This window comes from Thalassovita litoralis (assembly GCF_900182725.1).
Lineage (GTDB): Bacteria > Pseudomonadota > Alphaproteobacteria > Rhodobacterales > Rhodobacteraceae > Thalassobius > Thalassobius litoralis.
Genome location: NZ_FXTO01000005.1, coordinates 1 through 57671, shown reverse-complemented (window position 1 = coordinate 57671; position 57671 = coordinate 1). Strand labels below are relative to the sequence as shown.

Here is a 57671-nt window from a genome sequence, read left to right as displayed (position 1 = left end):
AAGCGGCTTTTGCGCCAATTGGTTGGCAATCCTCAGCGTATCCAATGCAGAGCTGAACGCCAGCAGCGTAAATTCCGGCAGCAACAGAAACCCGAACCAGCGCGTTGGCTTTGGCATCTTGATCGGATAGGAAAATGCCCCCGAGGGGACAAGTTCGGTCACTGGTCTGATTTTGTCGGTCGGTCTGGTCATGCTACGCCGCGATCAAAAAGAATAAGCCAAAGCTATACCCCAGCTTCCGCAACCTGTCAGGATATCTTGTGCAGTCAGATCAACAGCCGTTCGCGGCTGATCATCGCCGCATGTGCCCGATTGCGCGCGCCCAGCTTTTTGCAAATCCCGCGCATGTGCATTTTGATCGTGACCTCTGTCACCCCCATGTCGCGGGCGATTTCCTTGTTGGTCAGCCCATCCGCCGCCAGCCGCAGCACCTTTAGCTCGTTCTGATTTAGGCCTGCGTTATCTTGTTTTGGCGCCATTTCGTTTGTCATGGTGGCGGTCAGCGGCAAATAGACCTGACCGGACACAACCAGCCGGATCACGCTGTCCAGCGATTGCAGCGGCATGGTTTTCGGGATCAACCCACACACGCCTGAATCCAGCGCCGAATGCAGAAATGGTTTTTCGACCATCCCGGTGAATAAAACCACCTTGGCCGGGGCTGCGCGTTCCACGACCGTCTGAACGCTGCGCAGCCCTTCCATGCCCGGCATCCGCAAATCCAACAGCACAATATCAAAGGGTGGCTGGGCGCTGATCTGTTCCAGCGCGGCGGGCAAGGTGCCGCTGGTGACAACCGAATAATCTGGCAAGGCACGCAGGACACTGGCCACCGCATCCGCGATCAAGGCATGGTCATCCGCAATCAAGACACGAAGCCCTTGCTTCGCTTGGCTCGGTATATCCGTCAGGCTCACGCATATCCTTTCCGGCCCGGTCCGGGGCCATATCTGACAGCCGGGTTGAGTCTATCATCCCGCTTCGCCCCCTACCACCGTACAATAGACATGAGCGAAGGCTAATATCGCCATAAAGGCGAATATTTCCCGACGCCGCTACGGCTATATACTTTTGACATATTGGCACGCTTTCGCGCCTTGTCACCATACTTTTACCCGCTGGAATTGCCCGGCCGCGCCTGCAAAACATAAAACGTGCCTGAATAACGTCGCAGGATCGACATGCAATACAATGATCTAAGCCCGGTCTTGTCCACCACTCACCGCGTTCAATCTACCCCCAAGTCCTTTGGACGCCCTGCCCATGGGTGGTGGATCATTCCATTTGCGGCTCTTGGCCTGCTCGCCTGGTCATGGTTGCTGATCGGCCTGTGGCGTATTCTGACCTAAGACACCCCTGCCCTGCCGCGGAAAGTTGTCTTGGGAACTGGCATTCATGGCCTGACCTTTGCATAAGGTCAGGCCATTTTTACGTTCGCAGCCCCGCATGAACCCAATGCCCAACCCCGCCCTATTCCTTTGAATGGCTATACTATCCAATGGATATCGACCCATCTTAAGATCACGTGACTTACACCTTTCGTTGTCCTTAAAACGAAAAGTCACACAAAAACGAATGGCCGACATGCACGACGAACCGAAAGTGACATCCAGACCCAATCTGGAGCCACCCCAAAGAACACCGCTGTTCTTTGGCTTTGTCGGCGGGAATCGTCTGGCCCAATTGCGCGGTGCCGCGCAGAAAATGCCGCTGCGCACACTGGCGCTGTTTTCAATCCTATGGCTGCTGTGGACAACCGGATACACCGCGTCTGTGCTGTTTCAGAACACGACCTGTTGGCCTGCGGTCTGCACATCCCCCCATGCGGCTTATCTGGTGCCGGTCTTTGGGGTGCTGTTGTTACCACGCAAACATTGGTGGTTCATGGCGGCCCTGTTTGGCGGCCTGTTCATTTTGGGGCTGGCAGATTCAATCTATGTCCCCGCCATACACGCCACGGCGGTCAAGATATTCGTCGTCCTGATGGGATTGTTGACGCTGGGCCTTGGGATTGGTTCGGGCCTGTTGGCCCAGCATTTCGGGCAGCGCTATGGGCGCAGCGATCCGCGCGTCACGCCCGATCTGCTGATCATTGGTACAGTTTTCCTGACAACGATCCTGAACGGTCTTCTGTTGCTGTTTACCGGCAAAGTACTGGCACAAGGGCTACACCTGCCAGCGGAAATTATGTCTACGCTGGGATACGGGATGGAACTGACCGCCCATATCGTGCAGCGCAGTATCCGGCTGGCCTTGGTCGGACAAATGGCATTGGTCGCCCTGTGCCTGCCCCTGACGAAACAGCAAAAACTGTTGCTTCTTGGCGTGGTGCCGATTTTTGCGCTGCTGTACTGGCTGCAAATCACGGAACATATGCTGTTCCCAGAACTGGAAGTGACCGTTCTGTTGCTGGCCTTCGCCAACCTGATGCCACCGGGGGTAACGGCGCGGGCTATCCTGTTTGGGGCGGTGCCTTTTGCCTTTACCACCGGGGTTTTCACCATGCCGTCGTTGATGCCGCATCACGGGCTGACCACGACCGAAGCCCTGTCATCCATTCTGGCGTTAGTGCTGGCCTTTAACGTCGCCATCCGTCAGGTCCGCAGCCACGAGGCGCAACACCTCGACGAACATCTGCGCCGGATGGAAAAAATTCAGGGCTTTGCCGATGTCGGGCGCTTTATCGTCGATTTCCCCCGTCAGGAAATTGTGCTGGATGCCGCCGCCCAACAGATCGTATCCTGCCCCCGCGTCGTCGGCTTGCTTGATTTCATGAACGCATTACGCGCCGACAGCCTGTCCCATCTGGACATGAAAAACCCCCGCAGCTTTGAAAGCGCCGTCCTGCATCTGGCCGCTTGCGACACACGCGCCGCGCAGGATTTAAAAGTGTACATCTGGTACGAAATCCAACCCGGCCAAACACTGATCGGCCACGGCTTCTTGCTGGATGTAACACGGGAACAGGAACGAGAGGCAAAGCTGCGTTTTGCCCTGAAACGGCTGGAGGAAGAAAGCCAGAAACAGGGCCGCATTTTTTCGGTCATTGGGCATGAATTGCGGGCGCCCGTGTCCGTGATGGCGATGCTGATTGATCAGATGAACCGTGATGGCGATTGGTCCACCTCTGGTCCGGCGATGAAACAAGCCTGCGATCAGGCCTTGGAAACGCTGGGCAACATGCGCCTGTCCATTAATCCTGAACTCAACCTGCCCTCGCGCAAACTGGACCTGCCGCCGCTGCACATTCTGAAACGTCTGGAAACGATGTACGCCCATGCCGCGCAACAGGCCGGTATGTCGCTGACCATTGACCAACCCAACACAGCCCCCGCAAATCTGCGGCTGGACGAAACACGCATTCAGCAAATTCTGGGCAACCTGATCCGCAACGCCATTTTGCATTCGGGGGGCCGCACCATTCGCCTGTCTGTGCAGTTGCGCCCCAAAGACCCCGCCCTGTGCAATCAGGATGCGGTTCTGTGGACCGTCACGGATGACGGGGTTGGCCTGTCCCCTGTGGATGCCGCAGCCTTGTTCGAGCCTTTCAAACGCGGCGAACGCGCCACCGTCGACGGGTCGGGCCTGGGGCTGTATATTGCCCATAACACGGCCACACAGCTTGGCGGTACGCTTCGGGTGGCCCCCAATCAAGCAACCGGCACCCGGTTTGAATTGCACCTGCCCGTGACCGACCCTTCTCCTTTGGATGGCGATACTATCTTTAGATAGAATGCAATTTCCAAAATAGCCTTTTAAGGTCCGCCGATAAACTTCAATCATATCAACGGCCGGAGGCAATGAAACCATGCAACGCAGAACTCTTCTGAATCTTGTTGGCGGGCTTGGGCTGTCACTTGCGACTGCCCCCTTGGCGATGGCTGCTGACGATCAAATCGTGCTGTCAGTCACCAACACGGTAACAGGGGCAACCAAGAACTATACCGATGCGGATTTGCTGGCCCTGCCCCAGACCAGCTTTCGGACCAGCACGATCTGGACCGAAGGGGTGAAAACCTTCTCAGGGCCAACCCTGAAGGCCGTATTGAAAGATGCGGACATGCCTGCCAAAGGCCTGAAGCTATATGCCGTCAATGACTATAACGTGCCATTTCCGGTGGAAAACCTGCATGACACGGCCCCGATTATCGCCAACCGGATAGATGGCGAACCCTTCCCGCTGCGCCGCAAGGGGCCGCTTTGGGTGATCTTTCCCTTTGATCAGGCACCCAATTTCAACTCGGAAGAAATCTTTGCGCTTTGTGTTTGGCAACTGAATAAAATCTCTGTGGGTGGCATGTGATACGCGCAGCCTTTGATTTTCCTCAAGGCAGACTACAGCCAAAGCAGGTGCATATCACAATCCTGCTGTTTCTGATGCTGGTGACATGTATCGCACTGCTGGCCAGCGCGATGAATTTCCGGCAACGACTAGAGGCTGTACGCTCTGCCGATTCCGATAACAAAGGCTGGATTACCGCACAGCTAGAGGTCGATTATCAGGGCCTTTTGCTGACCGTTGAACACACACCACGGACCGCAGACGAAACCGAAAAATACCTGTCTGCGGTCCGGCGCGAATTCGATGTTTACTATAGCCGCATAGATATACTTGAAACCGCAATGCGGCGTCTGAATCTTTCGAACGGGTACAAAGCCAAACTTGCCCGGCTGGTGGCCTCTCGGGATGAAATGGCCGCACAGATCGACGCGCTGACCGTAAACGATCTGGACCCAACAATAGAAAAACTGCACCGCGAGCTAGAGGACATGGCCCCCCTTGTCCGCAGCGTTGCCGTCGATGCCGTACAGATATTTGCCTACGTCGCCGCAGAAAGACGCGCACAAGAGGAAAGGCTGTTCATCCGCTTTCTGGCGCAGTCCCTTATTCTGTTCGTGCTGATGGGGATTGGCACCTATCTGATCGTGCGGCTTTGGCGGGAATTGGAAAAACGCACGGTTCAGGCCGCGCGCGTCGCGTCATCCCTGACGACGGCGTTCAATTCGACCCTCAGCGCCGTGATTATTGCCGATCTCGACGCCCGCGTTCTGTTCTGCAACGACATGGCCGAACAGATTTTCGGCTATCCGGTCGAACAAATGGTCGGCCAAAGCATCGAAACCCTGATCATCCCTGACCATATGGTCGAGGGGCATATCAAAAAGGTCGAAAAGTACCGTGACACCGGACAGGGCTGGGTCATGGGCAAAGGCCCGGTGCTGCTTCCGGCGCGACATGCAGACGGATCGGATCTGTTTGTCGAAGTGTCCCTTGTTTCTGATACCGACATTTCCGGAAAGCCGGTCATCGTTGCCTATATCCGCGATGTATCCGAACAGGTCACATCGCGGGAAAAGCTACAGGACGCGCTGGAACAGGCCCAGCAAGCCGCCCAAGCCAAAAGCATGTTTCTGGCCACCATGAGCCATGAAATGCGGACCCCCCTGCATGGGCTGATGGCCTCATTGGGGTTGATCGACGAACACGACCTGAACGCCGCCAATCAAGCCCTTTTGAAAACCGCACGCGATTGCAGCGAACGCGCCTTGGCACAGGTGAACGATGTGCTGGAACTGACCCGGATGGGCGAAATCCAATCACGCCCCGAGGAATTCTCGCCCAGCCGGATCGCCGCCGACATTATTGATGAATTGCAGCCGTTGGCCACGCAGCGCAACAACCGGCTGCAATTGATCACCCGCGGCCCGCATGATCTGTACCGGCTACAGGGCTTGCCTTTTGCCTTTTCGCGGGCGCTGTACAATCTGGCGGGCAATGCGGTCAAATTCACCCAGAACGGGCAGATCACGCTGACCCTGACGCTGGAATGCGACGCCCACGATCAACTGCGCCTGAACGTCAGCGTCGAAGACACCGGGATTGGCATCGCCCCCGAAGATCAGGAACGGATTTTCAGAACCTTTGAAACCGTGGGCCGCAGCGAAATTGACGCGAATATGGGGACCGGGCTGGGCCTGTCCATCGCCAATCTGGCCGTAGAACAGCAAGGCGGGCAACTGCATCTGGACAGCGTCGTTGGACAGGGCAGCCGGTTTTATTTCACCATCCCCGTCAGCCTGTCCAATCTGGACACCCCCGCCCCCGTCGCCACCACCCCCGCACCCGTCCCGGCGCGCGCTCTGGATAATCTGGATATCCTTGTGGTCGAGGATAACGAGGTCAACCTGACCCTGATGTGCGAAATGCTGAAACGGCTGGGCCATCGCGCCGATCCTGCCCATAACGGGCAAGTCGCGGTCCAAAAGGCAAAGCAGCGGCATTATGACGTTATCCTGATGGATTTTTCCATGCCCGTCATGGATGGCCCCGCCGCCACCCATGCCATCCGCACTGGCGGCGGCCCTTCGGCGCAATCCGTGATCCTTGGCGTGACCGCGCTGATTGACGCCACCGCAGGCAAAGGCCCGGCACAGCTGATGAATGAGGTGCTGGTCAAACCCGTCAGCCAAAGCCAGCTAAACGAAACATTGCAAAAATTTCTGGGTACATCCCCCGCCCACAGCCCTGCCCCCACACCCGCACCTGACGCCCCATCGCCCCGGATGGAGGAACTGAAGGAACTGATGGGGGCCGATACCGCCGTTCACCTGATGCGGGCCACCTTGGCCGACGCCACCCTTGCCATCGAAGCCATGCAGGCCGCCGCCCTGCCCCTGCCGCAACGTGCGGCGACAATTCATAATGCCGTGGGGTCTTGTGGGGTTATGGGCCTTCTGGATTTGTCAGAAACCCTATCCGAGGCCGAGTGCATGGCACTGGCCGGGCGCGACCCCGCCAATAGCGATCTTGCCGAAATCGCAACTCACCTGCTGGAAGAAAGCCGCCGTGAATTCCGGCTGTAATCCCGCTGAACACCCCCACCACCCCCTTGGGCAACGCTGATCGGGTGCGCAAAAGATAGTTCCGGGAAATAAAGTTTCGCCCCTATACACCGGGCCATGCCGTTGGGCTACTTTCACTCAACTCAAATCCAACCGGACGGACCGGGCGCTGTTTGCTTTTCCGACTGCCCGAACGAAACCGCCTTGCAAAACGCAAAAAGAAAATGGACAGGAGGTCCGAGCAAAATGCGTATTCTGGTAGCTGATGACCACAAACTTATCCGCGAAATCGTCGCCTCGCATTTGGAAAAAGGCGGTGATTTTGAAGTATCCCAAAGCGAAAACGTGAATCAGGTGATTCAGCAAATCGAAGACACAGGCAGCTTTGACGTGATCCTGCTGGATGTTGCGATGCCGGGAATGCACGGGCTGCAAGGACTGCAAACCGTGGTCGCGGCCAACGCCCCCGGATCGACCGTTCTGTTTTCCGGGACAGCCCGCCGTGAAACGGTCAACGATGCAATCAATCTGGGCGCACGCGGGTTCATCCCGAAAACCCTACCGGCCCGGTCGTTGACCAATGCCATTCAGTTTATCGCATCGGGTGAAATCTTTTTGCCCGCCGCGTTTCATCAGGATCAGATCGAAGGCCCAACCGACGGCCCGCCGATCCAGAACCTGAACCCACTGGAACGGTCCATCCTGCGGTCACTTTGCACCGGCAACACCAACAAGGAAATCGCCCGCGAACAAGACCTGACCGAGGTCACGGTGAAAATGCACCTGCGCGCGATCTGTAACAAGCTGGGCGCCAAAAACCGCACCCACGCCGCCATGCTGGCCCGCGAAGCAGGAATCGCCTGATCACTGTTGCGGCCTCGCCCGGAAGGCGGGGCCGCGTCACGGACTGCGCCAGTTGGCAAATGTTGCACACAGCCCCCATTTGGCGCACCCCGTTTCTGATTAAACGGTGCATTGCCAAATGTCTGAAAAACCAACTGTCGGCAAATCGGGAACACCCATTTGCACCACCGTGGAACCGGATGCAATGCGCCGCCAGATTGCAGGGCGAACCACATGAAATTATTATGTAATACAAGCCAACCTAACCGCTTTGACGCCAATCGGGTCGGGCGATCTTTTGCACTTTGTCCTTCTTACGTCCCAGAATGATGTAACCGCGATGATCAAACACGTACCCACCGAAACCCTGCACCCGTCCCTGCATCAGCCGGACATGCCCGCGCGGCTGCATCTGCCAATCCGGGACGTTTTGCGCAGCCACGAAACCAAATCAAAATTTCGGCAAAGTGCGCTGACCCACGATTTTTTCACGCATTCGACGCTGGCCCATATCCTTGAGGCGCCGGAACAAATGCTGCGGGAAATACAACTGATCCCCCGGCTGGGCGTCAAAACGCTGGCCTTGCTGAAACTGGTCATCAGTGACGAAATCGCCTTGGCCTTTCCGGCGGAATGGCGGCGCAGCACAGCAAGCCATTCAACCCATTCGACCCTGTCCGAGAAGCTGGCCCTGTTCCGCAAAATCTTTGCCCCGGTCCAAGATGTCATTCCGTTTCACGCGGAATATTATTCACAGGCGTTTTCAGACGCGAACCTTAGCGCAGAAAACACGTTTTTGCGGGATGCTGCGTCTGACTTTCTGTATGTCTGCGTATCGCTGCCAGAGCCGCTGAAAACCCCCGCCGTTCTGGCGCTGGAAACCCCCGAGCCATCGACCGCCAACTATGGCGCACGGATGCAGGACTTGCTGCAAACTGCACTGTCACGGCCGCTGAAAGGCTGCATTCTGATGGATGGCGGCACCCTGATGGATCTGGCCACCCGCAGCGGCCCCTATCGGTCCCTGACCCCCGAAGAAGCCCGCCATCAGCTTTCCGTTCTGCGATGGATCACGCAATTGCCCCGTCCTGATCTTCACATCCGGGTCACGGACTACAAGAAACACCAGATTAGCACCGGTTTTCTGGGCGGCGAAGGCATCCTGAGCATCTATCTGATGGGCGGCTATTTGCGCACCGAAGATCCTTCGATGATCCGCCTGTTCCGCGATCAAGTCACCGCCGCCAGCAAAGCAGGCGTACCCGCCGAGCTTTTCCTGGAAAGCCTGCCCCAGACCTGAACCAGACCTGAGCAAGCAAAAAGGCGCGGCATGAACCCGCGCCTTGCTTTTTACCCATTCAACCGGATCAATGCGCCTGTCGTAAATCCCGGACGCGCGCCTGCCAAACCGCGTTATTGTCCTTTGCGTCGATCAGGGCGCGCCGCAGCGCCGCCGGACCCACCGGCGTTTTCAGCGTCACATCGCACAGCGCCAACCGTTCGGTGCTGAAATCGCTGCCTTCCACTTCGGCGCTCATGACGATCAGCGGCAAATGGGGCGCACATTCACGCAATTGGCGCAGCGGTTCGATCGTTTCAATAATCCCGCCGAACCCATCAATCGACACCATCGCCAAGCTGGCCTGATCCGGGCAATGGCACAAACGGGTGATCGTCGCCGCCAGATCACCAACCGACTGCATCCGAAACCCGGCATCCCGCATCCACGGACGCAGCACCAAACCGGCCCGGTCGGTCCCGATCATGATTGCAGGCGCATCGCCATAGCCCAACCGTTCTGCCATGCTTGGCTCTGCCTCGGCCACGGCAGAAACCGATGCAACATGCCGCAAGGCCTGCCACAACTGCGTTGCGATCCCCGGTGCGGTCACGGCTTTATGTCCCAGTTCCATAGCGTCCTCGCTTTGCCATATGAAACCAGTTTACCAATATCGGCTGACGCTTCGGACTGAGCAAAGGCAGGATAGGTTGGGGAAAGGACAGCAAAACCACGCAAGCGGATGGTTCGATGTCAAAAGATAGCGGCCAGCATCTCTTTTGGAAAAAATGCCCGGACACAAGGTCCGGGCCAGGAATGGCGTGGCTATGTGCAGTTCAACACAGCCGGGCAGTGCAGAGCAGCCAACTGGGACATGTCGGGGCTTCCCGATCAGCCAGCCACCCTAGCGACACGCTTACTAAACCATGTGATCCCACTCCGATCTAACACGCTTTAGAATCTGCGCCCCCGCAAGAGCGCACGGCCCAATCTTTTGCCTCTGCTTTACCCCTGCTGGTATCCATCAGCCTTTTGCATAGCCCAACAGGTCGTAATCCTGCGCATAAAGCGCATACAATTTGCGCTTGGCACCTTCGGAGATTTCAATCCCTTGCCCCCCGTCTACCCCGCGATTGCGATGGGGCATTGGTTGGTTCAGCGCATTGCCAAACAGCAAATCGTCGATGAATTGCTTTGCCCGGCCCAACCCGTTTTCGATTTTGAAAATATGGCAGGGCTTTTCCGGTATCAGGAAGGCCGACTGCGGCAGGAAATGATTGTCCAGAAACCCGTTTTTCTGAATATCCCCCGCGCTCAACCCGTCGATAAAGGTATCAACGTCCAAATCCGGGGGCAGCGTCCGTTCCACCTGTCGCTGAAACCGGAATGCGCTTTGGAACCGGGAAACCGGATCGCGGCAGACCGCGAATTGCGCATCAAAGAACCCCGTGCCGAATATATGCCCCACCGTCGCACCATCCACATGTTGCGGCGATGTCTTACCCCAACGCGCATCGCTGTCCCGCAGAAGATATGAATTATCCAGAAATCCCAATCCGCCCCGTGTAACGGTTTGCAGATAAGCTTCGACCGACGCACCGCCACATTTCGGGATATGCGCGAAATAGATCAGTTTCGTGTTCCAGCGAATAATGGGCATATCGTTCGTCCCGGACACGCCCGCAACGGCCTGCCCCTTGTCACATGTTTACATCAGCGCCCCGGCCCAATCCTCGCTTTGGCCGCGCGCAAGGGTTCGGTCCTGTGGAGTCGTCCGGGTTTTCGTCAGCACCACGCGCATTGCATCCACGGCACGCGGGATGGTCAGCAGTTCCTCTGGTCCGGTGCCGTTGGCGTGGCGTTGTTTCCCCATCGCCGACAACACATAGTCACAACGCGTCAGGGTGAACCGTTCCGTGAACCATCCCTGTTCCCAAAACCTGTCCGTATAGCAGCGCCAGCTTTCAATGGTGAACTGGCGCAAATGATCGGGGTGGCGGTTGGCTGACAAATCGAACGGCACGCTGGCCTTCAGTTCTCCGCCGTCTTGCAGCAAGGTCAGGCAGTTTTGCATCAACCCCTGCAAATCGACGACACGCGCGGGCATATCCCCCAGATCAATCTGCGTCGCCATGCCCGGCATCAGGGGAACATCGCCCCACAACGCCGAACCGGCGCTCTGGGGTAATGGGGCGGACAAGTTCAGCGATATATCCGGCACATGTCGCGCCACGGTTCCGATATTCAGCCAACCCGGCCGATAGGTGCCGCCATCGCACAGATTGATCCGATCCGGCACCCGCACCGTGCCCGCCATCTGCATCTGCGGGGCCTGCGCCTTTATCGTCTGCGCAATTGTCCCGGCCAGAACCGGGGCGTCCTTTGATCCCTGAAACGCCAGCAACGACTGCCGCGACGCATCTTGAAACGCGTCCTCATGCCCCAAAAGGTCGACCACATATTCCACAAAATCGCGGGGTCCGGGTGTCAGCAAACTGTCCTGATACACCGCTGGGGCGCTGTCCACCGGATAGTTTTCCGAAATCACCGGAATCCCGTTACACAGGGCATAAAAGCAGCGCACCTGCTGCAACACCTGCGTGGGATAGTAATGCAGGTTCAACACCGCCCGCCCCCGCGCCATCACGGCATCGCGTTCATCCGCGAACAGGCCGTTCACTTCGGCCACGCGCAGGCCGCGGGTGCGCAATTCCGTCAGAAGTGCGTGCCGATGCGGGTTCATCGACCCATAGAACACCAGATCCACATCCGGCGTTTCCGGTTTCGCCACCCGCGCCAATTCCGGCACATAGGAGAACGGGAACAGCGCCACCCGGTCATGCCCGACCGCCCGCAGATTGGACGCCGAATAATCCCAAACGAAATGCTGATGTAACAGGGCGCGATACGCGTCCGTCACCAACAGCGCGTTCCCTTCCAGTTGTTCAGTATTGAACAGCACAGTCCCCGGCGGGAACTCCAGCACCTCGGGCATAGGCAAATGCGACCCGAACACCACATTGATAGCATCGGGCTGCATTCGGTTTTTCGTCAATCCCGCCTGATACCCGGCCCGGCGCAGCGCATGGCGCACATAGTCGGCAGCCTCCAGAAACACCATCGACTGCACATAGCCCGGTGGCTGAAGGATCACGACATTGAACTTCATCGCCCGAATTGTCCGGCCATCAAGCCAGCCAGCATCACCAGACTCAGCCCGATCAGCACATAATGCGCCCACCCTTTGCGGGGCGGCGGCTGATCCGGGGCGCCGATGCGGTCGACGCGATCAAATCGCAAAACCGCATCCCCCCTGCTTTTGCGAACCGCCGCCAGCGCTTCGTCCGCGTTGGCAGCTTCTACACGATCCGTCCGGGTGCAGGGATACCCATCGTCATCACGACATGTAAACCTGACCCGGTACAGCCGGACCTGTCCCGCAGCCCCCGACATGTCAGGCCACGGGTTCGGCGATTTCTGCCTGTACATCGGCCCCTTCGATAACCGCGACAATCATCTGATCCACGGACTCGGCGGCGAATTTATCGGCGGCAGTCAGTGCGCGTTTACAGGCCGCAACATATGCCGCGTCTTTCATCATCAGTTCGTCGATACGATCGGCCCAAGGGGCAACCTCGTCCAACGTCGGGATGTATTGCGCGTTCTTGCCGCTGAACCCAGCCGGAATGTCAAACAACGTGCCGCCGCCGTTCAATTGTTCGGGGATACCGCCATTGCGCGTGGCCAGAACCGGAATGCCCGCCAGCATCGCCTCGGCGATCACACGGCCCGCAGCTTCGAAATAAATCGACGGCACCATCAAGACCGCCGTCCGCGCCAGCACGGCCCGGATATTGGTCTGCCGCTGCACCCACCAGATATTGCGGATCTGGCTGGCACCGTTGATCATGGCCTCGACCTCTTCTTGCGTGGCGCGGCTTTCTACGGCCAAAAAGGTCGTGGGCCGCCGCCGCGTCTGCAACAGGTTGGCAACCTGAAGGAAGATCGACCCGCCTTTGGACAGATCGGGGTTGATCATGGTCACAAAGCCGTTGCGCTGCCGTTCCAACAGGAATTTCTGGGTCAGGGATTTGGCCGGGAAGAACCGCTGCACACGGTTCGGCACCGTTTGGATACCTTCCAGCCCCAGCCGATCCCGGTACAAATCCCCCAGCGCATCCGAAGGCGTCACGACCTGATCAATATAATCGAACACTTCGCGGCGGTCTTGCTGATAGCTGGCGTTGCACAGATAGAACACCGTCCGCGCCCCTTTGGACCGCGCCAGTTTCAACAGCGGTATCAGGTTCCGCCCGCCGTAACACACCACCACATCCGGGCTGATCCGCCGAATATCCTCGGCGGCGGCCATGATGAACTTGTCCACCATCGACACCGTGACTTTGGGGCCAATGCTGGTCCCGGTGTAGAACACATTATGTTCTACCTTGTTGATGAAACAGCGCAGACGTTTTCCGACATTCTGGGACAGGTCCAGATTTGGGAAAATATCCTTGCCCATCGGGAATTCGGTAGTCCCGTCAAACAATGACATCGTGACCGACGAACAGTCATAGCCACGGGCCGTCAAGATGTTCAGCCAGCCCATCATTTCAATCGCCGCCCCGCTGTTGGGGTCCAGCACACAGGATTCACTCAGGAACAGGACTTTTTTCTTCTGGGTCATGGGGATCTCTTTCCGAGCTGGCAGAACTGAATCAGTTCGCTTTCAGGGCTTCTGCAATCAGGAACAGGGTCATCGCATCCGGCACGCCGGTCTGTACGATCTTGCGCTTTTCCTGAAATGCCTTCAGGGCAGTCGCGGTTTTGGGGCCATATTGCCCGTCGGCGAATTTCGCGTCCAGATAGCTGTTCGCCACCAAGAAGTTCTGCACAGCCGTCAGCGTATCGGCCCGCACGGCAACCTGATATTTATCGTTGCGCAGCGTGGTCATTTCAGACTGCCCAGCCAGCGCCAGCGCCGCAAAGCCATTCACCAACGCGCTGAATACGTTTTCAACCAGCTTATCAGTGTTATTGGCACAGATGCCGCGGGTCAGTTCCGCCAACGCCTGAACATTCTGCACCGGAATAGCATCAAACGTCTGCCCCGAGGTCCGGTTTACCGAAGACATGTAGCCCGCGATCCATGCCGCCAGCTCCATCCGCAGGGCCGTGACTTGCTGCTCGTTCGAGGCCACAGCCAAATCGCCGCAGGCCCGCGCCCCAATTCCGCGCGCGGCAAAAAGACCGGCGTCTGTTGCGGCCCCTGCCCCTGTCGTCAGCCCACCCAGAGCCAACGCAAACCCAGCGGCAAGTTTCATCGTGCGTTTCATCTATCTTTATCCCTTTTCAAGAAAAGATGGCGGGATATTCCCCCGCCATCCCATTTTTTCTGCCCCTCCCGCCCAAAGGGCGGAAGGGATCGAGCATCCACTTAGTTGCGGGTGATCGTGCTGGTGGCCAGGTTACCAACCGCAGATGCGCTGACCGTGTTGCCGCCAACCGAAACGGTGCCGGTGGTCAGAGCGCCCAGGCTGCTGCTGCCGATCGACGCGTTCGATACGGTCGAGGTCACAGTGCCAGTGTTGTACTGGGTGCTGTAGACTGCGGCAGTCGCATCGTTGTCCACGCTGTTCAGCGAGGTCAGCGTCAGGCTGTTGGTGGCGATGTTGCCATAGCCAGCCGCCTGAACAACGTTGCCAGTCACAGACAGGCTGCTGCCCAGCATTGCGCTTTCGCCATCATAGAACAGGCCACCGTTCAGTGCTGCGCCATAGGTCGAACCGTCGTTGACAGCCGTAATCGACGTATAGTTGGACTGATCGTTGATCACTGCGTAGCTTGCGCTCACGACACCCAAGCTATCGTTGATTGCAGCAGCGCCGTTCCCAACCGTCGCATTAACCGCCGAAACGTTCATGCTGTTGCTGGCAACGTTACCCCGTGCCAGCGCAACCGACACGTTGTTTTCGATCGACAGCGAGCTGCCGTTCAATGCCGCGCCAACAGTTGCAGCATCCACCGCATCCGCCGTTGCAGTCACAACGCTGGTTGCATAGGCCTGAACAACCGGACCATCGCTGTCCTGCTCGTTGTACAGCAGACCAGTTGCGTTCAGGTTGGCCGTTGCGGACCCGCCAACATTCAGCACCGAATTCGATGCCATGTTCGCAGTTGCATAAGCCTGCACAACGTTGCCATTCAGGCTAACCGTAGAAGCATCCAGCGCATTGTCAGACGATGTCAGGTCAACACTGTTGGTTGCGCTTGCGGTCGCATTGATCGCGCTGTTGGAATACTGATCGTTTGCAACGACATATGCCGCGTCAAATGCCCAATAATCCAGATCCGCATAAGCATCGTTACCCGAACCCGCAATGATATTGGCCCCAGCCACAGACATCTGGTTGGTGCTGCTGTTGGCCGTTGCGCGTGCGGTAGTGACGTTGCCATCAACCGATACGCTGCTGTTCAGGATCGTATCCAAGGTAGATTCCAAGGTCAGTTCCTGCGACGCGGTGCTGGTTGCGGTCACGAACTGCGTGCTGTCCTGAGCATTGCCCAAGAACGCGCTGGCGTTGGTGTTTGCCGTGTCAGCCGACCCGACAGACATAACGTTCGCCACAGTGTTCGAAGTTGCCTGCGCAACCGTCACGTTACCGTCCATAGCAAAGGTGCTGGTTTCGATCGGGCTGACATCGGTATCCAACATATCGCCGTTGAAGATCGTGGTATCAGCGACAGCCGAAACACCCGAACCAAAACCGGGACCGAATTCGGAATTCTGGTACGACATCAGCGTCAGGTCTGCCGTAGCAGCGCCATCGTAATACGCATCGTCACCCGAAACCGAACCGACGTTGGTGGCTGCCATCGCAACGCTGTTGGACGCGCTGTTGCCGGTTGCCAGGCTCTGGTTCACGTTGTCAGACATGGACACGGTCGAGTCAATGGATGCGGCGTTGGTGTACACCATCATATCCGCAGTGGTGATCACATCCGTGAAGTTGTCTTGCGTGTTTGCCAGACCAGCCGTGGTATCGGCGTTCGTCGCCGTCAGGTTCACAGCATTGGTTGCGCTGTTCGCAGTTGCCGAAGCTTCGATGGTGTTACCATCAACCAGAACAGTCGAACCCGACGCACCATTGTTGTCGTTGATGTCAATCGCGAACGTACCGTAAACAGTGCTGGTCGCAGCGCTGGCAACAGCGATTTGCTCGTTCAGCAGCGCATGGTCCGCAGTCACAACCGCAGTGCTTGGAGTACCGGTCGTAATGTCCGCACCAGCAACGTTAACCTGCACCGTGCCCAGCGTGGTGGCTTCTGCCGCCAGCGTGTTCACAGCTTGGTTGCCCAGAATGGTGCTGGCCAGCGTGTTGTCGCTGACAGATACCGTCGAGGCCACCAGATCGTCAGAGAAGACCGTAACACCAGCGCCGTTCGGCGTCGTTGCCTGACCTTCAAAGGTGAAGCCAGTCACGGTGATGGTTTCGTCGACTGCGATAGAGTCACCAATATCCACAAGCATCGAAACCGAGGCGATATTCGTAACCGTTGCGCCGCTGGCGAAGACCGCCGACGTTGCGGTAACGCTGCTGAAACCTGCTGCCGTCAGGGCCGCCTGTTCCTCGGTCGTCAACGCTCCTGTGAAGGTCAACGTGATGTCATTACCTTGGTTCACATACGTGTCATCGGTCGTATCAGCCGGAGTGGTCGAACCACCAGTCTGAACAACATTCCCGCCGCTGCTTGTCGCAGCATTTGACGTGCTGGCCGTCGAATAACCGGCATAGCCTTCAACGCCTTCGATCCCCAGCTCTGCCGTCAGATTGGTGGCGTCGACGATCTGACCATTCACCAAGGCCGACGATGCGGTCACTTCTGCGGTGGCGGCGCTGCCAACGGCCATATCGTTAACCGCGCTGTTGGCGGTGACGGATACGGTCATCAGGTTGCTGTCCGATACAACAGACGAGTTATAAAGCTCCCAATTCGACACATCGGTGCTGATGAGGTTGGAACTGCCACCGCTGTTCTGGCTGGCGATCAGGGTTGCATCCTGAACTTCCTGCAAGCTGGTCACGATCAGATGCGCAGACTGTTCAACACCTTCAACCGAGGAGATAGAACCCACTTGGCTGTTGGACGCCATAACCAGATTGGTCGGATCAACAGTCACGCTGTTTTCCAACGTCCGGTTGCCAATGACACTGGCAGACACGATGTTGGACGAGGTGCTGATCGACGAATCCGGGGCTTCGTCATTATAGGACGAGCTCAGCGGGTTGCCAGAAGACCCATAGGTCACGGCCGACACCGACCCGCCCGCGAATGTCTGTGCATTTGCGGCAGCAGCCAATACCGTGGTCGATCCGGTTTCCGTGGTTGCCGTTCCGGTCAGGTTGTTGAAGGACAGCGAAACAGCGTTGCTGGCCGTCTGGGCATTTGCCGCAGCAGACAGAACGTTGTTGTCCAACGTGGTCACACTGGACCAGCTATCATCTGCACCAGAAACCGAGATGGCGTTCCACAGGTTTTCAGCCGCAACATCCCCGGTCGAGGACTGATCGTTGCTCAGCGCATAGGCCGCGTTCACGGTCGGCTGCATGGTTTCAGTGGGTGTCGCCAAGGCAACCGTGGTCACACCACCCGAATTTCCGGCGATGGACAGGTTGTTGGTGCCTTCAGCAATCGTCAGCGACGAAGCCGCCTGCACACCCGCTGCCAGCGCGGTGATCCGGTTGTCATCCACATGGACCGACGAATTGGTATAATCGTCATCGTTCGTAAGAACGATATCGCCATACTGCACCGTCGCCGTCACATCGCCATCGTTGGACTGCACGCTGGCCACTGCGCCGGTTGCGTCGATCGCATTGGCGGTCAGCGTCAGGTCGGTAGAGGCCACAGCCCCCACGGCCTGCGCGGCCAAACGGTTGGCAGTCAGGTTCGCGGTCGAGCCGGTAACATTGTTGCTTGCAGACGAAAGGCGCATGGCAATGGTAGACTCGTCAACCATTGCGGTCACAGATGCCAAGGCATCCTGTTCTTGCACGTTGGTCACAACGACGTCTGCGGTCGCCAGCAGTTGAATACCGCCAGATGCTGCCGTCGATGAATCGCTCAGACCAGCCGTTGCAACATCGCCAACCAGCGAATTCGCGGTCAACGCCACGCTCTGATCGCTGTTATTGCCGGTTGCGGATGCCGTTACATTGTTCCCGGTCTCAGCAATAGTCGAGCTGCCGATGTAGCCGGATACATTCCACTCTTCGTCAACACCAACTTCCAACCCGATATCGCCGTCAGTGACAGTAGCTGCAACACTGCCGTCCAGAACCTGGAAACCAGCCACCGCAACCGAAGCGCCAACTGCGTTTGTGCTGGTGTCGGTCGCATCCAGTGCCGCGGTCAGCGTGTTGCCGGTGGCCGAAGCCGCCAGATCGCTACCCGAAACGGTCACGGTTGCATTGAGCGCGGATTCAATCATCACATCGACGGTATCTTCGACGTCCCAACCGTCAATCTCGGCTGTGGTCGATGCATCTGCCTGTTGAACAGTTGCGATCACCAGATCGGCGGAACCGACCAGATCGGGGTTTGCGACAGCCGTTGCATCGGTAGCCACCGACGCACCCGAATCTGTGCCTGCCAGGCTGACGCCACCCGCAACGGTGATCGACGCATCCGCGTTGTTCATTGTGGCGGTTGCCGTCACATCGTTGTTCGTCACGGCCAGCGTGCCGGTCAGCGTTGCCGTTCCGCCCGAAACGCCGGAAATCAGAACGCGATGAACGTTGTCTTCGGCCAGCGCCGAAACGGTCCCGTTGCTGTACTGGCCAGTCGCCACGGCCACTGTGTCGTCCGCCAGCGTCGGGCTGACGTTCAGCTGAACCGTCGAATCGCTGGTGTTGCCCGTTGCGGATGCCGAAACCAGGTTATCCGCCAGAACGCCCGTCACGGACGACAGCGTGATGTTACCCGAAGTACGTTCGATGATCGACAGGGCTGCGCCGCTTGCGGTTGCTGCAACAGCGGCTGTGTTGTCTTGATCCAGCACCGAAGGCAGATCGGCAATTGCGACCGAAGTTGTGTTCAGCGACAGCGCCACTGACGCGCTTTGTGCATTTGCCACGCCAACGGCCATGAACATGGACAGCGTGACACCAGCCGCGCTTCCAAGCAGAAGGGCGCGACCAGCAGTGCCGACACGACCCTTGAGACTCTCAGTCTGCTTCATGATATTTTTCCTTTGTTTCAAATGGTCTGCCGGGCAAAGCACGGGAATCTCCGAACCATCACCGCGACACACATTTTCGTTAGATCACATTCAGGCACCCGCCCGCTGAGGGCATTCGGTTGCCTGAATATCTCTTTCGCGCAAACTCACACCCGACTGGTCACAGCTTGTTCAGCGGCGCATCCGCAGGCACCAACGGCGGCTGATTTGCACAGGATTCAAAGGGTAAATCCGTCACTGTCTGCACCAGATCCAGCACAGCGGTTTCAATCGCCATGCGCACACCCAGTTGCAGCGGTTCTTGGCTTTTCGCGCCAAGATTCAGGTCATACAGATCCGATCCGAAGAAGCGGAAAATATCGAAACCCACCTCGTAACCGCTGATCTGTTTTTGTACGCTGACCGTGTCATAGACCCGCAGCGATTGCGTTCCGACGATCCGCAGATCGACCGCAACATTCATGGTAAAGGTCCGACCCAACGGCCCCACGTTATTCACGGACGCCTCGCCCCCGCCGGACTGGATGTTGTAATTCAGCTCGGTAATCCCACCGACGATGAAATAATCCGATTGCTGAACAGAGCCGCCGAAATACGGCTTCCATTTGACTTCGTTCTTTTCGCCGGTCTTGGGGTCGTCGACCTCGTGCGTGCCGCCATCGCCCAGTTGCCGTTGCGAGATGTAATTCAGTTCCGCATCCGCAATCCGCGTGTCAAACCGTTCATACAACGAAATACCCGGCTGCATTTCCCCCAGCGCGGAATAGGCCATCAAAGCCCCGCCTTGGGTGATCTCGGTGCCTTCGCCATCGTTCTGTTTGCCGGTGTAATCGCGAATATCGCCCACCGCGATGCCGATGCCGCCTTTGCCCGCTTTTTTCAGTTCCTTGCCATAACACCGCAACGCCGGAGTGACCGGCGTATTATTGGGGCGCACGCCCGACGACAACAAAACCGGCAACTGATCCTCGGCCAGTTGTACCCGTTTCATATCGGGCTGCGGTTCCGCACATCCGGCGACAACCACAGCGACCCCGCCCAAAAGGGCATGAATTCGAAATTTGCTCATGATAAATGCCCTCAATTCAACGCGCCGGATGTCCCGGTCGGATCAACAGTAACGTTTCCTGTCAGGGTGCTCCCCCCCATGTCGCAGGCGGTGCTGTTGTCCACCGTCGCAATCTGGTCGCCCGAGTTATCCTGAATATTGTCAAGATGCTGATTGCTACCATCCAGGTTCAGCACGTTGCTGCCATCAACACGGCTTCCCCAAACCGACGAATCGACATCGCCCGTATTGGTCTGCGAGCCATCAACAGATCCGCTATCGCCCAGCCCGTCGGTGGTGCTGGTGCTATCGCTGATGTTCCCCGTGGAATCGGCCGTCAGTGTGCCATCAGCAGAAACATCAGGTGCATTCCCCGTCTGCGCGTTATCGGCGATGTTCCCGGTCGCGGATGCGGTATTGCTGCAATTGATCTGCGTCCCGATGTAATAGTTAACGGTCGTGTCGAAACTATCGAAATACCCGCCCTTTTTACGTTCGATCAGATCAAGCACCGCAGCCTTATTCGCCTTGTCCGCGCTGGTATCAAACTGCCAGGATCGGTCTTCACCCAATCCATTCGCCTGCACAGACAACGCCGAAGCCCCGACAAGAACCGCCGCCAACATCAGTGATTTTTGATAACCTTGCCCTGAACGGCGAAAATCGCCCGATGGGCGCTTCTCAGAAAACTCGATCTGTCGCATTGTTCTGCCTCGCTGCGGTTTGCCCAATCCGTCATTGCGGATACTCTGATCGAGTTTACCTGCATCGAGCCGTCGCTGCGCTGGCAACAACGGGTGCAAAAACTATCTTATGGAGTCCATAGTTTTCCATTCGATACATATTCGCAAATTCGCACAGGTCATTCCGCTGCCCGCCACCTGTATGATCCGGCCCGCGGAACATCCGAAAGTTGCACCAAACGATCAAAAACGCCGATTCTAATGTGATTTGAACCTTGGGATTTTCGCCGTTTTCAATCAGCGCGGTCTTTGCTTCCGCATACGGTCAGTGTACCGTCCCGCAACCATGAGCGAGGAGAAAATCATGCAAAAATGCGCCATCGTCACCGGGGCGGCACGGGGCATCGGACTGGCAACGGCCAAACAGTTTCTGGAACAGGGATTTGCCGTGGCGCTTGTCGACCGGGACGAACCGGAACTGAACAAAGTCATCGAAGACCTGCGCGAAAACGTGATCGGTCTGCCCTATGATATTTCCATCCCCGAAAACGCCGAAGCAATGGTGGCGGACACGCTGAACGCCTTTGGCCGGGTTGACGTGTTGGTGAACAATGCAGGCGTGGCGGATTTCGGCCCGATCGAAGAAACCGATTTCACCCGCTGGCGCCGCGTGATGGAAACCAACCTTGATGGCGTGTTTCTGTGCTCTCAGGCCGCCACCCCGGCGCTCAAGGAAACCAAGGGGGCGATCCTGAACATCGCGTCGATTTCCGGCCTGCGTGCCTCGACCCTGCGGGTGGCCTATGGCACGTCCAAGGCGGCAGTGATCCAACTGACCCAGCAGCAGGCGGCGGAACTGGGCGAATATGGCATCCGCGCCAATTGCGTCTGCCCCGGCCCGGTGCGCACCAAGCTGGCAATGGCTGTGCATTCGCAGGAAATCATTGACGCCTATCACGACGCGATCCCGCTGAACCGCTACGGGACCGAGGACGAGCTGGCCAATGTCATCACCTTCCTGTGCTCGGACAAGGCCAGCTATGTCACCGGGCAAATCGTTGCCGTTGACGGCGGGTTCCAAAGCACCGGGGTTGGCCTGCCCGCGCTGCGCGTCTGATCCAAAGCGGCGGCCCGGATGATCGGGCCGCCCTCTTTATTCCGCGATCACCAGTGCCTCGAATGTGATCAGAACCGGCGCACCACCGGGCAGAATATCGCCGGAAAACTGCCCATCATCCGGGTCCACACAATACATCGGCAGGCGCAGCACGCCATTTTGCCAAACCGCGCCGGACAGCAGCAACACCTCGGAAATCGGGGCCAGCATCGGCGGGCCGCTTTCAAATTGCGCCCCGATCAGGCTGCCGATCCCCACCACCCGCGCACGATCAAACCCGGCCTGACGGATCGCATCGGACAGGGTGGCGTGAATATCGTGGTGCGGGTTCACCTTCACGATCATCGCATTGCCTGACGCTTCCCCGCCTGTGGCATGGAAAATCGGGAACAGCGTTTCGGCGTTCATCGACACCTCGAACCGGCCCCCGTCAAAGGCATACAAAACCACGGCGCAATCCGCGGGCAAGGTCACATCATCGGGCAACAGATGGCCGCATTTCACCGCGCCCGCATCTTCCCAAATCGCGTGGCAATGCAACCACCACGCCCCGTCACGCCGCCCAACGATGGCCGAACCCTGCCGGATCTGCGCATGGTCGCCGTGATGGGTGGCGCTGTACCACGCCGCATGAATCCCGTCATCCGATGGCCCCGGCATCACGTAATCATATGGTCCCATCGTCAGCCCATCGACCACGATCACGCCGCTGTCACAGCCCGTCCGATCCATCAGATCGGAAACCGCCGCCATCAGCGATTGCCCCCCGGTCAGGGTAGCGCGCACAACGCGCCCCTGCCCCATTGCCACCAAACACGGATCAGCCGCAGCGGGGCCGGGGTGGCGGATCACATCGCGGCTCATGCGGCGGCACCGGGCCACATGCCCCGCGCCTCCAGTTCCTCGCGGACCAGTTTCTTGGTGATCTTGCCATAGCCAGTTTTGGGCATCTCATCCAAAAAGACGTAATGATGCGGCAGCTTGTACTTGGCCAGTTTCGCCTGAAGCATCGCGGTCAGATCATCCGCGGAAACGGTTTGCCCCGGCTCAAACGTACAGACCGCCACGCCCACTTCGCCCCAACGGGGATGCGGCGCGCCCAGAATGGCAACTTCGGACAGGGCGGGATGGGTCAGCATGATTTCTTCGATCTCGCGCGGGTACACGTTCGATCCGCCCGAGATATACATGTCCGACGACCGCCCGGTGATGAACAGATACCGCGCATCATCCAGATGGCCCAGATCGCCCGTTCGGAACCAGCCATCGCGGAACGCCTTGGCGTTGGCGGCATCATCCATGTAATAGCCCGCGCACACCGCAGGCCCGGCCACGCAGATTTCCCCGGTTTCGCCCGGTCCAACCTCGTTCCCGTCGTCGTCCTGAATGCTGACATGCAGCCCGGTGCGTTCAATCCCACAAGTACCGATCCGTACATCAGGGCCATCTTCGGCCGAATGATCCTCGCGGGGCAGATAGGTGATACAGCCCGTCACCTCGCCCAGCCCGAAATATTGCACCAGAACCGGCCCCAGCTTACGCAAGGCGTATTTCTGATCCTCGCGGTACATGGGCGCCCCGGCATAGATCACGAACCGCAGGCTGGAATGGTCGAACTGATCCACCGAAGGATGTTCGGTCAGCATTTTCACGATGGTTGGCACGGTGAACATGTTGGTCACGCCATAGCGCTGCACCAGTTCCCACGCCTGCGCCGGATCGAACCGCCCCGACGGCACCAGAACAGACCCAACACCGCCCGCGATCATCATCAACTGGTGCATCCCCGCGCCGTGCGACAGCGGTGCCACGACAAGGCTCATGTCGTCAGGCGTGCTGCCCGGCGTCAGATCGTGCAAATGGTTCAGTGCGGTAAAGGTCAGTTGCCCATGCGTCAGCACCACCGCCTTTGGCCGTCCTGTAGACCCCGAGGTAAAGAACAACCACGCCGGGGCATCACGATCCACCGCCACATTCGGGACATGGGTTCCCATGTGGCGGGCAATCACATCGTCATAGGCTACGCCAAACCCCTGCCCGATACAGATCACCTGCGACAGGCGCGGTGCGGCCTCGATACTGGCGGTGACATGATCGGGGAAATCCTGTTCGCAGAACATCAGCGACGCATCGGATTTCTGCGCCAGATAGGCCACCTCGTCCGGGCGCTGCCGATAATTCGACGGCACCCAAACCGCCCCGATCCGCCAGCAGGCCAGCATGATTTCGGTGATCTGGTTGTTATTGGGCGTTTGCACCAAAACCCGGTCGCCGGGCTGGACGCCAAAATCCTGTTGCATCGCGGCGGCCAGCGCACTGACGCGCTGATCCAGTTCGCCCCAACGGATCGTCAGGTCGCCCCAGATGATCGCCGGGCGGTCCTTTAGCCGCGCGGCGTTCTTGGTCAGGAAATGCGCAAGGTTGTGGCTGCGCACCGACCAGGGCAATTTCGGATCGCGGTTTGCGCTCATTTCACGCGCTCCAAAATGGACACATAAGACGCCACGGCAGCGCCGCCCATGTTGAACACACCGGCCAGTTGCACATCATCCAACTGCATGGTGCCTGCGGTGCCGGTCAGTTGCATCGCCGCCATCACATGTTGCGACACACCCGTTGCCCCGATGGGATGCCCGCGTGCCTTCAACCCGCCCGAGGGGTTCACCGGCAATTTGCCATCGCGCGCGGTAATCCCGTCGCGGATGACGCGCCCGCCCTGCCCGCGTTCGGCCAGACCCATCGCCTCGTATTCCAGCAATTCGGCGATGGTGAAACAGTCGTGGGTTTCCACCATGTCTAGATCGTCCAGCGTGATCCCCGCCTGTTCCAGCGACTTCGCCCAGGCGGTACGCGGTCCGGCAAATTCGGTGGGGTCGCGCCGCGACAGCGCCAGCACGTCATTCGCCTGATTGCGCGCGCGAAAGGCAATCGCCCGCTGCATATCCGCTGCCACATCGGGATGCGCCACCACCAGCACCGCCGCCCCGTCCGACACCAGCGAACAATCCGTGCGCCGCAATGGCCCCGCCACCAGCGGGTTCTTATCGCTGACCGTATTGCAGAATTCCGCCGTGAACGGTTTTTGCATATGGGCATAGGGGTTCAGTGCGCCGTTGGCGTGGTTCTTGGCCGCGATCATGGCCAGTTCCATCGAATGATCCCCGTGCTTTTGGAAATAGCTGCTGGCGATCTGTCCAAACACACCGGCGAACCCCGCCGCGCCGCCTTCTTCTACGCGATAGGCGGCGGTCAGCAGGATATCCCCGATTTCGGCCCCCGGCGTGGCGGTCATCTTTTCCGCACCAACCACCAGCGCGATCTTACCCCGCCCGGCTGCGATGAAATCCAGCGCCGCGTACAGCGCCGCCGATCCGGTGGCACAGGCATTTTCCAGATGCACCGCCGGAACATGCGCCAGTGCAGGCACCGCCATGCCGACCAATGCCCCCTCGAACGCCTGCTTGGAAAAGCCGTTGTTATAGGTGCCCACGAAAATCCCATCCACATCGCCCGCACCGATCCCGGCATGGGCCATCGCCTCGGGGACGGTGTTGGCCATCAGCTCGATCAGGGTTTCCTCGGGGGCTTTTCCGAATTTCGAGTGGGCCCAGCCCACGATCTGCGCTTGCTGTGTCATCTGTTTATCCTCTCCCATCAGTCCGGGGCATGGCCCGACTGCATCTGTTTGCGCAGGTTGCTTTCCACCTGCGCCACCTCGCGCCGCAAAAGCGCCGCCAATTTTTCCTGCCGGTCCGGCTGCATCCGCGTATCAATCGCCGCGATGGAAATCGCGCCCAGAACTTCGCCCCCCGGCCCGTGCAACGCCGCGCCGATGGCCCATGAATTCGACAGGTACAGCCCCGGATTCAGCGCCCAGCCCCGCGCCTGCGTTTCCACCACCGACCGCGCCACCACATCGGGCGTATAGCCAAGGTAGCCTTCGGCCAGCAGCGGGGTAATCACGTCCAGCACCCCGGCGCGGTCGTCATCGTCCAGCGCCGCCAGCAACGCCATCGCACCAGCGCCCACGCCCAGCGGATGCCGGTCGCCGGTTTTCAACGCCTGACTGCGGATCGGATAGGTGCCTTCCTCGCGGTGAGCGCACACCGCATAAGACCCGCGCCGCAGCGACAAATAGGTATTGTCCCCGCTTTCCGCCGCCAACCGTTGCAGGCTGTCCGCCGCAGCCCCCAAGACATCCATCCGCCGCGCCGCCATCAGGCCCAGTTGATACACCTCGGACCCCAGCACATAGGCGCGGGTTTTGGCATCCTGCTCCACCATTCCCGCCCGGATCAGCGCCAGCATCAGGCGGCGCACGGTGGGGCGGCTTAGCCCGGTCGCATCGGTCAGCGCGGTCATCGGAACAGGGCTGCCACCGCCCTGCCCCACCAGCGACAACAGGGCCAAGGCCCGGTCCACGCTTTGCGCGCCGCCACTGTCCTTTCCTGCTCCTAAAACGTCCATAATATGGATACCCTGGCCTGATTTCCTTTTTATGCTGCGTTATTTCAAATCCGCAAACAAGCAGAAATCACATTTTCTGTTTACAATAACGGCAAACCCGGCTTACCTAGTCCGCGAAATGATGTCCACATTATGAACACCTTTCGACACACACCGTCGGGCATCATCACTGGGAGGAAATCAGATGAAGAAAATCAGCACTTTGCTGGCGGCAACCGCTTTGGTCGCTGGCGCGGCACATGCCGAAACGCTTGTGATGCAGTCGATCTATCCGTCGTCGCTGCCCTTGCTGGGCGACAGCGGCAAACGCCTGACCGAACAGGTGGAAATGCTGACCGGCGGCGACCTGAAAATCGAATTCAACGAACCCGGCGCGATCGTCGGCGGCAATGAAATGTGGGATGCAATTTCCACCGGCGCTGTAGATGCGGGATGGTATTCGCCCGGTTTCGCGCAGGGGATCATCCCTTCGGCTGCGATCTTCACCTCGGTTCCGTTTGGCCCGGACATTCGCGGCTATACCGCATGGTGGTATCATGGCGGCGGCAAGGAAATCTGGGCCGACATTACCAAACCCTATAACATCCACACCGAACTGTGCGCCATTCTGGTTCCCGAAGCATCGGGCTGGTTCGCCAAGGAAATCAACAAACCCGAAGACCTGAAGGGCCTGAAAATGCGCATCTTCGGTCTGGGTGCGCAGGTGATGCAGAAACTGGGCGTCGAAGCGCAATCCATGCCCGTTGCCGACACGCTGACCGGCCTGCGCCTTGGCACGATCGACGCCGCCGAGGTGTCCTTCCCGCTGATCGACAAAGCGGTGTCGATGAACGACTACGCCAAGAACTATTATTTCCCCGGCTGGCATCAGCAAACTTCGCTGATCACCTTTATCGCCAATCAGGACGTGTGGGACGGGCTAAGCGATCAGCAACGCTATGCGATTGAAACCTCTTGCGCAGCGAATGTGGCCTATACCTCGGCGCGTGGCGAAGCCTCGCAGCTTCAACCGCTGGCCGATCTGGAAGCCGCAGGCGTGAAAATCCACACTTGGAACGACGAAATGATGTCGACCTTCCGCAGCGCATGGGACGAAGTCGTGGCCGAACAGGTTGCCGCTGACGCCGATTTCAAACGCGCATGGGAAAGCCTGACCGGCTTCCTTGGTGACTACTCCAAGTGGACCGGACTGGCCTACCTGAAGTAATCTTCTACACCCAAGGGTGGCTGCCCCGCGCCGCCACCCTACCCCCAAGACATAGGTGAGCGATGGACACGTTTCTGATCTGGTCCAACAGATTGGCCGCGCCCTGCCGCGCTGTTGCAAAACTGTGCGGCTGGCTGCTGTTGGTTCTGATGGCCGTAATCCTTTACGATGTGATCGGGCGCAGGTTCTTCGCCACCGGCTCTTTCAAACTGCAAGAACTGGAATGGCACCTGCACGGGGCGATTGCGGTTCTGTGTTTTGGCTATGCCTATATCGAAAACGCCCATGTGCGGATTGATCTTGTGTCGCAACACCTGCGCCGCAACACCCGCCTGTGGATCGAGATTTTCGCCATCCTTGCCTTCCTGATCCCGTTCATGGCCCTTCTGGTCTGGTATGGCTATGACTTCACCCTGCGATCCTTTCAACGTGGCGAGGGCAGCCCCGGCGGCGTTGGCCTGTCGCATCGCTGGATCATCAAATCGGCCATCCCAATCGGCGCAGCCCTGACCATTCTGGGCGGCCTGTCCGTGCTGTTCCGCGCCATTACCGCGCTCAAACGCCCCGATCTGGTAGAGGACGCCCTATGATCGAGCTGATTTCCGCCTCTTTACCCGGCGCAATGTTCCTGTCGCTGGTCGTGGCGCTGTTTTCCGGCGCGCCTGTTGCCATCATGCTGATGGGGATCAGCCTTGTGTTCGGGCTGCTGGCCGTCTGGACCGGCGATATGCGGCTGGTACATGCCACGCTGCTGCCCAACCGCATTTTTTCCGGCACCATCGAAAACCCCGTTCTGGTCGCGGCCCCCATGTTCATCTTTATGGGCCTGCTGATGGAAAAAACCCGCATCGCCGAGGATCTTCTGCTGACGCTCCAACGACTGATGCGCGTGATCCCCGGCGGTCTGGCGTTGGCGGTGGTGCTGATGGGGACCATTCTGGCCGCCGCCACCGGGATCATCGGCGCGTCCGTCGTAATGCTGACCGCGCTGGCCATCCCCACGATGGTGGAACGCGGCTATAACAAGGGGTTGGCCGCTGGCACCGTGGCCAGCGCCGGAACGCTGGGGATTCTGATCCCGCCCTCGGTCATGCTGGTGTTCATGGGGGATTTGCTGTCGATTTCGCTGGGGCATCTGTTCGTCGCGGCCCTGCTGCCCGGTCTGCTGCTGTCGCTGGCGTATGTGCTGTATATCGTGCTGCGCAGTGCCGCCCAGCCATCCATCGCCCCCAAAGCCCCGCCCCTGACCGCCGATGAAAAACAAGGTCTGTGGCTGGAAAGCCTGAAATCCGTTCTGGCCCCGCTGGTGATGATCGTTGCCGTTCTGGGGTCCATCCTTGGCGGTGTCGCCACCCCGACCGAAGCCTCGGGCGTTGGTGTTTTTGCCGTGCTGTTGCTGGGGGCGCTGCGCGGGCGTCTGAACCGGGCCACCCTGAACGAAAGCATGGACGGATCGGTGAAAACGCTGGGAATGCTGTTTTTCATCTTCGTCGGCGCAACCGCCTTTTCCTATATCTTCCGCAAGGTCGGTGGGGAACATTTCATCGTGGAAACCGCCAGCGCCCTGCCCTTTGGGAACTGGGGTCTGCTGCTGACCATGATGGTGATGATCTTTGTCATGGGGTTCTTCTTTGACTGGATCGAAATCACGCTGATCATGCTGCCGATCTTTGCCCCCATCGTGCAGACGATGGACCTTGGCGATCACGTCGCGCGGTCGGAAATGATTTACTGGTTCGCCATCCTTGTATCGCTGAACCTGCAAACGTCCTTTTTGACGCCGCCCTTTGGCTTTGCCCTGTTCTATCTGAAAGGCGCGGCGGGACATCTGCTGTCGATGCGCGATATTTATCTGGGGATCATCCCCTTTGTCCTGCTGCAAATCGTGATCTTGGGCGCGGCGATGCTGTGGCCCGATCTGGTGCTGTGGCTGCCGCGAATGGTGTTTGAATGACGAACCGTCTACAGGGGAAACGCGTCGCCGTGATCGGTGCCGGATCGGTTGGCCCCGGCTGGGGCAACGGCAAAGCCGCCGCCGCGCTATTCGCCCGCGAAGGGGCACAAGTGCTGTGCGTGGACCGCAACCCCGACGCCGCTCGCGAAACCGCGCAGATCATCACAGACGAAGGCGGCACCGCTTTTGCCTTTGCCGGGGACATGACAGACCCGGACAGCGCCCGCGCTATGGCACAGGCTGCACAGGATCACATGGGCGGGCTGGACGTGCTGCATTTCAACATCGGCATCAGCACCCCCGGCGGCATCGAAACCACCGCTTTCACGGACTGGCAAAAGGTCTTTGCCGTCAATCTGGATGCGGCCTTTCACTGCACGCAGGCGGCGCTGCCCCTGCTGGCGGATGGGGGCGGCGCGATTGTCTATATCTCCAGCCTTGCGGGGGAATCCAACGGGCCGTACCGCTATGTCGGGTACGAGGCGTCAAAGGCTGCGCTGCAACGCCTGTCCAAAAGCGTGGCGATTGAATATGCTGCCCGCGGGGTTCGGGCCAATTGTATCCTGCCGGGGATGATCGACACCCCCCACGCCGCCAGCTTCATTGGGCCGGATGTGGATGCACAGGAATTGGCCCGCGCCCGTGCCGCCAAAGTTCCCATGAAACGCCAAGGCACCGCTTGGGACGTGGCAGAAGCGGCGCTGTTCCTTGCCTCGGACGCCGCTGGCTTCATCACAGGGGTCGATCTACGCGTCGATGGGGGCATGGGTACGCAATTCGGCAGCCCGGCCTAGCCCCCTCCCCTGCGGCGCTCTCTGGGGCGTCACAGGGCGGTCTGCTGCTATACCTCGATCACCACATCCGCGATGCTTGGATCGACCCGCCGCACCACGGCCACGACGCGGCTCATCAAGTGGGTTTTGACATAGGACGCATGGAACCGGGACGGGGCAATCAAATGCAACCGCCCGCCGCCCACTGCCACCTCGGTCATGCCGTGGAACCATGCCCCGTAGACCGCCGGATCAATGCTGTGCAATTCCTTCTGCACCTCGGCCCATAGGGTGCCATCGTCCTTGGGGCTGCTTGATGTAGCGGCCCGCAGCGGCACCACATTATCGCTTTGGCTGTCTTGTTGTGGTTGCCCCGGATTCAGCCGCGCCACAAAATCCGGTCCTACGTGATCCCAGACAGGCCGCGTATCTTCCAACATCAGAGCCAAATCCAGCCCATAGACACTGACCCGCCCCCGCGCGCCCTGCCGTTTCAGGACCAGCCAGCCCTTTGCCCGCAGCCGGGCCATTTCGCGTTTGACGGTCCGTGTGTCGACGCACCACAGCCGGGCAATATCCTCTTGCCCCATCGACAGTTCATCCCGTTGCCAATTATAACGTGTGGTGATCAACGACATAACCCGCAACACCTGCCGTTGCACCACTTTATCCTGAGAAAGTGCGAAAGCCATCAAAGCCGACAGAATATCATATTTCCGGCTGGCCGCGTCCCGGCCCACTGGCTTGGCGATTTGCATCGCACGCTCCTTTGCCCTGCCCCATCGCGTTGGTGCGATGTGTTTTTTGCGTTCTGTAAAATCCACGACAACGCCGGGGAATGTTCTGCCTCTGAATTGGTAAAGAATTCGTAACAGCAACGTTCTTTACTCATCTTCGCCAATTAGCGTCCAGAACTCCGATTCTGTCAAGGGCGCTTTCCTTTCGGCCTGCATCCCTTAACCCTTATTTCGTAGAAAGAAGAGGTTCTATGGTTATGGGGGACATTCTTATCTGTCCCCTATTGTGGGCAAAATGTCCCCCTAAATGCAGTATAGGGTGTCATCATGTCCCCTAAACTTAGGCCTATTTCCCAGCCTTCGCCCTGCTTGCCCTGATCTTTGTCTGCCCGGACCGATTCGGCCCCAGCCCCCTTATTCCCAAGGCGTTATCTTCCCCGCAGGGAAGGTCACGATCATTTAATCTTTTCTTTGCCATTTTTGCAAATAAAGCGTATTTGCGGATTGAGGCAGATTTTACGTTCAGTTCAAGGAGGCACTCATGTACACCCACGAAGACCTCGCGCGCTTACAGGCGCAGTCACTCAAGATGCAAAGCTGGATCAGGCAGCAGACATTCAGCCCAGAGAACGCCAAGCGCCTGCGCCGTTTCTCTAGCTGGGAGGTGTCGGAATTGATCCTTGGCATCAACCAATCCACCTTTCGCGGTCGGCTGGCGGCTGAACCGAACCTTCCCGGCGGGGAAGTCGAACCAGATGGTCGTCAGCGTTGGTTCAGCCTGGAAGAAATCAACGAGCTGCGCCGCCGGATGAAGGTGAATCGCAAATCGCTGCTGCCCCCCCGCCCCGCGGGCAAGCGGGCCTTCCGCGCCGCCGTGGCCAACTTCAAGGGCGGCTCGGGGAAATCCACCGTTGCCCTGCATCTGGCCCATGCCGCCGCACTGGATGGCTACCGCGTTCTGGTCGTGGACTTTGACCCGCAGGCCACGCTGTCGCATTCGATGGGCCTGACCGATGTGGCCGAAGATTACACGGTCTGGGGCATCATGGCCCGTGACCTGATCCGCGAAACCGACCGCATGAATGCCGCCATCACCGGCGCGGCCAGCGGCACCGCCCTGCCCCAGCGCAAGATCCCCGCGTCGATCCGTGACATGGGGCTGGAAAACCTGCGCACCCCGGACTTCATCAAGCCAACGGCATGGTCGACCATCGACATCATCCCAAGCTGCGCCAACGCGGCCTTCGTTGAGTTCGCCAGCGCCCAGTACCGGCACCTGAACCCGGAATGGTCCTTCTTCGCTGCGGTGTCGCGCTACTTGGATACGCTGAACGATGATGACTATGACCTGATCCTGTTCGACTGCCCGCCTGCCATCGGCTACCAGTCGATGAACGCGGTCTTTGCCGCTGACATGCTCTATGTCCCGTCTGGTCCCGGCTATTGGGAATATGATTCCACCACCAGCTTTATCGGCCAGTTGTCCGAGGCGCTGGAGGATCTGAGCCACGGGTTCGATGCCACCTTCCCCGCGGGGAAGATCGGCCTGCCCAAGGCGTTCGCCGATATTCGGTTCGTCATGACACGATATGAACCCGGAAACGATCTGCATCGCGCGATGCTCGAAGCGTTCCGCAAAGTGTTTGGCGATCACGTCACCGAACACCCGATTGAAATGACCCGAGCGGTCGAACAGTCCGGGCGCTTCCTGTCCTCGGTCTATGAAATCGACTACCGCGACATGACCCGCGAAACATGGCGGCGCGCCCGCGCCACGTTTGACCGTGGATACGAAGAGTTCAAGGCCACGGTCGTCGCGGCCTGGGACAAGATTTAAGGAGGGAATCATGAGCCGCAAACGCCGCATCTTCGACATCTCCATGCCGACGGACCTGCCAGACGTCGCGCCGTCCGACGCCCCCGCCGACCCCCCTGCCCCGTCGCCTGAAACCTTCCCCACGGGGAAGGAAACCCGCACGGCCCGCCGGGGACCGATGGCCACCGCCATCAGCGAAACCGCCGGGGCCGCCCGCGAACGCCAGCAGGTCGAGGCCCAAATCAGGGCTGAAAATGACGCGCTGGCGCATGAACATGTCCGGCTGAAAAAGCTGGGTCTGGTGCTGGAAACCGTGCCGCTGGACGCGGTGGAAACCTATAAGCTGACCCGCGACCGCGCCCCCGGTTTCGACCCCGAGCTGGAGGAGCTGAAGCAGTCCATTCAGGCCATCGGCCTGTCCAACCCGATCCGGGTGGAACCCCGCGCTGACGGTAAATATGAACTGATCCAAGGCTTCCGCCGCCTGTCTGCCTATCGCACCCTGCTAGAGGAAACCGGGGACGATACATGGGCGCGTATCCCCGCAGCGATCACCCAACAGGGGGACAGTCTGGAATCGCTGTATCGCCGGATGGTCGATGAAAATCTGGTGCGCAAGGACATCTCCTTTGCTGAAATGGCGAAGCTGGCGGTGGACTATGCGGCTGATCCGGATACCGCCGAAAGCGACCCGGACAAGGCTGTGGCCGTGCTGTTCAAATCGGCGGGCTACCAGAAGCGGTCTTATATCCGGGGCTTCATCAAGGTGATTGCGCGGTTGGGGGGCGTGCTGGTCTATCCGCAGGAAATCCCCCGTTCCTTGGGCCTGGCGTTGGCGCAGCGACTGGAAGAGGACGCGGGGCTGTCTGATCGCGTCAAGCTCGAGTTGGAGGGATGGGATAACCGCTCCATCACGGACGAACTGGGTGTGCTGCGCAAGGCCGCCGGATTGGTTCAGCAAGAGGTGGAGAGTGCAGGGGAAGCCGCACCAGTCGCCCCGGCAATGCCCAAGACCCCGGTCGCGGGCAAGGCCAAGACCAGCTTCCAGCTTGAACGGCGCGAGGGACGGGCGAAATGCACCGCCGCCGCTGGACGGTTGGAGATCAGGCTAAGCCGTGACTTTAGCACCATCGACCGCCGCAAGCTGGAACAGGCGGTGCGCTTGCTGCTGGATAATCTGGACTGAAGCAGAACGATCTTCCCCGCGGGGAAGATTGGATTGGCCAGTGCGGTTATGAAATGGACCTTCCCCGCGGGGAAGGTCTTTTGCTGTTCAGGGAAGGGTCACAGCCCGGCGGCTTTGGTCAGGTTGACGCGGAACCTGTCGCGGCGGCGCTGGTAGCGGCGGGTCATTTCGGCGCTGGCATGGCCCAGATGTTTTTGCACATACCGCTCGTCCACCTCGGCGTGGCTGGCCAGACCCGCCCGCAGGCTGTGGCCGGAAAACAGCGCCAGCCGCTCACGCTCTGGCAGGTCAGACCGGATGCCAGCATCCAGCACCGTTTGCTTGATCAGTCGGGCGATGTGCTTGTCGTTCAGGCGTCTGTCCAGCGCCCGTTTGCCATCGCGCGATGTGGCGGTAAAGATCGGGCCAAAGTCGATCCGGGCGAAGTGCAGCCATTGTTCCAGCGCATGTACGGGGCAGGTTTGTTCCGACGATCCACTCCCGATTTCCACCTCGCGCCAGCCGGTTTTGGCGTTCAGAGTCAGCAGGGCGCCTTGCTCTGTGATCTCGACCCAGCCCCGCGAATCCGCGGTGTCGTCCTTGTGGGCATCAATGCTGACGATCTCGGACCGACGCAGGCCCCCGGCATAGCCCAGTAACAGGATCGCCCGGTCGCGCAGACCGCGCAGGTCATAGGGCAGGGTGGCAATCATGGCGCGGATGTCTTCGGCCCCGATCGCGGCCTTTTGCACCGGGGGGCGTGCGTGCTTGCGCTTGATCCCGGCCAACACGCTGGCGATGTGACGGTCGCGCCGGTCCAGCACCATGCCGCGCTGCGCGTAGTTCCAGACAAGGCCAGACAGGCGGCGGTCTATGGTGGCTGCCGATAGGGCAGGGGTCTTGTCCGCAGGGGCCGCCAGATCCGCCAGATAAAGCCCGATCAGGTTCGGCGAAGGGGGCAGGGGATCGGTGCCCTTCAATCGGCACCAGCGTGCAAAATGCGCCCAGTCCTTCGCATAGGCCTTTAGCGTATTGTCCGAGGCTGCCGCGCGGGCATAGCCGCGTGCCGTATCCACCAGCCGATCCATCGCGCCAGACCCCGCGACATGAGAGGGCAGGGCAATGGCGTTTCGGTCCCGGTGCTCCCCGTCGCCAGCCGGGGCATCCACAAGTGCATCTGAGGGGGATAATGTCGGTTTGTCAGTCTTGAAAGCCATTTTCCAATGAACCCGGCGAGAAGATGTTGTAGGTTTTCAGTCTAGGTTTCTATGCCGGATGATGCAAACTTATTGGACATAGATCGAAATGCCAAGGCGCGGCGGTTATTGTAATATTTTAAGGTGTAAAGCGCCGTATAAATCTGGGGTCATGTGAATAGTCGTGCAAGGTTGACCCATCTGCCGCGTTGGTATCGCCGTTCGATAGCCGGGCCAGTTTTGAACGCTCGTTGACTGCCTTGGTTGCCGACAAAGCGTTACAATGCCGTGCGCCATTGGGTTTTGGGGAAATCGTAGCGGTGGACATGATCCAGAAACGCCTGCGAGGCGGGGGACAGTGACCGGCCCGAACGCCGCACCAGACCAATCCGGCGACGTGCCCCGAAATCGCTGATGTCGCGCAGAAGCAATGTTTCGGTGCGCAATACCGGCAAGGTCAGGCTGGGAAGGGCGGTAATGCCCAGACCTTCGGCAACCAGCGCTCCGGCGGTGGCCAGATGGGACACCTGAAATCGGGGGGTCAGGGACATGCCGATCCGCAGACAGGCCGCATCCAGCAATTCGCGCACGCTGGTGCCTTGTGCCATGGCGATGAATGGCATGGCGATCACTTCGGACCAGCGATAGGGGCGATCTTCGGCCAATGGGCCATCCGGCGCGCCGATGGCGACAAAGGTATCATCCATTAGCGGCTGAAAGGACAGGCGGCTGCGGGCTGAAACCGTGCCAGCGGTAAAGCCGATGTCGGCAACGCCTGCTTCCACTGCGTCAAGGACGCTGCCAGACAGGGCATCCATAATCCGCAGGTCCACATCGGGATAATCGGTGGTGAAACTTTTCAGCAGACCGGGCAACAGGCCCGCCGTGACCGAGGGCAATCCCGCGATGGTCAGGTGGCCGTTTCGGGCGGACAGGTGGGCTTCGAATTCTGCCAGCCCGTCCTGTGCGGTATTCAGCATCCGTTCCGCAATCCGGGCCAGCACTTGACCCGACAGGGTCGGGGTGACGTTGCGGGTGTCACGGTCAAACAGGCGGGTGTTCAGTTTTTCCTCGATCGCGGAAATTTGGCGGGACATGGCGGACGGGGATAGGCCCAGTTCATCCGCTGCCGCCCGGAACGATCCCGCGCGGATCAGGGTCAGCAGGGCCTGATAATCGGCAATGTCGATATTGTTGCGTATCATGCATCAATTATGCAGATAAGTTCACTTCTGGCAATGGATGGTTTCGGGCAAACTGCGCACAGCCCCATGTGGGGACAGTTTGGGAGGAAACCAATGAAACATGCACTGATCGCCCTGATGGGAGCGACCCTGCTGGCCGGTCCGGCGCTGGCGGAAAACAAGGATCTGCTGATCGGGTCCACGTCTGCATCATCCAGCCATTACGGGTATTTCGTGGCCGTGGGCCAGTTGATCAACGAAAAGGCCGAAGGGCTGGATGCGTCCGTGGTGGAAACCGGCGCGACGATGGACAATATCCGCCGGATGGCACGCGGGCAGGTTGATCTGGGGCTTGTGACCACGAACACGGTACAGCACGCGGTTGCAGGTAAAAATGCGTTTGACGGCAAGCCGCAGGATTTGCGCCTGCTTTGGGTTTATACCAACGCGCCGCAAAACGTGGTGGTCCGCAAGGACGCGGGTGTGACCGATTTGGCCGGGCTGTCCGGTGTGCGGTTTAATCCGGGCATCAAAGGGTCCAGCACCGAAGCCACGACCGAGGCGGTTTTCAAAACGCTGGGGCTGAGCGCGGATTATGTACGCGGATCGACCACCGATATCGTGGGCGCGATCAAGGATAACCGCGTTGCAGGTTATGTGAAATCCGGGTCGGGTCAGAAACTGGACGGATCGACGATGGATATTGCCACATCCGTTGATATCGGGGTGATCGGACTGACGGCGGCGCAGGCTGACAAGCTGCGCTCGGACATGCCGGATATTTCAGTGGTGGATATTCCGGCGGGGGCGGCGGATGGCATCCCTGCCTATCAAACCTGGAGCTTTGGCGTGGGTGTCGCGGCCCCTGCAACGATGGATGACGATACGGCCTATAAAATCGTGTCAGTCATCATGGCGGATGACAGCGCACAGGCGAATGCGATGGCCAGCCTGAAAGGGGCCGATCTGGCGCAAATGACGCTGGATTACGGCACGATTGCGCTGCATCCGGGCGCCGCGCGGTGGTTCCGCGAAAACGGCTATGATCTGCCTGCCAAACTGCAAGCCGGGAACTGACGGATCATGACCCTGAAGCGCGTCCAAAAACTGTTGGCGGTCCTTGTTGGGGGCTTTGTGTTTTACACGGCGGCCACCGGCCCGTTCGAGGGGCTGATTCAGCGTGCGATTTTTCTGGCGCTGGTCTGCTGTCTTGGGGTCGCGCTTTATCCGCTGGGGGCTGGCAAAGGCTGGCGCCCGGCGGGGGTGATCATTGACCTGTTGCTATGTGCCGTCACCGTGACGGCCTGTGGCTATGTGGTCTGGAATTACGATACGATCATGACAACGCTGCCGTGGGCCACAACGCTGGATCAGGCGCTGACGCTTGGGTTGGTGCTGTCCGTGCTGGAGCTGGGGCGGCGCACGGTGGGGCTGATTTTTCCGGTGCTGGTGGTACTTGGGATCAGCTATGCCCTGTTTGGCAACCTGTTGCCGGGGGCACTGGGGCATCGCGGATTTGACAGCGCCTTTGTCACGGAAACGATTTTTCTGGGCGACCTGGGGATTTGGGGAATGCTGACCGGGGTCGCGGCCACGGTGATCGCCGCCTTTGTGCTGTTCGGGGCGTTATTGCTGCATACCGGGGGCGGACAGGCCTTCATGGATCTGGCGATGCGGCTGGGCGGGCGGCAACCGGGCGGAGCGGCCAAGATCGCGACGATTGCCAGTGGCCTGTTCGGCATGATTTCCGGGTCTGCCGTGGCGAATGTGGCGACCACGGGCAATTTCACCATCCCGATGATGGTCCGGCTGGGCTATCCCCGACCCTTTGCCGCCGCGGTCGAGGCGGTGGCCTCTACCGGGGGGCAAATCGCGCCGCCGATTATGGGGGCTGCGGCCTTTGTCATGGCGGAAATTCTGGGGGTGTCCTATGTGACGATTATCGCGGCGGCCATTCTGCCCGCGGTGATGTTTTACCTGTCGGTATTCGTGACGGTGCATTTCGTGGCGCTGCGGCGCGGGTTGGCCATTGTCCCCGAAGACGAATTGCCCGACTGGTCCACAATCGCCGCACCGCGCCGGGTGCTGCCCATTCTGGCCGCGCTTGGTGGGCTGGGGCTGGGCATTTGGCTGGGGCGGTCGATTGCGACCTCGGCCTTTTATGGGGTGATCGGGTTGTTGCTGGCTTTTGTGGTGACGCAGGCGGGGCGGTTATCCCCGCGTGATATGCTGGGCCGGATTGTCAGCGGACTGGAGGACGCAGGCAAAGGCATGGTGATCATCGGCGTATTGCTGGCCGGGGCGCAGGTGTTGGTTTCAATGATCAACATGACGGGGATCGGGGTTACGCTGTCGTCGCTGATCGTGTCGATGGCTGGGGATTCCGTGGTTCTGGTGGCCATAATCGTCGGGGCGGTGTGCCTGATCATGGGGATGGGGCTGCCGACAACTGCGGCCTATGTGCTGGTGGCGGCGGTGCTGGCCCCGGCGATGACGGCCGTGGGGGTTGATCCGTTGGCGGCGCATCTGTTCGTGTTCTATTTCGCGACGATTTCGGTGATCACGCCGCCAGTTTGCGTGGCGGTCTTCGTGGGGTCCGGCATTGCCAAAACCAACTGGCTGCCCGCCGCAGGCGAGGCGGTTCGGCTGGGCGCTGTGACCTATTTGGTGCCGTTCCTGTTGCTGCTGTATCCGGGGATGACGATGAACGGCGGTGTCTTTGCCGTGATCGAGGCAGCCGTGGCGGGGCTGGCGGTTGTGCTGGCTGTGCCTGCGTTGCTCAGCGGGGCATCGTTGACCGGGCGCCGGGCGGTGGATTTGGCGGTCTTGCTGGCTGTCATCGGGCTGGCGATCTGGCCGCAGCCGGTGACACCGTTTCTGGCGCTGGCCCTGTTTCTGGGCGCGCGGGCGCTGGGGCGGGCAGAACGAAAGGCAGTGGCATGACAATCGTGCGTATCGGGGCAGGGGCCGGATTTCAGGGCGACAGGATTGCACCTGCGGTTGATCTGGCGGAACGGGGAAATCTGGATTTTCTGGTGTTTGAATGTCTGGCGGAACGGACCATTGCGCTGGCCCAACAGGCCCGTCTGAAAACGCCTGAAGCAGGGTTCGACCCTTTGCTGGCGCGGCGCTTGCGGGCGGTATTGCCGGGCTGTGTGCGCAATGGCACCCGGATCGTGACCAACATGGGCGCGGCCAACCCACAAGGCGCGGCGGCCTGCGCGGCGCGGGTGGCGCGGGATCTGGGCCTGTCGGTGAAAATCGCGGCTGTGATGGGCGATGATGTCGTGGATCGGATCGGGCCGTTCGGTTTGGAAGAAACCGGCCAGCCCGCCGCCGATCTGGGTGCGCGGCTGGTGTCGGCCAACGCCTATATCGGCTGTCGCGGGATTGTGGCGGCGCTGGATGCCGGGGCGGATATCGTGATCTGTGGGCGGGCATCGGACCCGGCGCTGTTTTTGGCCCCGCTGGTGCATCGGTTCGGCTGGGCAATGGACGATTGGGACCGTCTGGGGCGTGGCACGTTGGTGGGGCATATGCTGGAATGCGCGGCGCAGGTGACGGGCGGATATTTCGCCGATCCGGGGCGAAAATCCGTGCCTGATCTGGCCAATATCGGATTTCCGCTGGCCGAAGTGTCCGAGGATGGCAATGCGGTGCTGACCAAACTGCCGGGAACGGGTGGTGTGGTCAGTCGGGCCACCTGTACGGAACAGTTGTTGTATGAAATCCACGATCCGGCGCGGTATTTACAGCCCGATGTGGTGGCGGATTTTTCGCGTGTTCAGATCACGGAAATCGGACCGGATCGGGTGGCCTTGACGGGGGCGTCGGGTTCGGCAGCAACGGGGCTTCTGAAAGTATCGGTTGGCTATCGCGATGGCTGGCTGGGCGAGGGGCAGATTTCCTATGCCGGGGCGCAATGTGTGGCGCGTGGGGAATTGGCGCTGGGACTGTTGCAGGAGCGCTTGTCGATTTGCGGCGACCGCATTGCCGAAGCGCGGGGCGATCTGATCGGGTGGAACGCGATTGCGCCCGGTGTGACACGCCGCGCGATGGACCTGCCCGAGGTGCGGCTGCGGTACGCTGCGCGGTGTCTGGATCAGGATACCGCGCAACAGGTCGCCGAGGAGGTCGAAAGCCTGTATCTATGTGGCCCTGCCGCAGGGGGCGGCGTCAGTCGTCAGGTGCGTGAAATCATCGGTATCGCAGCGGCGCTGATGCCTGCCGATCTGGTGCCGGTGCGGTTCGAGATGACGGAGGTATCCCATGAAACTGCATGAACTGGCTCATGCCCGGACCGGGGATAAAGGCGATATTTCCAATATCTCTGTCATTGCCTATCGCGCCGAAGACTGGCCGCTGCTGCAAGAGCGCGTAACCGAAGCGCGGGTGGCTGCGTATTTGGGCCATGCCGATCCGGCGGTGGTGACGCGCTATGTGCTGCCGCAGTTGCAAGCGATGAATTTCGTGATCCGCGGCGCGCTGACGGGGGGTGTCACCCGATCGCTGGCATTGGATGCGCATGGGAAATGTCTGGCCTCGGTCCTGCTGGAGATGGAGGTTTAGGCACCTCTGGTCAGCTATCCGAGCCAGTTTTCAGGCGCCTGAACCCCGGATGTGCCGGGGGCACTAGCGCATGATGAACGGGTCGGGGATTGGGGCGTCGCTGGTGCGCAGCCAGACGGTTTTTACCTTGGTATAATCCAGGGCGGCCTGAATCCCCCCTTCGCGCCCATGTCCCGACAGACCATGCCCGCCAAACGGGGCGATCGGGCTGACCGCGCGATAGGTGTTGATCCAGACGATCCCCGCGCGGATTTTGCGGATCATCCGGTGGGCGCGGGTTAAATCACGCGTAAACACCCCCGATGCCAACCCGTATGCCGTATCATTGGCGATACGCAGGGCGTCTGCTTCGGTATCGAACCCAACGACCGACAGGACGGGGCCAAAAAATTCCTGTGTCAGACAGGGGGCATCTGGGGTGTCGCTGCAATCTATGATTGTTGGAGGGAAATAATTCCCCCGTATCGCCACAGGCCTGCCGCCGGTGATCACGCTGGCCCCGGCATTCTCCGATGCGGCGATGATGTCCGTTGCGGTTTGAATTTGGGCTTGCGTACACAAGGGGCCGATTTCGGTTGCCATATCGTTTGGGTCGCCAATGATGACGGCTTCGGCTTTTTCCTTTAGCCGGGTCAGGAAGGCATCTTTGATTTTATTGGAAATAATCAGCCGCGATCCTGCGACGCAACTTTGGCCCGATGCGGCGAATATCCCAGACACCTGTGCATTCACGGCGCTTTCGATATCGGCGTCTTCGAAGACGATGAACGGGGATTTCCCCCCCAGTTCCAACGAGGTCGAAGCCAGATTTTCAGCCGAGTTGCGCACGATATGCCGCGCGGTTTCCGGCCCGCCGGTAAAGGCAACGTGGTCCACCTTGGGGTGGCTGGTCAGGACGGAACCACAGGTGGGGCCAAACCCGGTGATGATATTCAGCACCCCCGGCGGAAATCCGGCCTGATCGAAAATACGGGCAAATTCCAGCATCGGGGCCGGGGCCTGTTCCGAGACTTTCAGCACGACACAGCAGCCCGCAGCCAGAGCCGGGCCGATTTTGACCGCAGACAGGAACAATTGCGAATTCCACGGCACGACCGCCGCGACGACCCCGACAGGTTCGCGGCGCAGCCACACCTCCATGTCTGGTTTGTCGATTGGCAGATGGGCGCCTTCGATTTTGTCGGCCAGTCCGGCGTAATAGCGGTAATAATCCGCCACATAAGCAATTTGCGCTGATGTTTCGCGGATGATCTTGCCCGTGTCGCGGGTTTCAAGCTGCGCCAGTTTCGGGGCGTTTTCAGCAACCAGATCGGCCAGCCGCTGCAACAGCTTACCCCGGCCTGTCGCGGTCATGTCCGCCCATTCCGGCGAGACAAAGGCCGAATGCGCGGCATCCACCGCAGCATTTACATCGGCTTCGCGGGCTTCGGGCATCATTGCCCAGATTTCGCCTGTGGCGGGGTCGGTGCTGGGAAACTGCGCCGCACCATTCGCAAAGCGGCCCCCGATGTAGTGCTGAAAATGTTGCATCGTTCGTTCCTCAGGCAAAGGCGGGCATGACATCGCGGATGAAGCGTTCCAGTGATGCTTTTTTGCGATCAAAGCTCATGCCGCTGTCGATCCAGAATGAATATTCATCATAACCCATGCGTTCATAGGTTTTGATCCGGTCAATCGCCTGATCCGCTGTCGTGATAACATTATCGCGCAACATCGCCGCCGGGGAATAAAACGGATGCGCAGCAATATCCGCATCACCGAGCGGTTCGATCAAGCCCTGCGAAACCGGGCGTTCGTTTTTGAACCATGCCCCAAAATAGCAATAGAAGCGGTTTATTTCTTCTGCGGCTTGTTGGGCGTCGGCCATGTCGGCCGCGATATAGGTATGGTTCAGCAGCATGATTTCCGGGCGGGGGATATTCGGAAATTTCGCGCAGGCGGCGGTGAATGTGTCCATCAGCCTGATGATTTCATCGTCCCCTTGCCAAAGCGGAGTCACCTGCACATTGCAGCCGGTGGATACCGCAAATTCATGGCTGTTGGGGTCGCGGGCGGCCACCCAGATCGGCGGTCCGTCCTGTTGCACGGGTTTAGGGGATGCAGTGGTGGAGGGAAAAGAATGAAACTGCCCCTCTTGTGCATAGTCGCCTTTCCACAGCCCTTTGAGCGCGGGAACCAGTTCGCGCATCCGTTGCCCGGCTTCCCATGCGTCCATGCCCGGCATCATCCGTTCGTATTCATAGCTATAGGCCCCGCGCGCAACGCCCAGTTCAAGACGGCCACCGACAATGATATCGGTCATTGCCGCTTCGCCCGCCAGCCGGATCGGATGCCAGAATGGGGCGATCACCGTCCCGGTCCCTAAGCGCACATTTTTGGTTTTATGGGCCAGATCAACCAGATTCAGAAACGGGTTCGGGGAAATGGTGAAATCTATCCCATGATGTTCGCCGGTCCAGACTGCGTGCATTCCGCCCTGATCGGCAATCTGGGCCAAGGCAACAAATTCGTCGTAAAGCTGCCGCTGATCCTGATCCGGTGTCATACGCTCCATATGTGCAAAAAGTGAAAAGCGCATATTTGACCTCTTGATTTATGCGGTGAAGCGAACTTCGCCGCTGTTGTGGTTTCCGTAGTAAACACCGTAGTTTTCCAGCGTGCTTTCCGTGGCAAAGCGTTGCAGCATCGACAGGGTGGCCGGGTCTGTCACATCGTCGAAGGCCGAGGCCGAAATCGGGACAAACGCCCCCAGATGCGGGGCGCCGTCCGAGGCTTGGCACAAGAAAACGATGTGCTGGATTTTGCGCCCGGTATCTTCGTACAGGGCGTACACAAATCCGGGTTCCGCACGCAGGCCGGTTTTTGCGATCACATGTTTGATCGCATCCGAAGCGCCGCCTTTGGTTACGTCGATTTCAGGCAGGGCCAGCCCGCCATTTCCATCGTCCTGCAACAACACCTGATTATCGCGCACGATCAGCGCTGAAACGATCAGTTTGGCGTGTTGGGCGATGGCTTCGGTTGATGTGGACGGGGTTACATACGCCCCGCGCACATAGCCAAGGCCGGGGTGAATGCTGCTGTCAAAGGCGCGGACCTGACCGATCAGGATCATGTGATCCCCGGCATCCACTGTTTGATGCATCGTGCAGTCAAACCATGCCGAACCCCCCTGTAGCACGGGGGATCCCGCAGGGCCGGGGTGCCATGCAACATGGGCAAAGCGATCTTCGGACGGTCGCGCGAAGGTGTTGGAAATCTCGATCTGGTTTTCAGCCAGAATATTTACGGCAAACCCGTCTGCCCCGGCCAATGCGGCATAGTTTTTCGAACTGTTGGCCACGCAGACCAATACCAAAGGCGGGTCCAGCGAAACCGAGGTGAACGAATTGGCCGTAAATCCGATGGGGGCCTTATTATGATCCAATGCCGTCACCACCGTGACGCCCGTCATGAAGGTTCCAAAGGCATTTCGCAAAGCGCGCGGATCAATCGGTGTCATTGCAGTATCCCTGTTCTGTCGGGCATTGCAGCCAGTGGCGCAGATGCTGGTTCACCGCGTCGGGGGCGGTCAGGTTGATCATGTGCCGATGGCCATGAATGGTGACGGACCTGCCAAATGGGGCGCGGTTCGCCATGGCTTCGGACATCGCAGGCGTTGAATTTGGGTCGCCGTCCCCTGTCATCGCCAGAAAGGGGCAGGTGATCTGGCTGTATTGATCCGCATAGGTCGCATCCCCGTGGGCAAACGCGGAATAGGCCGTGGCATAGCCGCGCTGATCCACCTGACGAAGCCACGCGCCGACTTGTTCCCGGATGGGGGCCGCGTCGGCAGCGGTGCCGAACCACCGGGTCAGTGGTGTATGCAGGTCTGGCTGTCCGGTTTGGATCTGTTGGGCGCGGGCGATCACCGCCTGACTGGCCGCACGGTCGCGTTCAAACACACCATTCAACAGGGCAACCCGGCGGATCAGGGCGGGATAGTCGCAGGCCAGCCCGCCAGCGATCAGCGCCCCCATTGAATGCCCTGCCAAATTCACCGGCCCCAGCCCCAGTTCCCGGATGAACGCCTGCCCCCATGCCACGAAGTCAGACAAGGCGCTGCCCGTGGGCAGGGGGGCGCTGCCGCCGTGGCCGGGCATATCCACCGCGATCACCCGGCAACTCTCCTGCAAGGCCTGAATCTGTGGTCCCCACGCCGCCGATTGCAACCCGACACCGTGGATCAGCACCAAGGGAACGCCGGTTCCTTGGTCGCGATAGGAAACGGTCCGACCGCCCTCAGACAGACGCAGGGTTGTCAAGGTCATGGCCCAGTTCCTTCAGATCCTGATAACGGTCGCCAATCCGGTGATGTGGCCGCCCCCCGATCGAAGCCCCCAGCGCAATCAGGATTTCATCCGCCCCCGGCGCATCCGCGACCGAGGTTTGGATCGTCAGGTAATGCGACCGGCGTCCGCCGTCGTTTTTATCCATCAGGGGGATCAGCAGCGGCGCGTTCGCCGGGCCGCGCGTGTTGCAGAACGACAGATACGATTTGGCCCCAACCGCGCTGCGGTAATGATTGCCAAAATGCAGCGTGTGAATCAGGCCCGAGGCATGTTCCACCTCGCCGTTCAGGCCGACAATCGCGGCTTTTCCGTAGCCTTCGACCTTATCGCCGCCACCGGCAGCCTCCAGCACCATTTCTGTCAGCAGCGCCCCAAGCCCCGGCGCGCAATCGCGGATGGCCGGGGTCAGGTTTTCAACAAACCCCTGCCCGGCCCACGGATTGCGGATAACAGCCATCGCGGCAATCAGCGTCAGCGGGGTTTCGGCAGCTTTGCCCCCTTCGATCAAGGTGTTTTCGACATGCAAAAGCGTTTTGCGAATCTCGGCTGGCATTGGTGCGGTTTCCCCTGTGGCGGCTTGTTGGGTTGTATCATGGTATACCATAATCCTGTCTGTCAAGATTTCTTGTGATCCCGAAAATTTCCTGCTATTGGGGTTCGCATGGATCAGACTGCATCAGCCCTTCAGAAAATTGATAAAGCCCCGCAAACGCTGCGTGAAATCGTGCAGGAGCGGATGAGGGAAGCCATCATAAGCGGCCATTTTGCGCCCGGTGATCGTTTGGTGGAACGCCCATTGTGTGACCAACTGGGGGTGAGCCGAACAGTCATTCGGGAAACAATTCGATTTCTGGAAGCCGAAGGTTTGGTGGAGATTCTGCCCAATCGCGGCCCGATTGTTGCAACGCTGAACTGGGATCAGGCGCGGCAAATCTATGACATCCGCCAACAGCTTGAATCCGCCGCCGCCGCACAGGCCGCAACCACGCAAACAAAAGGGTTCGCTGGCAAATTAGGCAGGGCGCTGAAAGCTGTCGAAGCTACTGCCGCCGATAAAACATGGTCCAAGCATCTACAGGCGACGACAGATTTCTATGAACTGATTTTCCTTGAGGCGGGGCACACAATCGCATGGGATATCGTGCAACGCCTGAATGGCCGGATCAGTCGCCTGCGGGCGATGACCATTGCCGACAAAAGCCGCGAAAGTCCGGGGCTTGTCCATTTGCAGGCCATACATGATGCGATTGTTGCGAATGATCCCGAAGCGGCCCGACAGGCGGTTATCACCCACATCGCGGCTGCCTCGGCGATCGCCCGAAAATTCCTGACGGATATAGCAGAATAGGACGCACGGCATGGCAAAAGGATATTGGATCGCTTTGGTCACCGTTACCGATCCCGAAAAATACAAGGGCTATCAGGTCTTGGCCCCCGCAGCGTTTGAAAAATTCAATGGCCGGTTTCTGGCCCGCGGGGGCGATGCGGAAACCGTCGAAGGCACGGCATTCGAACGTCAGGTTATAATCGAATTCGAAAGCAAGGCCGCCGCATTGGCCTGTTACCATTCCCCGGAATACCAAGCCGCCCGCAGCCAGCGCGAAGCTGCGTGCCGGGCCATTGTCACCATTGTCGAAGGCGTACCTTCGGCCAATTCATAGAAAGATCAGCAATATGAACACGTTTGACGAAGACCTGTTCCTGAAGGGCCTTGAGCAACGTAAAGCAACCCTTGGCGCTGAGTATGTCGAGCGCAATCTGGCCGCCGCAGATGATTTTACCCGCCCGTTCCAAGAGGCCATGACCGCGTGGTGCTGGGGGTTCGGTTGGGGCGACGATGTCATTGATGCGAAAACCCGGTCTATGATGAACCTGTCCATGATCGGGGCTTTGGGCAAAATGACCGAATGGGAATTGCACTGTCGTGGGGCCATTAACAATGGGGTGTCCGTTCAGGAACTGCGGGCCATCATACATGTGATTGCAATTTACTGCGGGGTGCCGCAGGGGTTGGAATGTTTCCGCGCCGCCAAAAAGGTGCTGGCCGAAATGAACCCTACGGCTGAAACTGCGGATAACCCCTAATTCCTTTCCTTTGGCCTTGGGGGCCTGGGATTTGATCCGCACAGAAAAGGGCAGGGGCCATATGGCCGCCTGCCCGTGTTTTTGCTTCGCGTCCGTTACAGACCCAGAATGGCGCGGGCCTCTTGTGGGGTGGCGATGTCGCGGCCAGCGTTGCGGGCGGTTTTGGCCATTTCTTCGATCAATTGCCCGTTGGACGTGACCTTGGTCCCATCCGCCAGATAGAACGTGTCCTCCAGCCCGGTGCGTAGATGCCCGCCCAGTTCAGCGGCCTTGGCGTGCAGCGGCCAGATTTCTTCGCGGCCGATGGCGGTGACTTGCCAGCGGGAATCTTCGGGGGCCAGATCGGCCAGAATGGGCAGCAGATCAGCCCGCGCCGGTTGCCCCGAGGCGACACCCATCACGAAATTCATCTGCGCTGTGCCTTTGAACATGCCGTTTTTCTGGTACATGCCCACGCTGCGAACGATGCCGGTATCGAAACACTCAAATTCGGGGATGCCCCCGGCATTGGTGATCGTGTCAATGAAATGCTGCACCTTTTCCACCGGGTTATCGAACAGCATCGGCGGCCATGCCCATTGGCCATTGGCGCGGATTTTCAGATAGTTCAGCGATCCGGCATTGCAGGCGGCCATTTCCGGGCGGGTCGCGGTAACGACATCCAGCGCTTCCTGATAGTTCGGGCCGACAACGCCGGTGGTGTGGTTGATGATCACATCAGGACAGGCATCGCGGATGGCGGCCTGTACTTCGTTGGACAGGTCAATGTCCCAACTGGGCAAATGGCCCTGATCCGGGCCTTGCTGACGCAGATGGATGTGCATGACGCTGGCGCCCGCCTCATAGGCGCGGCGGGCCTCGGCGGCCATTTCGGCGGGTGTCACGGGTACGTTGTGTTGTTTTGGATCGGTCAGCACACCGTTCACGGCGCAGGTGATGATTGCCTTGGACATAATGCCCCCTTTGTCGATTTGATCTGTCCCAAAGCTATGCGTCGGCACGGCGCGGCGCTTGTGCAAAGAAGCTGAAACGCAAAGTTCCACAAACCCGGCAGCGCGCGGCATATTTTCTGTGGGCAGGGCAACGGCACAAGAAGGGCGTTTTTGCGCTTGTTAGAAGGCGGCACAGGGTGAGGGCTGACGCCGTCGCCCCCCAATGAACAACGCGGAAGAAACATGGCAAAAATCCTGAGTTCCCTTTCCCCCAATTCGGACAGTTTCCAAACCAACCGCGCCGGGATGCTGTCGCTGTTGGAGGAGTTGGCGCAGATCGAAGGGCGCACGCGGGCGGCCTCGGAGCGGTCGCGCAAGCGGTTCGAGGATCGCCATCAATTGCTGCCGCGCGACCGGGTGGCGCTGTTGCTGGATCCGGGGCGGCCGTTTATCGAACTGTCGAAACTGGCGGGCTATGGGCTGGATCATCCCGACCCGGCCAAATCGGTGCCGGGCGGCGGGATCATTGCCGGGATCGGCTATGTGTCCGGGGTGCGCTGCATGATCAACGCCAGCGACAGCGGGATTGCGGCGGGGGCGTTGCAGCCCAAGGGGCTGGATAAAATCCTGCGGGTGCAGGAAATCGCGCTGGAAAACAAGCTGCCCTATGTGCAACTGGTCGAAAGCGCGGGCGCGAACCTGATGGCCTACCGGGTCGAGGATTTCGTGCAGGGCGGCAGCCTGTTCCGCAATCTGGCGCGGTTTTCGGCGGCGGGCCTGCCGGTGATCACGGTCACGCATGGCAGCAGCACGGCGGGCGGGGCGTATCAAACCGGGCTGTCGGATTACATCATCATGGTGCGCGGGCGCACGCGGGCGTTTCTGGCCGGACCGCCGTTGCTGAAAGCCGCCACCGGCGAGATCGCGACCGAAGAAGACCTGGGCGGCGCGGACATGCACACCGGGATTTCCGGCCTTGGCGATTATCTGGCCGAAGATGACCGCGAGGCGCTGGGGCTGGCGCGGTCGATCCTGTCCAACATCGAATGGAACGGCGCGGCGGAACCGGCGCGCGATGTCATCCCGCCCGCCTATGATGCCGAGGAATTGCTGGGCGTGATGCCGTTGGATCACCGCCAGCCCGCCGACATGAAAGAGGTCATCGCCCGTTTGGTTGATGGCTCGGATTTCGTGGAATTCGGGCAACGCTATGGCGGGGCTACGGTGTGCGGCAACGCCAAAATCGGCGGCTGGCCCATCGGGATCATCACCAACAACGGCCCGATTGATCCGGCAGGCGCGTCCAAGGCCACGCATTTCATTCAGGCCTGTTGTCAGGCGGGCACCCCGCTTTTGTATCTGAACAACACCACCGGGTTCATGGTCGGCAAATCCTATGAGGAGGCGGGGATCATCAAACACGGATCGAAGATGATCCAGGCCGTCACCAACGCCACCGTGCCGCAATTCACCATCTATTGCGGGGCGTCCTTTGGGGCGGGGAATTACGGCATGTGCGGACGCGGGTTCCATCCGCGGTTCTGTTTCTCATGGCCGAATGCCCGCACCGCCGTGATGGGGGGCGAACAGGCCGCCGGAACGATGGCCGTGGTTCAGGAAGCCCGCGCCGCGCGTCTGGGCGAGGAGGTGGATCACGCCAGGCTGGACGCGCTGAAGCAAAAGATCATCGACAATTTCAACAGCCAGATGGGGGCGGTCTATACCTCGGCCCGGTTGCTGGATGATGGGGTGATCGACCCGCGCAACACCCGCGAATTGCTGATCGAACTGATGGAAATCACCCGCGCCGAAGCCGCACGTCAGCCCAACAAGATACAATTCGGCGTGGCCCGCCCGTAATCCTGCGCAACCGGAAAGAACAGATCATGGACAAGAAAACACCGTTCAAAAAGCTGCTGGTTGCCAACCGGGGGGAAATCGCCGTGCGCGTGATGCGCACCGCCCGCGCGATGGGCTATCGCACCGTGGCGGTTTATTCACAGGCCGATGCCGGGGCGGAACATGTGGCGCTGGCCGATCAGGCGGTCTGCATCGGTGGCAATGCGCCCGCCGACAGCTATTTGCGGATCGACCGCATCATTCAGGCCGCGCAGGATACCGGGGCGGATGCCATTCATCCCGGCTATGGGTTTCTGGCGGAAAACGAAGGGCTGCCAGCGGCCTGTGCCGCCGCCGGGATCGTGTTTGTCGGCCCATCCGCGCAGGCGATCCGCAGCATGGGCGACAAGGCCGGGGCCAAGGCGTTGATGATTGACGCGGGCGTGCCCTGTGTGCCGGGGTGTCAGGGCGATGACCAATCCCCCGACACCCTGCTGGAACAGGCGCGGCGCATCGGTTTCCCGCTGATGATCAAGGCCACCGCCGGGGGCGGCGGGCGCGGAATGCGGCTGGTGACGGACGACAGCAGCTTTGCCGATCATCTGATCTCGGCCAAATCCGAGGCAAAATCGGCCTTTGGCAATGATGTAGTGCTGCTGGAAAAGGCGATCATCAACCCGCGCCATGTGGAAATTCAGATCATGGCGGACCGCTATGGTAACGCGATCCATTGCGGCGAACGGGATTGTTCGGTGCAGCGCCGCCACCAGAAAGTGATCGAAGAAGCCCCATCCCCCGCTGTCGATGCGGATTTGCGGGCGCGGATGGGCGCGGCCTCGGTCGCGGCGGTGCAGGCGATTGGATACGAGGGCGCGGGGACGTTTGAATACCTGCTGGATGCGGATGGCAATTTCTACTTCATGGAAATGAACACCCGCCTTCAGGTGGAACATCCCGTGACCGAGGCCATCACCGGGCTGGATCTGGTGGAGCTGCAATTGCGCGTCGCGGCAGGCGAGACGCTGCCGCTGACACAGGATGATGTGCAGTTTCGCGGTCACGCGATCGAGGTGCGCCTGTGCGCCGAAGACCCCGCCGCCGGGTTCATGCCGCAAAGCGGGGTGTTGAACACATGGCGGCCCGCACCGGATTTGCGGGTGGAACACGGGCTGCGTGACGGGGCCGAAATCCCGCCCTATTACGATTCCATGGTGGCCAAGCTGATCAGCTATGGCGCAACCCGCGAAGACGCCCGCCGCAAACTGCTGGCGGGGCTGGCGGAGACGCGGGCCTTTGGCGTGCGCACGAACCAAACTTTCCTGTCCGCCTGTCTGGCCCATCCCGTGTTCGCCGCCGGGCAGGCGACGACGGGGTTTATCGCGGAAAACGCGGATGCTGTCCTGCCCGATCCCGCGCAGGCCGATGCACGCGGCGCGATGATTTTGGCGGCGCTGTTGCGGGCGGGGCCGGATACGGGGCTGAACCACGACTTCCCCACGCCGCTGCGCCTGTCGCGCAATGATGCGGAATTCGTGCCACAGGTGCGGGCCTTCAAATACGGCGCCTGTCATGTGGCAATGCCCGACGCACCGGATATGGACCTGCGGGTGCTGCGCCGCGCCGGGCAGGAGGTGGCTTTTGAACTGAACGACAGCCTGCATCACGCGGTTTTGGGGCAGGGGGCTGACGGGCCGGTTTTGCAACTGGACGGGCAGGTGCTGGACTATAGCGACCTGACCTTTGCCCCGACGGTATCGGCGGATGCGGCCGGGGGCGATGGCAAGGTCCGCGCCACGATGAACGGGGCGGTGGTGTCTGTGGACGTGGCCGTGGGCGACAGCGTGACCGCCGGGCAAAAGGTTGTCGTGCTAGAGGCGATGAAGATGGAACACACGCATATCAGCACCGTGGACGGCATCGTGTCCGCCGTACATGTCACCGCCGGGGCGCAGGTCACGGCTCATTCCATCGTGGTCGAGGTAGACCCGGCATGACCGATATCGTTCTTCATGAAAAACGCGGGGCGGCGTTCTGGATCACCCTGAACCGCCCCGAAAAGCGCAACGCGATCAACGCCGATCTGATCGCCGGTATCCGCGCGGGGATGGATGCGGCCTGTGCCGATCCTGACATCCGGGTGATCGTGCTGACCGGGGCAGGGGATCAGGCGTTCTGTGCGGGCGGCGATTTGCAACCCGGCGGCGGGTTCAATTTCGATTTCGCCAATCCGCGCAGCGCATACGGCGATCTGCTGCGGGCGGCGCAGGACTGCCCGCTGCCCTTGGTGGCGGCGATTAACGGCACCTGTGTGGCCGGGGGCATGGGGCTGCTGTCGATGGTCGATCTGGCGGTGTCGGTGGATCACGCGAAATTCGGCCTGCCCGAGGCCAGGATCGGCCTGTTCCCGATGCAGGTTCTGGCGCTGATGAAACAGATCGTGCCGCCCCGCGTGTTGCGGCGCTGGATGCTGACCGGCGATCTGTTCGACGCGCCCGAGGCACAGGAGGCCGGGTTGCTGAACCAGGTCGTCCCGGCGGCAGAGTTCCCGACAGCGGTACAGGCCTTGGTGGACAGCCTGTGCAAAGCGTCACCTTCGGCCCTGCGGCGGGGAAAATACGCCGCGCGCGCGATGGACAGCATGACCTTCGATCAGGCCATCGCCTTTGCCGAGGGGCAACTGGGCCTGATGACCCTGACCGAAGACGCCCAAGAGGGGCTGGCGTCCTTCAACGAAAAGCGCAAACCACAGTTCACGGGGAAATAACCCGGCGGCGGGCTATGCTGGGAAATGCGGCAGCACACAGGCTGCCGTTTTCGCAACATAGCTGCGGGCGGCCTGTTCTGCCCGATCAGGTGCGCCCTCCAGAACGGCCTGTGTGATATTGTGATAGCCATGCACGCGGTCCGCAGGTGGCACCGCCAGACGGTTGCGGATCAGATGCACCTGTAATCGCGGCAGGATAGTGCGCAATTCGTCATTGCCGCTGATTTCGATCAGTGCCCGGAAATAGCGATTGCGTTGGCGGATAAATTCGAACCTGTCGCTTTCGCTGTTGTGGGCGGCAATCGCGTTGAAATGCGTGGTGATTGTTTCGCGTGCGCCGGGGGTGTCGATGTTATGCGCCGCTTGCCGGGCGGCAAGGCCCAGAATGACCTCGGTCACGGCAAAGATATTTGCGGCTTCGGGGCGGGTCAGGGAACGGATTTGCGCCCCTTTATAAGGATGGGCGATAACCACGCCGTCTGATGCAAGCTGTTTCAGCGCCTCGCGGACGGTGCCACGGCTCAGCCCGTAATCGGCAACCAGATCGGGTTCTGCCAGACGTTGACCGGGAACATAGCGGCCTTCGTACAAGCCACGGATCACATCCCGCACAATCGCGGCTGACGAACTGGGTGTCGCGTTGGTTTCTGGGGTGCGAGGCATTCTTCGTCAGGGTCCTTTGGTTCATATCCCACGCGTTTTGTTGCGTAGCCGCAATAATGGGTCCCTATAATACGGAATGTTTACAGGATCACACAAGAATTCCGATAATTCCGATTGTCGGATCAGACCAACCCGGTTTGTTACAGGTGGCGCGAAAACAACTTCGATCAAAAGCGGTTTCGCGCCACCAGTGGTTATTCAGCGGCGTACAGATCTTGATACTGCTGACGCAATTCCACCTTGCGCAGCTTGCCGGTGGCCGTGGTGGGGACGCTATCCACAAAAACGATTTTCTTGGGCATCTGGAAACCGCTCAGATGGGCCGTGATGCGATCCATGATCGGGGTCGGGTCCTGTGCAGCCTTGTCCCGCGCTACGACAAAGGCGGTGACCGCCTCGCCCCAGCGGGGATGTGGCAGGCCTACGGCAATCGCCGCCTCGACCTCGGGGCAGGCCAGAAGCTGTTCTTCGACCTGAATGGTGGATACGTTTTCGCCGCCTGTCTTGATCATGTCCTTTTTGCGGTCCAGAAACTGGAATTCGCCGTCTTCGGTGATCAGGCCCAAATCGCCGGTGTGGTGCCAGCCGAATTTGCGCGCCTCGGCGGTGGCTTCGGGGTTTTTATAGTACCCGAACATGACGTTCGGCCCGCGATGCACCAGTTCGCCGATTTGGCCGGGGGGCAGCAAATTGCCATCATCATCCATGATTGCCATGTCGTTGACCACGGCCGCTTCGCCCCAGTAATTGCCGAACCGCGCCAGTTGCCGATCCGGCATGGAGATCGTGGTGATCGGATACATTTCCGTCTGCCCCGAGGTTTGCATGAACGTGGGGCAAAATTCGTCAATCATCCGGCGCATCAGCGGTTCGAACATCGGGGCCATCGTGTGCAGACCGAAGCGCAGGGATTTGGTGGAATATTTCGCCCGGTCCGGGTGGTCCAGCATCGCGGTATACATCATCGGCAAACCAACGCAGACAGACATTTGTTCTTCGTCGATCACCCGCAGCAATGCACCCGCATCGAACCCGCGCAACAGAACGCAGCGCGCCCCCACCATCATGAAGGACAACAGCAGACAATGCGCCCCGCAATGGAACAGCGGCAGTTGCAGCGGAATGCCGTCTGTTCGGGTCAGGCTCCATTCTATAGTGTTCGACATGACCGCCATGAAAATAGATTGATGGGTGTGCATCGCGCCCTTGGGCTTTGATGTGGTGCCGCTGGTATAGATGATTGCGGCAATGTCATCGCGGTCAATTTCAACATCAGGCTCGGTCGCCGGGTGGTGCTGCGCCATCGGGAAACCGGGCTGCGTTACGTCATAGGAAATACCGAGCCGTTGGATCACCGTTCCCAGATTGGGGTGGTTTTCAAATTCCGGGCCGATGATGGCATGACTGACCCCGGCATGGGTCAGCGTGTATTCCACGTCTTCGTCCTCTAGCATCAGGTTAATCGGCACCCAGATCAGCCCCGCCCTGTGCAGCGCAAAAATCGCGGCAACCAGTTCCACGGTATTCGCGCAGACGGTTGAACAACGATCACCGGGGTTGGCCCCGCGCGCGATCAGGTGATGTGCCAGCCGGTTGGCCTGTGCATCCAGTTCCGCATATGTGACACGGCGGTCCCCGTCGATCAGGACCACATGATCCGGCAGGCGGCGGGCAGTCCGGCGCAGGATGTCGCCAATAGAAATACGCGCGATTGCGCCCGGCGGGGTGACACCCCCATCGAAATTCTGACTCACCTTACACTCCTCCGGTTTGTCGCGGTGCTATGGCAAAGTGTGACATGGCGACGGGAACGCTAACTTGCGCTAAATTGCTAAAGGCAAAGCTGTGGGTTTGCGCCGTTTCAGTTTCCAGCATCTTTGCGCAAGTATCTTGCGCATTCGTCGAAAAAACTAGGCTATCCGTTCCAAACCAGAAAGATCAGATATGCCATTTGCGTCGTTGCAGGACATCAAAGCGCTAGAACAGGTGCCTTTTGATCAACAGGTTCGGGCCAGCACAGCGTATGAACTGATGGCTGAACAGGCGCTGCGTCAACCCGATACGATTGCTGTCAGTTTCATGCAAACCGGGGCGGTTGATACACCTGTCGAGGATGTGACCTATGGCCAGTTTTTGGCGCGGGTGCATCAGATGGCGCATCTGTTCCATCATATCGGGGTAGAGTCACATAACGCGGTATCCATGCTGCTGCCCGGCACCGCAGACACATTTGCAGCCATGTTTGCCGCTCATTTGGTGGGGCGTGCCAATCCGATCAATTTCATGTTGGAGCCGGATCATATTGCTGCGCTGTTGCAGGCTGCACAGTCGCGGGTGCTATTGGTGCCGGATGAGGGGCTGCTGCCGGGGATTATTGAAAAGCTGCCCGATATTCTGGCAAAGCTGGATCAGCCGATCGCCGTTTATCGGGTGGGTGGCCCGGTACAGGGGAACATCCCGGCACTGGCCGAAGCTATCGCTGATATGCCAACCACGCGGCCTGTGTTCTGGACCCCGCCCGCAGCACAGGATTTGGCCGCTTTGTTTCATACCGGCGGCACCACCAGCGCTCCGAAGCTGGCCGGTCATACGCATGGTGGAATTTTGCGACATGCGTGGGTTATGGCGCAGGCGTGGCATGGTGATCCGCAGGATGTGTTTTTGAACGGGTTGCCGCCGTTCCATGTGGGCGGTGGCTATGCGGCGGGACTGATGCCGCTGACGCGGGGGGCGCGGGTGATCATTGCCACCGCCGCCGGAATGCGGAACCGCGACTTGATCGGTAACCTGTGGAAACATGTGGAACGGTTCCGCCCAACAGTGCTGGCGATGGTGCCAACCAGTTGGGGCGCGGCGCTGAATACGCCTGTGGATGGGGCCGATGTGTCCTCGGTTCGGTTATGCCATGCGGGCGGGGCCGCGATGCCGGTGGAAATGGCAAAAACGGTGGAACGGACCCTGGGCTGCCAGATCGTCGAGGGTTGGGGTATGACCGAATTGCACGGGTTCGGCACCATGAACCCCGGACTGGGGGAATGCCGCATCGGGTCTGTCGGGCATCGTGTGCCGTTTGTGGAACTGTGCGTGGCGCAGGTTGAACAGGGTCGGATCACCCGGCAATGTGCCCCGGATGAAATCGGTCGGTTGCTGGTGCGCGGGGCGCAGGTGTTTCCCGGTTATCTGGACCCGGCCCATAACCAAGGCGCATGGGTCGAACCGCAAGAAAACGAAATCGCCCCGGACTGGAGCATTGGCGGCCCGTGGCTGGACACCGGCGATTTGGCGCGGATGGATGCAGAAGAATATGTTTGGCTGACCGGGCGGGCCAAGGACACGATCATTCGCGGGGGCCACAACATTGACCCCCTGACGATCGAGGAGGTGTTATATACCCACCCGGCTGTTGAGGTTGCGGCGGCAGTCGGTCAACCGGATGAATATGCCGGGGAATTGCCAATGGCTTTTGTGCAGCTCAAGACCGGGGCCAGTGTCGATCCTGAAACATTGCGGGATTTCGCCCGTGACAGGATCGCGGAACGGGCGGCGTTGCCCGCCGCGATTGTGGTGCTGGAGACGTTACCCACAACCGCTGTTGGGAAGATATTCAAGCCCGAACTGCGTCTGCTGGCGGCGCAAAGGGTCATATCTGACAGGATTGCCGCCGCATTGCCGGATGTGCCTGATGTTGTGGTGCATTGCGTCATGGACGCACGCCGCGGCCCCTTGGCGCGCGTTATCCTGCCGGAAACGGTCAGCCTGCCAGATATGGAAAAGGTCCAGTCCCTGCTTTCCTTATTTAGGCTCAGGACCCATTAATCGGCTTGAGATCGCATTGGTCGCATGCTTCAAATCCCCAAACTTTCAGGGGGTATCATGAGCAATCTATTTTGGCTGACCGACGAACAGATGGCGCGGCTGCGACCGTTCTTTCCC

The 57671-nt window shown here is 59.7% G+C and carries 49 protein-coding genes (1 of these 49 running past the window's edge); 23 read left to right on the top strand and 26 right to left on the bottom strand.

Going from position 1 to position 57671, the window contains the following annotated elements; translation table 11 throughout:
- Both FN828_RS06150 and FN828_RS06145 read right to left on the bottom strand, forming a co-directional pair.
- Positions 1–192 carry the 5' portion of a GlxA family transcriptional regulator gene (locus FN828_RS06150; protein ID WP_142492533.1) on the bottom strand. The gene continues 858 nt to the left of window position 1, outside the view, so the window shows 192 of its 1050 coding nt (coding positions 1–192); the start codon lies at positions 190–192; its stop codon lies beyond the left edge, outside the window.
- Positions 193–266: 74 nt separating this feature from the next.
- Positions 267–869, bottom strand: coding sequence for a response regulator (locus FN828_RS06145; protein WP_235891418.1), 603 nt, complete (start codon positions 867–869; stop codon positions 267–269).
- A gap of 715 nt (positions 870–1584) precedes the next feature.
- Here FN828_RS06145 and FN828_RS06140 point away from each other — a divergent pair.
- From FN828_RS06140 to FN828_RS06120, 5 genes are all read left to right on the top strand, one after another.
- The gene (locus FN828_RS06140) at positions 1585–3732 is read left to right on the top strand and encodes a sensor histidine kinase (RefSeq protein WP_185958950.1); all 2148 of its coding nucleotides are present in this window, start codon (positions 1585–1587) and stop codon (positions 3730–3732) included.
- Between the two features lie 76 nt (positions 3733–3808).
- Positions 3809–4303 carry an oxidoreductase gene (locus FN828_RS06135; RefSeq protein WP_142492531.1) on the top strand — a complete coding sequence of 165 codons (495 nt, stop codon included), beginning with the start codon at positions 3809–3811 and terminating at the stop codon, positions 4301–4303.
- A gap of 47 nt (positions 4304–4350) precedes the next feature.
- The gene (locus tag FN828_RS06130; RefSeq protein WP_142492530.1) at positions 4351–6864 is read left to right on the top strand and encodes a hybrid sensor histidine kinase/response regulator; all 2514 of its coding nucleotides are present in this window, start codon (positions 4351–4353) and stop codon (positions 6862–6864) included.
- 225 nt (positions 6865–7089) lie between these two features.
- Positions 7090–7707, top strand: a complete 618-nt coding sequence (locus FN828_RS06125) for a response regulator (RefSeq protein WP_185958949.1) — start codon at positions 7090–7092, stop codon at positions 7705–7707.
- 319 nt (positions 7708–8026) lie between these two features.
- The gene (locus tag FN828_RS06120) at positions 8027–8986 is read left to right on the top strand and encodes a hypothetical protein (RefSeq protein ID WP_142492528.1); all 960 of its coding nucleotides are present in this window, start codon (positions 8027–8029) and stop codon (positions 8984–8986) included.
- Positions 8987–9053: 67 nt separating this feature from the next.
- On the opposite strand, the gene FN828_RS06115 is transcribed toward FN828_RS06120, so the two are convergent.
- The 9 genes from FN828_RS06115 to FN828_RS06075 all read right to left on the bottom strand — a co-directional run bounded on the left by FN828_RS06115 (position 9054) and on the right by FN828_RS06075 (position 20960).
- Entirely contained in the window at positions 9054–9599 is a 546-nt protein-coding gene (locus FN828_RS06115) for a hypothetical protein (RefSeq protein ID WP_142492527.1), read from the bottom strand.
- Between the two features lie 390 nt (positions 9600–9989).
- Complete coding sequence (locus FN828_RS06110) at positions 9990–10625, bottom strand: sulfotransferase family 2 domain-containing protein (RefSeq protein WP_142492526.1); 636 nt, start codon at positions 10623–10625, stop codon at positions 9990–9992.
- A gap of 48 nt (positions 10626–10673) precedes the next feature.
- The gene (locus FN828_RS06105; RefSeq protein WP_142492525.1) at positions 10674–12134 is read right to left on the bottom strand and encodes a CgeB family protein; all 1461 of its coding nucleotides are present in this window, start codon (positions 12132–12134) and stop codon (positions 10674–10676) included.
- Positions 12131–12454, bottom strand: coding sequence for a hypothetical protein (locus FN828_RS06100; RefSeq protein ID WP_142492524.1), 324 nt, complete (start codon positions 12452–12454; stop codon positions 12131–12133). Before FN828_RS06100 ends, FN828_RS06105 begins: the two co-directional genes overlap by 4 nt.
- Positions 12420–13652, bottom strand: a complete 1233-nt coding sequence (locus FN828_RS06095; protein ID WP_142492523.1) for a glycosyltransferase family 4 protein — start codon at positions 13650–13652, stop codon at positions 12420–12422. The genes FN828_RS06100 and FN828_RS06095 overlap by 35 nt, the downstream gene beginning before the upstream one ends.
- A 31-nt stretch (positions 13653–13683) precedes the next feature.
- A complete protein-coding gene (locus FN828_RS06090) occupies positions 13684–14301 on the bottom strand; it encodes a peptidoglycan-binding domain-containing protein (RefSeq protein WP_142492522.1) in 618 nt (205 codons plus the stop codon).
- Between the two features lie 101 nt (positions 14302–14402).
- Positions 14403–19208, bottom strand: coding sequence for a beta strand repeat-containing protein (locus tag FN828_RS06085; RefSeq protein ID WP_142492521.1), 4806 nt, complete (start codon positions 19206–19208; stop codon positions 14403–14405).
- 160 nt (positions 19209–19368) lie between these two features.
- Complete coding sequence (locus FN828_RS06080) at positions 19369–20277, bottom strand: CsgG/HfaB family protein (protein ID WP_142492520.1); 909 nt, start codon at positions 20275–20277, stop codon at positions 19369–19371.
- Positions 20278–20288: 11 nt separating this feature from the next.
- Entirely contained in the window at positions 20289–20960 is a 672-nt protein-coding gene (locus FN828_RS06075; RefSeq protein WP_142492519.1) for a hypothetical protein, read from the bottom strand.
- Between the two features lie 343 nt (positions 20961–21303).
- On the opposite strand from FN828_RS06075, the gene FN828_RS06070 reads away from it, so the two are divergent.
- The gene (locus FN828_RS06070) at positions 21304–22056 is read left to right on the top strand and encodes an SDR family NAD(P)-dependent oxidoreductase (protein ID WP_235891417.1); all 753 of its coding nucleotides are present in this window, start codon (positions 21304–21306) and stop codon (positions 22054–22056) included.
- Between the two features lie 36 nt (positions 22057–22092).
- Here the strand turns inward: FN828_RS06070 and FN828_RS06065 are convergent, their stop codons facing one another.
- Genes FN828_RS06065 through FN828_RS06050 form a run of 4 tightly spaced genes read right to left on the bottom strand, consistent with a single transcriptional unit; the run spans position 22093 to position 26523 of the window.
- Positions 22093–22920: a PPC domain-containing DNA-binding protein gene (locus FN828_RS06065; protein ID WP_142492518.1), complete on the bottom strand. Its 828-nt coding sequence runs from the start codon at positions 22918–22920 to the stop codon at positions 22093–22095.
- On the bottom strand, positions 22917–24527 hold the full coding sequence (locus FN828_RS06060; RefSeq protein WP_142492517.1) for an acyl-CoA synthetase: 1611 nt from the start codon (positions 24525–24527) through the stop codon (positions 22917–22919). The genes FN828_RS06065 and FN828_RS06060 overlap by 4 nt, the downstream gene beginning before the upstream one ends.
- Positions 24524–25693, bottom strand: a complete 1170-nt coding sequence (locus tag FN828_RS06055) for an acetyl-CoA acetyltransferase (RefSeq protein WP_142492516.1) — start codon at positions 25691–25693, stop codon at positions 24524–24526. The genes FN828_RS06060 and FN828_RS06055 overlap by 4 nt, the downstream gene beginning before the upstream one ends.
- A 17-nt stretch (positions 25694–25710) precedes the next feature.
- A complete protein-coding gene (locus FN828_RS06050; protein WP_142492515.1) occupies positions 25711–26523 on the bottom strand; it encodes an IclR family transcriptional regulator in 813 nt (270 codons plus the stop codon).
- Between the two features lie 184 nt (positions 26524–26707).
- Here FN828_RS06050 and FN828_RS06045 point away from each other — a divergent pair, with 184 nt between their 5' ends.
- From FN828_RS06045 to FN828_RS06030, 4 genes are all read left to right on the top strand, one after another.
- A complete protein-coding gene (locus FN828_RS06045) occupies positions 26708–27730 on the top strand; it encodes a TRAP transporter substrate-binding protein (RefSeq protein ID WP_235891416.1) in 1023 nt (340 codons plus the stop codon).
- Positions 27731–27792: 62 nt separating this feature from the next.
- Positions 27793–28320: a TRAP transporter small permease subunit gene (locus FN828_RS06040; RefSeq protein ID WP_142492514.1), complete on the top strand. Its 528-nt coding sequence runs from the start codon at positions 27793–27795 to the stop codon at positions 28318–28320.
- A complete protein-coding gene (locus FN828_RS06035; protein ID WP_142492513.1) occupies positions 28317–29684 on the top strand; it encodes a TRAP transporter large permease in 1368 nt (455 codons plus the stop codon). Before FN828_RS06040 ends, FN828_RS06035 begins: the two co-directional genes overlap by 4 nt.
- Positions 29681–30478, top strand: coding sequence for an SDR family NAD(P)-dependent oxidoreductase (locus tag FN828_RS06030; RefSeq protein ID WP_142492512.1), 798 nt, complete (start codon positions 29681–29683; stop codon positions 30476–30478). The genes FN828_RS06035 and FN828_RS06030 overlap by 4 nt, the downstream gene beginning before the upstream one ends.
- A gap of 47 nt (positions 30479–30525) precedes the next feature.
- Here the strand turns inward: FN828_RS06030 and FN828_RS06025 are convergent, their stop codons facing one another.
- Complete coding sequence (locus FN828_RS06025; protein ID WP_142492511.1) at positions 30526–31215, bottom strand: DnaA N-terminal domain-containing protein; 690 nt, start codon at positions 31213–31215, stop codon at positions 30526–30528.
- 520 nt (positions 31216–31735) lie between these two features.
- Here FN828_RS06025 and FN828_RS06020 point away from each other — a divergent pair.
- Both FN828_RS06020 and FN828_RS06015 read left to right on the top strand, forming a co-directional pair.
- Positions 31736–33031 carry an AAA family ATPase gene (locus tag FN828_RS06020; RefSeq protein WP_142492510.1) on the top strand — a complete coding sequence of 432 codons (1296 nt, stop codon included), beginning with the start codon at positions 31736–31738 and terminating at the stop codon, positions 33029–33031.
- Positions 33032–33041: 10 nt separating this feature from the next.
- Positions 33042–34196 carry a ParB/RepB/Spo0J family partition protein gene (locus FN828_RS06015; RefSeq protein WP_142492509.1) on the top strand — a complete coding sequence of 385 codons (1155 nt, stop codon included), beginning with the start codon at positions 33042–33044 and terminating at the stop codon, positions 34194–34196.
- A gap of 98 nt (positions 34197–34294) precedes the next feature.
- Here FN828_RS06015 and FN828_RS06010 read toward each other — a convergent pair whose 3' ends face one another.
- Both FN828_RS06010 and FN828_RS06005 read right to left on the bottom strand, forming a co-directional pair.
- Complete coding sequence (locus FN828_RS06010) at positions 34295–35392, bottom strand: tyrosine-type recombinase/integrase (RefSeq protein WP_142492508.1); 1098 nt, start codon at positions 35390–35392, stop codon at positions 34295–34297.
- Positions 35393–35649: 257 nt separating this feature from the next.
- A complete protein-coding gene (locus FN828_RS06005) occupies positions 35650–36576 on the bottom strand; it encodes a LysR family transcriptional regulator (protein ID WP_142492507.1) in 927 nt (308 codons plus the stop codon).
- A 93-nt stretch (positions 36577–36669) separates the two neighbouring features.
- Between FN828_RS06005 and FN828_RS06000 the strand changes: the two genes are divergently transcribed.
- The 4 genes from FN828_RS06000 to FN828_RS05985 are packed head-to-tail and all read left to right on the top strand — an operon-like array spanning position 36670 to position 41124.
- Complete coding sequence (locus FN828_RS06000) at positions 36670–37632, top strand: TAXI family TRAP transporter solute-binding subunit (RefSeq protein WP_142492506.1); 963 nt, start codon at positions 36670–36672, stop codon at positions 37630–37632.
- Positions 37633–37638: 6 nt separating this feature from the next.
- A complete protein-coding gene (locus FN828_RS05995) occupies positions 37639–39498 on the top strand; it encodes a TRAP transporter permease (protein ID WP_185958948.1) in 1860 nt (619 codons plus the stop codon).
- Positions 39495–40838 (top strand): acyclic terpene utilization AtuA family protein, encoded by a 1344-nt coding sequence (locus tag FN828_RS05990; RefSeq protein ID WP_142492504.1) that lies wholly within the window; start codon positions 39495–39497, stop codon positions 40836–40838. The genes FN828_RS05995 and FN828_RS05990 overlap by 4 nt, the downstream gene beginning before the upstream one ends.
- A complete protein-coding gene (locus FN828_RS05985; protein ID WP_142492503.1) occupies positions 40825–41124 on the top strand; it encodes an AtuA-related protein in 300 nt (99 codons plus the stop codon). The genes FN828_RS05990 and FN828_RS05985 overlap by 14 nt, the downstream gene beginning before the upstream one ends.
- A gap of 63 nt (positions 41125–41187) precedes the next feature.
- Here FN828_RS05985 and FN828_RS05980 read toward each other — a convergent pair whose 3' ends face one another.
- Genes FN828_RS05980 through FN828_RS05960 form a run of 5 tightly spaced genes read right to left on the bottom strand, consistent with a single transcriptional unit; the run spans position 41188 to position 46008 of the window.
- Entirely contained in the window at positions 41188–42654 is a 1467-nt protein-coding gene (locus FN828_RS05980; protein ID WP_142492502.1) for an aldehyde dehydrogenase, read from the bottom strand.
- 10 nt (positions 42655–42664) lie between these two features.
- On the bottom strand, positions 42665–43702 hold the full coding sequence (locus tag FN828_RS05975) for an LLM class flavin-dependent oxidoreductase (protein WP_142492501.1): 1038 nt from the start codon (positions 43700–43702) through the stop codon (positions 42665–42667).
- 15 nt (positions 43703–43717) lie between these two features.
- Positions 43718–44626 carry a flavin reductase gene (locus FN828_RS05970; RefSeq protein ID WP_142492500.1) on the bottom strand — a complete coding sequence of 303 codons (909 nt, stop codon included), beginning with the start codon at positions 44624–44626 and terminating at the stop codon, positions 43718–43720.
- On the bottom strand, positions 44613–45434 hold the full coding sequence (locus tag FN828_RS05965; protein WP_142492499.1) for an alpha/beta fold hydrolase: 822 nt from the start codon (positions 45432–45434) through the stop codon (positions 44613–44615). The genes FN828_RS05970 and FN828_RS05965 overlap by 14 nt, the downstream gene beginning before the upstream one ends.
- Positions 45406–46008 (bottom strand): amino acid synthesis family protein, encoded by a 603-nt coding sequence (locus tag FN828_RS05960; protein WP_142492498.1) that lies wholly within the window; start codon positions 46006–46008, stop codon positions 45406–45408. Before FN828_RS05960 ends, FN828_RS05965 begins: the two co-directional genes overlap by 29 nt.
- 108 nt (positions 46009–46116) lie before the next feature.
- On the opposite strand from FN828_RS05960, the gene FN828_RS05955 reads away from it, so the two are divergent.
- From FN828_RS05955 to FN828_RS05945, 3 genes are read left to right on the top strand one after another with little or no spacing between them, the layout of a single operon-like run.
- Positions 46117–46803 (top strand): GntR family transcriptional regulator, encoded by a 687-nt coding sequence (locus FN828_RS05955; RefSeq protein WP_142492497.1) that lies wholly within the window; start codon positions 46117–46119, stop codon positions 46801–46803.
- 10 nt (positions 46804–46813) lie between these two features.
- Positions 46814–47116 (top strand): DUF1330 domain-containing protein, encoded by a 303-nt coding sequence (locus tag FN828_RS05950; protein ID WP_142492496.1) that lies wholly within the window; start codon positions 46814–46816, stop codon positions 47114–47116.
- A gap of 13 nt (positions 47117–47129) precedes the next feature.
- Positions 47130–47540, top strand: a complete 411-nt coding sequence (locus FN828_RS05945) for a carboxymuconolactone decarboxylase family protein (RefSeq protein ID WP_142492495.1) — start codon at positions 47130–47132, stop codon at positions 47538–47540.
- A 95-nt stretch (positions 47541–47635) separates the two neighbouring features.
- Here FN828_RS05945 and FN828_RS05940 read toward each other — a convergent pair whose 3' ends face one another.
- On the bottom strand, positions 47636–48493 hold the full coding sequence (locus FN828_RS05940; RefSeq protein WP_142492494.1) for a BKACE family enzyme: 858 nt from the start codon (positions 48491–48493) through the stop codon (positions 47636–47638).
- A gap of 222 nt (positions 48494–48715) precedes the next feature.
- Here FN828_RS05940 and FN828_RS05935 point away from each other — a divergent pair, with 222 nt between their 5' ends.
- Genes FN828_RS05935 through FN828_RS05925 form a run of 3 tightly spaced genes read left to right on the top strand, consistent with a single transcriptional unit; the run spans position 48716 to position 53075 of the window.
- The gene (locus tag FN828_RS05935) at positions 48716–50332 is read left to right on the top strand and encodes an acyl-CoA carboxylase subunit beta (RefSeq protein WP_142492493.1); all 1617 of its coding nucleotides are present in this window, start codon (positions 48716–48718) and stop codon (positions 50330–50332) included.
- A gap of 26 nt (positions 50333–50358) precedes the next feature.
- On the top strand, positions 50359–52305 hold the full coding sequence (locus FN828_RS05930) for an acetyl/propionyl/methylcrotonyl-CoA carboxylase subunit alpha (protein WP_142492492.1): 1947 nt from the start codon (positions 50359–50361) through the stop codon (positions 52303–52305).
- A complete protein-coding gene (locus FN828_RS05925) occupies positions 52302–53075 on the top strand; it encodes an enoyl-CoA hydratase-related protein (RefSeq protein ID WP_142492491.1) in 774 nt (257 codons plus the stop codon). The genes FN828_RS05930 and FN828_RS05925 overlap by 4 nt, the downstream gene beginning before the upstream one ends.
- Before the next feature lie 12 nt (positions 53076–53087).
- Here FN828_RS05925 and FN828_RS05920 read toward each other — a convergent pair whose 3' ends face one another.
- Together FN828_RS05920 and FN828_RS05915 are read right to left on the bottom strand one after the other, a co-directional pair.
- Positions 53088–53738 carry a GntR family transcriptional regulator gene (locus tag FN828_RS05920; RefSeq protein WP_142492490.1) on the bottom strand — a complete coding sequence of 217 codons (651 nt, stop codon included), beginning with the start codon at positions 53736–53738 and terminating at the stop codon, positions 53088–53090.
- Between the two features lie 194 nt (positions 53739–53932).
- The gene (locus FN828_RS05915) at positions 53933–55492 is read right to left on the bottom strand and encodes a class I adenylate-forming enzyme family protein (RefSeq protein WP_142492489.1); all 1560 of its coding nucleotides are present in this window, start codon (positions 55490–55492) and stop codon (positions 53933–53935) included.
- 190 nt (positions 55493–55682) lie between these two features.
- Here FN828_RS05915 and FN828_RS05910 point away from each other — a divergent pair, with 190 nt between their 5' ends.
- Positions 55683–57554 (top strand): AMP-binding protein, encoded by a 1872-nt coding sequence (locus FN828_RS05910; protein WP_142492488.1) that lies wholly within the window; start codon positions 55683–55685, stop codon positions 57552–57554.
- Positions 57555–57671: the final 117 nt, after the last annotated feature.

Bases quoted from the DNA above. Each gene is read 5' to 3' on its own strand.
- FN828_RS05970 (WP_142492500.1), bottom strand. From the start codon at position 44,626: ATGACACCGATTGATCCGCGCGCTTTGCGAAATGCCTTTGGAACCTTC.
- FN828_RS05965 (WP_142492499.1), bottom strand. From the start codon at position 45,434: ATGACCTTGACAACCCTGCGTCTGTCTGAGGGCGGTCGGACCGTTTCC.
- FN828_RS05955 (WP_142492497.1), top strand. From the start codon at position 46,117: ATGGATCAGACTGCATCAGCCCTTCAGAAAATTGATAAAGCCCCGCAA.
- FN828_RS06075 (WP_142492519.1), bottom strand. From the start codon at position 20,960: ATGCGACAGATCGAGTTTTCTGAGAAGCGCCCATCGGGCGATTTTCGC.
- FN828_RS05995 (WP_185958948.1), top strand. From the start codon at position 37,639: ATGACCCTGAAGCGCGTCCAAAAACTGTTGGCGGTCCTTGTTGGGGGC.
- FN828_RS05945 (WP_142492495.1), top strand. From the start codon at position 47,130: ATGAACACGTTTGACGAAGACCTGTTCCTGAAGGGCCTTGAGCAACGT.
- FN828_RS06005 (WP_142492507.1), bottom strand. From the start codon at position 36,576: ATGATACGCAACAATATCGACATTGCCGATTATCAGGCCCTGCTGACC.
- FN828_RS06025 (WP_142492511.1), bottom strand. From the start codon at position 31,215: ATGCAAATCGCCAAGCCAGTGGGCCGGGACGCGGCCAGCCGGAAATAT.
- FN828_RS05935 (WP_142492493.1), top strand. From the start codon at position 48,716: ATGGCAAAAATCCTGAGTTCCCTTTCCCCCAATTCGGACAGTTTCCAA.
- FN828_RS06125 (WP_185958949.1), top strand. From the start codon at position 7,090: ATGCGTATTCTGGTAGCTGATGACCACAAACTTATCCGCGAAATCGTC.
- FN828_RS06040 (WP_142492514.1), top strand. From the start codon at position 27,793: ATGGACACGTTTCTGATCTGGTCCAACAGATTGGCCGCGCCCTGCCGC.
- FN828_RS05950 (WP_142492496.1), top strand. From the start codon at position 46,814: ATGGCAAAAGGATATTGGATCGCTTTGGTCACCGTTACCGATCCCGAA.
- FN828_RS05940 (WP_142492494.1), bottom strand. From the start codon at position 48,493: ATGTCCAAGGCAATCATCACCTGCGCCGTGAACGGTGTGCTGACCGAT.
- FN828_RS05985 (WP_142492503.1), top strand. From the start codon at position 40,825: ATGAAACTGCATGAACTGGCTCATGCCCGGACCGGGGATAAAGGCGAT.
- FN828_RS05960 (WP_142492498.1), bottom strand. From the start codon at position 46,008: ATGCCAGCCGAGATTCGCAAAACGCTTTTGCATGTCGAAAACACCTTG.
- FN828_RS06140 (WP_185958950.1), top strand. From the start codon at position 1,585: ATGCACGACGAACCGAAAGTGACATCCAGACCCAATCTGGAGCCACCC.
- FN828_RS05975 (WP_142492501.1), bottom strand. From the start codon at position 43,702: ATGCGCTTTTCACTTTTTGCACATATGGAGCGTATGACACCGGATCAG.
- FN828_RS06015 (WP_142492509.1), top strand. From the start codon at position 33,042: ATGAGCCGCAAACGCCGCATCTTCGACATCTCCATGCCGACGGACCTG.
- FN828_RS06115 (WP_142492527.1), bottom strand. From the start codon at position 9,599: ATGGAACTGGGACATAAAGCCGTGACCGCACCGGGGATCGCAACGCAG.
- FN828_RS06030 (WP_142492512.1), top strand. From the start codon at position 29,681: ATGACGAACCGTCTACAGGGGAAACGCGTCGCCGTGATCGGTGCCGGA.
- FN828_RS06105 (WP_142492525.1), bottom strand. From the start codon at position 12,134: ATGAAGTTCAATGTCGTGATCCTTCAGCCACCGGGCTATGTGCAGTCG.
- FN828_RS06085 (WP_142492521.1), bottom strand. From the start codon at position 19,208: ATGAAGCAGACTGAGAGTCTCAAGGGTCGTGTCGGCACTGCTGGTCGC.
- FN828_RS06000 (WP_142492506.1), top strand. From the start codon at position 36,670: ATGAAACATGCACTGATCGCCCTGATGGGAGCGACCCTGCTGGCCGGT.
- FN828_RS05920 (WP_142492490.1), bottom strand. From the start codon at position 53,738: ATGCCTCGCACCCCAGAAACCAACGCGACACCCAGTTCGTCAGCCGCG.
- FN828_RS06020 (WP_142492510.1), top strand. From the start codon at position 31,736: ATGTACACCCACGAAGACCTCGCGCGCTTACAGGCGCAGTCACTCAAG.
- FN828_RS06065 (WP_142492518.1), bottom strand. From the start codon at position 22,920: ATGAGCCGCGATGTGATCCGCCACCCCGGCCCCGCTGCGGCTGATCCG.
- FN828_RS06080 (WP_142492520.1), bottom strand. From the start codon at position 20,277: ATGAGCAAATTTCGAATTCATGCCCTTTTGGGCGGGGTCGCTGTGGTT.
- FN828_RS06010 (WP_142492508.1), bottom strand. From the start codon at position 35,392: ATGGCTTTCAAGACTGACAAACCGACATTATCCCCCTCAGATGCACTT.
- FN828_RS05910 (WP_142492488.1), top strand. From the start codon at position 55,683: ATGCCATTTGCGTCGTTGCAGGACATCAAAGCGCTAGAACAGGTGCCT.
- FN828_RS06135 (WP_142492531.1), top strand. From the start codon at position 3,809: ATGCAACGCAGAACTCTTCTGAATCTTGTTGGCGGGCTTGGGCTGTCA.
- FN828_RS06055 (WP_142492516.1), bottom strand. From the start codon at position 25,693: ATGACACAGCAAGCGCAGATCGTGGGCTGGGCCCACTCGAAATTCGGA.
- FN828_RS06100 (WP_142492524.1), bottom strand. From the start codon at position 12,454: ATGTACAGGCAGAAATCGCCGAACCCGTGGCCTGACATGTCGGGGGCT.
- FN828_RS05990 (WP_142492504.1), top strand. From the start codon at position 39,495: ATGACAATCGTGCGTATCGGGGCAGGGGCCGGATTTCAGGGCGACAGG.
- FN828_RS06120 (WP_142492528.1), top strand. From the start codon at position 8,027: ATGATCAAACACGTACCCACCGAAACCCTGCACCCGTCCCTGCATCAG.
- FN828_RS06090 (WP_142492522.1), bottom strand. From the start codon at position 14,301: ATGAAACGCACGATGAAACTTGCCGCTGGGTTTGCGTTGGCTCTGGGT.
- FN828_RS06045 (WP_235891416.1), top strand. From the start codon at position 26,708: ATGAAGAAAATCAGCACTTTGCTGGCGGCAACCGCTTTGGTCGCTGGC.
- FN828_RS06110 (WP_142492526.1), bottom strand. From the start codon at position 10,625: ATGCCCATTATTCGCTGGAACACGAAACTGATCTATTTCGCGCATATC.
- FN828_RS06050 (WP_142492515.1), bottom strand. From the start codon at position 26,523: ATGGACGTTTTAGGAGCAGGAAAGGACAGTGGCGGCGCGCAAAGCGTG.
- FN828_RS06070 (WP_235891417.1), top strand. From the start codon at position 21,304: ATGCAAAAATGCGCCATCGTCACCGGGGCGGCACGGGGCATCGGACTG.
- FN828_RS06095 (WP_142492523.1), bottom strand. From the start codon at position 13,652: ATGACCCAGAAGAAAAAAGTCCTGTTCCTGAGTGAATCCTGTGTGCTG.
- FN828_RS05930 (WP_142492492.1), top strand. From the start codon at position 50,359: ATGGACAAGAAAACACCGTTCAAAAAGCTGCTGGTTGCCAACCGGGGG.
- FN828_RS06035 (WP_142492513.1), top strand. From the start codon at position 28,317: ATGATCGAGCTGATTTCCGCCTCTTTACCCGGCGCAATGTTCCTGTCG.
- FN828_RS05980 (WP_142492502.1), bottom strand. From the start codon at position 42,654: ATGCAACATTTTCAGCACTACATCGGGGGCCGCTTTGCGAATGGTGCG.
- FN828_RS05925 (WP_142492491.1), top strand. From the start codon at position 52,302: ATGACCGATATCGTTCTTCATGAAAAACGCGGGGCGGCGTTCTGGATC.
- FN828_RS06060 (WP_142492517.1), bottom strand. From the start codon at position 24,527: ATGAGCGCAAACCGCGATCCGAAATTGCCCTGGTCGGTGCGCAGCCAC.